A 53999-nucleotide genomic window follows, 5' to 3' on the forward strand; every position below is an offset into this window, starting at 1 on the left:
AGAAGGCCCACACCCCCCCGGGGGGCGCGCCCCTTCAGTCTCCGGTCAGAAGGTGTTGGGGAAGCGGCCGTAGTACTCGCCCAGCCGCTGCCGGTAGGCCGGCTCCTTGAAGGCGCCCTCGTCGAACTCGGGCGCGTTCTTGATCTCTTCCTTCGTCCTGGAGACGTGGACGTTGCGTGCCTGCGGGTCGATGCGCGTGATCACCGAACCGGGAAGCATGACCTTCTTGCCGAAGATCCACGGCCCGGTGTCGACGATCACGTAGCTCTCGCCGACCTCGTAGGTGGCCTCGTCGATTGACCCGATCTTTCCGTCCGTCGCCTGAACGTGGTATCCCACGAGGTCCAGGCTCTGGTTCCGGTCGTAGACGTCAGGACGATAGTTCCAGAGCTCCATTGGTGCTCTCTCCCTCTCTTCTGTGCGTCTTTCTCGGGCCGGCCTCCTCTACCCGGGCAATCGACGGTCAATCCCGTCATGATGGATTTGCGAGCGACTGTTCCGAGTGGCAATCCAGACGCCGCTCAGGAGGCACGCGAGCGGGAGAACCAGCATGATCGTGCGGCCTTCGTACGACGGCCCCAGCTCCTGGCCAAGAATCACGAGCGGGAAGTAGGCGGCGATCAGCATGATGGCCCACCCGTGCAGGCGGGCTTTGATCACGTGCCTGCGGAATGGGAGCAACCGAACCGTGCGGTCGGTGCCCACCATGTACAGGCCTACTCCGACATAGATCGTGGAAAGTGCTAAGCCGAACCAGTCGATCACCCGAAAGAACATCACCCAGCTCCGTCCCACTTGAAGATCGTTCCAAACGTATCGCGGACAAAGGGTGTTAAGTCCGGATACGATCCGCCATGGCCACCGAGAATTTCCCCGAATGGGCGCCCCCCGGCGTCGATCCCACCCGACCCAGCGTGGCCCGCGTCCATGACGTCCTTCTCGGCGGGACCGAGAACTTCGCGGTGGACAGGGCCGTGGCCGAGCGTCTGCGCCAGGCCGTACCCGACATCGGGGAACTCACCTGGTGCAACCGCGCCTTCGTCGGCCGCGTCGTCACCTACCTGGTCCGCGAAGCGGGCGTGACCCAGCTGATCGACCTCGGCTCCGGCCTGCCCACCATCGAGAACACCCACGAGGTCGCCCAGGCCGCCGACCCCTCCGCCCGCGTCGTCTACGTCGACATCGACCCGATGGTCCAGCCGCACGCCGAGCAGATCCTGCGCGAGAACGGCAGGACCGCCGCCATCGCCGTCGACGCGCGCGACGTCGACGCCGTCCTCGGCCATCCCGCCGTGGTGAACCTCATCGACTTCTCCCGGCCTGTCGGGCTCATGATGATCGGGCTCCTGCACCTCTTCCCTGACGAGGAGGACCCGTGGGGCCTGGTCAGGCAGTACATGGACGCGCTGCCGAGCGGCAGCCACCTGGCCTCCTCCAACATGCACGCCGCGGCCACCCCCGAAGCCCAGGCGCTGGAGCGGACGCTGCACGCCACCATGGGCACCGGCCACTTCCGCTCGAAGGAGGCGGTCACCCGCTTCTTCGACGGCCTGGAGCCGGTGGATCCCGGCGTCGTTCACGTCCCCCGGTGGCGGACCCAGGTGGAGGGCCCGCTCGAACCGTGGCAGGAGCTGCTGCTGGGCGGGGTCGGGCGCAAACCCTGACTCAGCCGTGGCGCAGCGCCGACGTCACACGCTTCAGCAGGCGATCGAGCTCGGTGCCGAACGGGTTCTCCTGCACCATGTACGTCCACGTCGCCGTGGGGCGCTTCAGGTCGCGGGCCGGAGCCTCGAAGGACTCCAGCGAACGGCGCTCGACCTCGGCCAGCAACGTCTTGTACTCCGCCACGGCCTCGCGCTGGAACTCGTCGACCGGGCTCATCCGGCCGAGCGCCCGCAGGTGGATGCCCTCGCGCAGGTCGCTCAGGAAGGCCAGATGCTCGGTCCAGCACGTGTCGATCGCGTGCAGGACGATCTGCCTGGCCGTCTCGTCGCGGGTCTCCTCGTCGAGGGCGTCCCAGCGCTCGGGGCCGGCGGCGGCGAGCGCGCCGGCGGCCGACTCGCTGTGCAGGACCTTGTCGCGCCATTCCAGGATGAGCTCGCGCTGGCGCTCCAGCAGGCGGGTGTAGCGCCAGGTGTTGCGGTGGATCTCCAGGTTCACGCCCTCGGCGACGCGCTGGGCGTGGCCGATGAGGTACGCGCCGCGGCGGTGCCGTACCACGCCGTCAGGGTCGGCGGCGGGCGGGCGCTCGTCGGGGACGTACTGCGTGACCAGGTCGTCGCGCATGCTCGCGAAGAAGACGGAACCACCGGGGTCGCCCTGACGGCCCGCGCGGCCGCGCAGCTGGTCGTCCAGCCGGCTGCTGACGTGCCGGCCCGAGCCGATCACGTACAGGCCGCCCAGCTCGGCCACGCCCTCGCCGAGCCGGATGTCGGTGCCGCGCCCGGCCATCTGCGTGGAGACGGTGATGGCGTCGCGCTCGCCCGCGCGGGCGATGATCGAGGCCTCTTCCGCGTCGTTCTTGGCGTTGAGCACGACAGGTTCCATGCCGCGGCGCTGCAGCAGCTTGGCGAGGTTCTCCGAAGCGGCCACGTCGAGCGTGCCGATGAGGATCGGCCGGCCCGTCGCGTGCACCGCCTGGATCTCCTCCACCAGCGCCGCGTCCCTGTCGGGCTCGGTCGGGTAGAGGCGGTCGGGCTCGTCCACCCTGACGCAGGGGGTGTTCGGCGGGATGACCGCGACCTTGAGGCCGTAGAACTCGCCGAGCTGCTCGCTGACCGCGACCGCCGTGCCGGTCATGCCGCACACCTGCGGATAACGCTTGATCAGCCCCTGCACGGTGATCTGGTCGAGGATCTCGCCCTTCTCCGTGGGGGAGAGCGCCTCCTTGGCCTCCACCGCGGCCTGCAACCCGTCGGGCCAGCGCTGGAGCAGTGCCACGCGGCCCCGCGAGGGGTTGATGAGCTGCACCTTGCCGTCGCGCACGATGTAGTCGACGTCCCGCGTCAGCAGCGCGTGCGCGTGCAGCGCCAGGTTGAGCTCGATGAGCGTGCCGGGCTCGTTCTCGTCGTACAGCTCGACGCCGAGGATCGACTCGACGCTGTCGGCGCCCTTGGGTGTCAGGAAGACGTTCCTCGCCTGCTCGTCGATCTCGTAGTGGTAGCCCCTGACCAGGGTGCGCACCAGCTCCGCCATCTCCGGTACGGCGTCGCCCGCGTCGGCCGCGCCCGCCAGCACCAGCGGCACCCGCGCCTCGTCCACCAGCACCGAGTCCGCCTCGTCCACCAGCGCCACCTCGGGAGCGGGCATGATGATGTCGCCGGCGCCCGTGCGCATCCGGTCCCGCAGCACGTCGAACCCGATCTCGCTGACCGGGCCGTAGCACACGTCCCTGTCGTAGGCCTCGCGCCGCTCCTCGGGCGTGGAGTTCTGGCCGATCCAGCCGACCGTGACGCCGAGCGCCTCGTAGAACGGCCCCATCCACTCCGCGTCACGCTGGGCCAGATAGTCGTTGACCGAGATCACGTGGACCCGCTTGCCCTGCAGCGCGTAGCCCGCCGCCGCCATCGCGCCCGACAGCGTCTTGCCCTCGCCTGTGGCCATCTCCGCCACGTGCCCGTGGAGCAGGGCCAGCGTGCCGATCAACTGCACGTCGTACGGCCTCAGCCCCAGCGTCCTGTCGGCGGCCTCCCTGGCCACGGCACAGAATTCGGCCAGGTTGTCCATCTTCGGCTCGGGCAGCTCGCCGGGATAGGACAGCTTGTCGGCCGCCTCGACGATCTTCCTGAACGGGGTCAGGTTCAGGCCACCCGGCCGGTCCAGGATGTTCCTGAAAAACCGTGAAAACGACGCCACGAATCCTCCAACGAGCGCTCAGTCGGCACCGGTTCCCGGATCTGTCCGGTACGGCGGCGCACGCCGTACCGGACACTAGCTCATCCGCGTTCGTGAACGCTGAGTATGATCACCGCGGCCAGCAACACGAGACACCCCGCCGCGGTGAGCAGGGTCAGCCGCTCCCCGAACACCAGCACGCCCAGCGCCGCCGCGCCGACCGCCTCCCCGAGGGAGATCACCGAGACGGTGGTCGCCTTGAGCGCGGACAGGCTCCTGAAATACAGCCCGTACGCCAGGGCGGTCGGCACGGCGCCGAGATAGACGAGCAGGCCGATGGTAGGCAGGGTGACCTGCGGCAGGAAGCCGTCGAACAGCGCGAAGGGGGCAAGGCAGAGGGCGCCCACTCCGAACCCGCCGACAGCGGTGCCGTACGGGTCGTCGTGGTGCCGCCGGGAGTGGAGAGTGACCGCGGCGTACCCCGCCGCCGAAACCAGCCCGAACCCGATCCCCGCCGGCGTCCCCCCATCTCCGATCGCCGTCCCGCGAGCCGGATCGTCCGCGCCGCCGAACACGGTCTCGGCGGTCAGCAGCACCAGCCCCACCAGCGCGGCGGCCACGCAGACCGCGCCCACCCGGTCGAGTCGCTCCCTGAGGAACAACCGCCCCCCGAGCGCGGTGAACACCGGTGTGGCCCCCATCGTGACCACCGTCGCGACGGCCACCCCCGAGAAGGAGATCGCGCCGAAGTAGGCGGTCTGGTACACCGCCATCCCTGCCCCCACCAGCAGCATCCTGCTGTGAAGGCTGGGCCTGCGCCGGACGAGGGTGACGAGGAAGACCGCGCCGAGCAGGTACCGCCAGAGCGACACCCCGACCGGTCCCAGCCCGGCGGACTGGAAGAGCAGGGAACCCGCCGCGCCACCCGTGCCCCAGGCGGCCGCGGCCACGGAAACGTACAGCACGCCGCGCCGTACGGAAACTTGCGTCATTGATTTCTCCGAATGGAGTGGTTGTCGACGTTCGGCCCGTACGCGGGCAGCGACCACCACCGGATCGCCCGGATCCGGAGAAATCGGGAAAGGTGCCGCCCGCTAGTGCGCGGGGGGCGGAGAAATCACGAAGAACGGCACGAGCCTCACCCTACGCCTAACACCCACACGCCACGGACCGCCCCCGACCTGCCCCACCGGTTCCCCGCGTTCCGCCGTCCCAGAGGCTTCTCACCGGTTCGCCCCGCGCCCCGCCTCTCGCGTTCCTGCTCGGCGGTCGGTTGCATGTCCCGGGATGGCACGCGGATGCCGTCGCGCCGCTCGCCGCAAGTGCTCCCTGTGCTCGGGTATCAGGTCGGGCTGGTCGGAGCGGGATTCTGTACCTGACACAATCTGACAGGTATGGCAGGAAGACTGGCCGCATGACAACGAAGGCAAACCTCATCGCCGTCACCGTCGACTGCGAGGACCCCGTTCGGATGGCCGAGTTCTGGCACCAGGTCACCGGGTTCGAGATCCAGGTCGCCGAGGCCGAATACTCCGCCGTCGGAGACGGCACGAACACCATCTACTTCGCCCGCCTCCCCGGTTACAAGGCCCCCGCGTGGCCCAGCGACGACAAACAGTTCCATCTCGACTTCCGGGTGCCGGACGTGGCGAAGGCGGTCGAGGAGTACCAGAACGCGGGCGCCACCAAGCCGGACTTCCAGCCGGGCGACGGCTGGGTGGTCATGCAGGACCCCGAGGGGCATGTGTTCTGCGTTTGTCCTGAGAGGTCGTCCTAAAGTCTGATTCGAGAGATGCGGTCGGCACCATAAGCTGGAGCAATGCTCGTGAATTTGCCCCTGCGTGGGCGCCCATGACCTGGGTCGGCCTGATCATCGCCCTCGCTGGGGCACTGGGATACGCCGTAGGGGCGGCGCTGCAGCAGTTCGAGGCGGTCGCCGAAGGCGCCTCGCTCAAGCTGGTGAAGCGCCCGCGCTGGTGGGTCGGCGGCGTCATCGGTTTCACCGGCGCCAGCCTGCACGCGGTGGCGCTGAGTTTCGCGCCCCTGGTGGTCGTGCAGCCGGTGTCGGTGGCGACGTTGGTGTTCGCCGTGCCGCTGGCCGCCTACCTGTACGGCCGCAAGCCGTACAAGGCGGAGGTCCTCGGGTCGATCGCCGTCGCGGTGGGACTGTTGTGGCTGACGCTGCTGGTGCCGCACACCGACGTGACGCCCGAGCTGTCCACCCCCGCCGCGCTGGGGTTCCTGGCGGTGATCGGGGTGATCGTGCTCGTCGCGAACCTGGCGGCGGCAAAGTCGACGGGCGCGGCCAAGGCTCTGCTGCTGTCGGTCGGGGCGGGCGTGGTGACCGCGAGCGTGTCCACGTTCGTGCGGGTGGTCGGCGGCGGCCTGCATGGCGATCTGTCCAGGCTTGTCCACTGGTTCACGCTGGTCATCCCGACGATGCTCGTGTTCGCGGTCGTCCTGCTGCAGCGCTCCTACGCGGTCGGCTACTTCGGTATCGCCTACGCGGGCGTGCAGGTCATCGACCCGATCACCTCGGTGCTCGCGGGGGCGATCCTGCTCGGTGAGCCGTTGCCCACCTCGCCGTCGACGGCGGTGCCGGCGCTGCTGGCCGCGGCGCTGACGATCGGCGGGACGATCACACTCGGGCGGCTGGCCCCCGACCAGTCGCGGCCGCTTCCCGAGGTGTCCATCCCAGTACCTCATCCATCGACCGCAGCATCAGATCGGGGCTGAGCCTGCCCGCCAGCGCCATTCCGGTGTCGCGCAACCGTACGGCGAGCGGGTTGCGGATCTTGGTCATCCTGCAGATCCTCATCGACCGGGCCACCACCTTCGACGTACGGCCGAGCCTGGCCGCGGTGTAGGCGGGCAGGTCGCAGGGGTCCATCGCCAGCACGATCGCATCCTCGACGGCCTGGCACGCGCCCTGGCCGAGGTTCGGCGTCATGGGGTGCGCGGCGTCACCGACCAGCGCCACCCTGCCGCGGTGCATCGCAGGCAGCGGAGCGTCGAGAGAGTAGGGCCAGCTGGTGGCCTACGGCGAGGGCATCATGTTCGACGCGATCGCGGGCGCGGGTGTGATGCCCTCGATCGAGGACCTTCGGGCGGGCCTGAGCGAGTTCCTGTCCGGCATGCTGTCCTGACCGGCCGCCCCGTCGGGTTCAGGCGTAGGAGTCCACGAGGCGGGCGCGGTGCGGCGGCCACTCCTCGGGCAGGATGCCGAACACGACCGCGTCCCGCCACGTCCCGTCGGGCCGCTGCCTGTTGCGTCGCAGCGTCCCTTCGTGCACGCCGCCGATCCGCCTGATGGCCGCCTGCGACCTGGTGTTCAGGTGGTCGGTCTTCAGCTGCACCCTGTTGTAGCCGATCACGTCGAAGGCGTGGTCGATCAGCAGCACCTTGCAGCTGGTGTTCACCGCGGTGCGCCACACCGCCCTGCCGTACCAGGTCCATCCGATCTCGACGCTCTGGTCGAAGCCGGGCACGTCGAGATAGGTCGTCCATCCGACGGCCTTGCCGCTCTGCTTGAGGACGACCGCGTGCGCCGCGTACTTGTCGCTGTCGATGATCTCCGCGGCGACCGTGGCGAGTTCCTCGGGAGTGCGCGGCACCGGGGCAGGCATCCAGCGCCACACGTCCTCGTCTCCACCCCCCGCCTCGAACAGGTCGGGAACGTGGTCGAGGGTCAGCGGCTCGAGCCGTACGACGGCGTTCTCGTGCACGGTGGCGGAGGGCAGCTTGGCGGTCATGCGGCACACCGTACCGAAGGCGCTCACCTGCGCTTATGGCCACCCGCTCGGTTTTCCTCGCGACCACTTGTCGACACTCATACCGGCCGGTCGGTATGGTCAGAGCATGGACTTCGCATTCGACACCGTCACCGAGGACCTGCGCGAGCGGCTGCTGCGCTTCATGGACGAATGCGTCTACCCGGCCGAGGAGGCCTTCGAGGAGCAGGCCGCCGCGAGCGGCTGGAGCAGCCCGCCGCTGATGGCCGATCTGAAGGAGGAGGCGCGCAGGAGGGGGCTGTGGAACCTCTTCCTGCCGGGCGAGCACGGCGCAGGCCTCACGAACCTGCAGTACGCGCCGCTGGCCGAGATCACCGGCCGGAGCCCGAGGATCGCGCCGACGGCGACCAACTGCGCCGCGCCCGACACGGGGAACATGGAAGTGCTGTCGATGTTCGGCAGCGAGTGGCAGCGCAAGGAGTGGCTGCAGCCGCTGCTCGACGGCGAGATCCGCTCGGCGTTCGCGATGACCGAGCCCGACGTCGCCTCGTCCGACGCCACCAACATCTCCACCCAGATCGTCAAGGACGGCGCGGAGTACGTTATCAACGGCCGCAAGTGGTTCATCTCCGGCGCGATGAACCCGGACTGCAAGATCCTCATCGTCATGGGCAAGACCAACCCCGACGCGCCCAAGCACCGGCAGCAGAGCATGGTGCTCGTCCCTCGCGACACCCCGGGCCTGCACATCAAGCGCGGCATGCACGTCTTCGGTTACAGCGACGCCGACCACGGCGGCCACGCGGAGGTGGTGTTCGAGGACGTGCGGGTGCCCGCCGACAACCTGATCGGCGAGGAGGGCGGCGGCTTCGCGATCGCGCAGGCCAGGCTCGGCCCCGGCCGTATCCACCACTGCATGCGCATGATCGGCATGGCGGAGCGGGCGATCGAGCTGATGTGCAGGCGCTCGCTCCAGCGGACGGCCTTCGGCAAGACGATCGCCGAGCAGGGCGTCGTCCAGGACTGGATCGCCGAGTCACGGGTCCGGGTGGAGCAGCTCAGACTGCTGGTGCTCAAGACCGCGTGGCTGATGGACACCGTCGGCAACAAGGGCGCCCATACGGAGATCCAGGCGATCAAGATCGCCACGCCCCGCGAGGTCGAGTGGATCCTCGACAAGGCCATCCAGGTCCACGGCGCGGGCGGGGTCAGCCAGGACTTCCCGCTGGCGGGGCTCTGGGCGGGAGTGCGGTCGCTGCGCTTCGCCGACGGGCCCGACGAGGTGCACAAGCGTTCGCTCGCCCACAGGGAGTTGAAGAAGTGGATGTAGTCGACAGGTTCCTGGAGAACGCCCCCTCCGACCGCCTGGAGTTCCTGCGGGCACGGTTCGACGCCGGGCTGGCGTGGGTGCACTTCCCCGTGGGGCTGGGCGGGCTGGACGCGCCCCGCGAGCTGCAGCAGGAGGTAGAACGCGCGCTCGCGCACACCCCGCAGCTCGACACCGGCGTGCAGGGCATCGGCCTCGGCATGGCCGCCCCGACGATCCTCGCGTTCGGCACGGAGGAGCAGAAGAAGCGCTTCCTGCGGCCCCTCTGGACGGGCGAGGAGATCTGGTGCCAGCTCTTCAGCGAGCCGGGCGCGGGCTCCGACCTCGCCACGCTGGCCACCCGTGCCGTCAGGGACGGCGACGAATGGGTCATCGACGGTCAGAAGGTGTGGACGTCCGGCGCCCATCACGCCCGCTGGGCCATCCTCGTCGCCAGGACAGACCCCGACCTGCCCAAGCACCGCGGCCTGACGTACTTCATCTGCGACATGGACGCCCCCGGAGTCGACGTGCGCCCGCTGCGGCAGATCACCGGAGAGGCCGAGTTCAACGAGGTCTTCCTCACCGGCGTCCGCCTCTCCGACGACCTGCGCCTCGGCGAGGTCGGCGACGGCTGGAGGGTCGCCCAGACCACGCTCATGAACGAGCGCGTGGCCATCGGCGGCGCGCCCGTCCGCAAGGGCGGCGGCATGGTCGGCCTGGTCGCCGACGCCTGGCGCGAGCACCCCGAGCTGCGCACCCACGACCTGCACCAGCGCCTGCTCGCGCTGTGGGTGGAGGCCGAGGTCACCCGCCTTTCAGGGGTACGGCTGCGCGAACAGCTCGCCGCAGGGCAGCCGGGCCCCGAGGGCTCGGGCATGAAGCTCTCGTTCGCCAAGCTCAACCAGGCGCTGACCGGGTTCGAGGTGGAGTTCCACCGCGACCTCGGCTACGACGACTGGGCCTTCCGCCGCTCCGATTCGGTCGACTTCCTCGGCCGCGGGCCCGGCTACCGATACCTGCGCGCCAAGGGCAACTCCATCGAGGGCGGCACCTCGGAGATCCTGCGCAACATCATCGCCGAGCGCGTGCTCGGCCTGCCCTCCGAACCCCGCGTCGACAAGGACGTGCCGTGGAAGGACCTGCCGCGATGACGCTGCTCTACACCGACGTCGAGGAGGAACTGCGGGCCGCCGTCCGCGACCTGCTCGCCGACCGCTGCCCGCCCTCCGCGGTGCTGGCCAGGGTCGAGGGCACGCCCTACGACCTGGACCTGTGGAAGACGCTGGCGCGCGACATCGGCGTGGCGGGGCTGCTGATCCCCGAGGAGTACGGCGGGGCGGGCGCCTCGGCGAGGGAGGCCGCGGTCGTGCTGGAGGAACTGGGCAGAGGGGTGACGCCTGTCCCGTTCTTCACCAGCTCGGTGCTCGCCACCCACGCCCTCCTCCAGGTGGGCGCCGCGGATCTGCTGACCGGCATGGCGGCCGGAGAGATCACCGCGGTCGTCGCCGTGCCGTTCACGGCCTCGCCGTACAGGGAGGCGAGGGTGGCGGTCACGCTCACGGACGGGACGCTGACCGGGCAGGTCCGTGGGGTCGCGGGCGCCGATGTGGCCGACGTGCTGCTGGTGCCGGTCGACGGCGTCCTGCACGCCGTCCGCGCGGCCGACGTCCGCGTCGAGGTCGTGCCCTCGCTCGACCTGACCAGGCCGATCGCGCACGTCACCCTCGACGGCGCGGCCGCCGAGCCGCTGGGCGCGTTCGACCTGGCCGAGACGCTGCGGTTCGGGGCGGGGCTGCTGGCCTCCGAGCAGCTCGGCGTGGCCGAGTGGTGCCTGGAGACGACGCTCGCCTACGTCAAGGAGCGCTACCAGTTCGCCAGGCCCGTCGGCTCCTTCCAGGCGATCAAGCACAGGCTCGCCGACCTGTGGCTGGACGTCGTCAGGGCACGGGCCGCCGCCCGCGGGGCCACCGACGACGCTCCGATGTCGGCCGCGGTCGCGCAGGCGTGGAACGCGGGCGTGGCGGTGCACGCGGCCGAGGAGGCGGTGCAGCTGCACGGCGGGATCGGGATGACCTGGGAGCATCCCCTTCACCTGTACCTCAAGCGCGCCAAGGCCACCGAACTCGCCCTCGGCACGCCCGGCGATCACCGGGACGCGCTGGCTCCGCTCGCCGACCTGCCCGGCCCTGCCTGACGTGGTGCACGTCGTCCACCGGGAGTGGAGCGCCGGCCCGCTCGGCAAGCTGACGCGGGCGCTCAGCGGGCGGCGACGCCGTACATGAGGGTGTCGAGGAGGCGTGCCGCCAGCGCGTCGGGGTCGGCGTCGGCGGGCGCGGTGTGCGCGGTCTCGGACAGCAGCGCCAGGTAGGCCTGCCGTACCCAGGCGACGTCCACCTCGGCCCGCACCAGCCCCGCCTCCTTCGCCCTGGCGAAGACCGCCTCGCACGTGGCCATCACGCTCTCCTGCACCTGCCTGGCCTCGGCGCCCATCGGCACAGGACTGGCGAGGGTGAACCGCCATCCGGGCTTGACCTGCAGGATCGCCGCCGTCGCCTGGTGGAGGGCGACCAGCGGGGGAGCGGTCAGCGGGCGCGCCGCGTTGACGATCGCGTCGAGCTCCCGCCACGCCGCCAGCTCCATCGCCTCGACGAGCGCCTCGCGGCTGGCGAAGCGCCGGTGGACCGTGGCCCGTGCGACGCCGGCCGCCTCGGCGATCTGCTCCATCGTGGCCGAGGGGTTCTCGCTGAGCAGCCGCTCGGCGGCCTCCATGATCGCGCGGACGCTCCGCTCGGCGTCCGCACGCAACCGCCTGACCGTCATGCGTCGACGGTACAGCACTTAACTGAGACAAGACGTTGCAGTTAGCTATAGAACTGCTACATTTACTCTCATGAACAGGACTTCTCTCGTCACCGGCGCCTCATCTGGGATCGGCGCCGAGTTCGCTCGCCAGCTCGCCGCCCGTGGCCACGACCTCGTTCTCGTCGCCCGCTCCGTGGAGCGGATGCAGGCGCTCGCCGCCGAGCTGAGCGCCGCCCACGGCATCGCCGTGGAGGTGATCGGCCAGGACCTGTCCGCCCCCGGCGCCGCCGCCGCGGTCGCCGAGCGGCTCGGAGGCCGCAGGATCGACCTGCTGGTCAACAACGCGGGATTCGGTACGGCAGGCCGCTTCCAGGACCAGTCACCCGAACGCGAGCGCGACGAGCTCATGGTCAACGTGGTCGCGCTGGTCGGCCTCACCCACGCGCTGGTGCCCGGCATGCTGGCGCGGGGTGAAGGGGCGGTCGTCAACGTCGGCTCCACGGCGGGCTTCAACATCGCGCCCTACTTCGCCACCTATGGCGCGTCGAAGGCCTTCGTCCTCAACTTCAGCCTCGCCCTGTGGAGCGAGCTGCGCGGCACGGGGGTCAAGGTGCTGGCCGTGACACCGGGGCCGGTCGAGACGGCGTTCTTCGACGTGCTGGGAACCAGGGACGCGGCGCTCGGCGGCCGCATGGTCACGCCCGAGTTGGTGGTCGCGGCGGCCCTGCGCGGCCTCGACCGCGACCGCGGCTACGTGGTGCCGGGCGCGAGCAACTTCGCGATGGCCCACCTGATGCCGCGCAGGCCACGCAAGCTGCTGGCCCTGATCGGCCGGGTGGTCACCAGGGCCGTCGCCCGCACCCCTACGGCCGCAGCGACGTGAGCAGCAGATCGGCGAAGTGCGCGCCGACCTGGGCGCCCGACAGCGCGCCCTCGGCGTGGTACCAGGAGCCGAGGTGGTGGACCGAGCCGAAGAAGTAGTCGACGACGATCTCGGCGGGCACGTCCGAGCGGAACGCGCCCTCCCGCTGGCCCTCGTCCACCAGGTCGCGGAACCTTTCGTGGTAGCGCCGGCGCTCGGCCCTGACGGTCTTCTGCGTCTCGGGGGCGAGCAGATGCATCGACCTGAAGAAGATCTTGGAGTCGTCGAGGTTGTCGGTGGTGGTCTCCACGACGTCGGCCGCCGCCGCGTGCAGGCGCTCGGACACGGTGCCGGGGCCGTCGGCGATCTTCGTCAGCCGTTCCATCTGCATCCGGAGCACGCGACCATAGATCTCGTGGAGCAGATCGTCCTTGGAGTCGAAGTAGTGGTACATCGCCCCCTTGGTGACCCCGGCAGCGACCACGATCTCCTGCACCGACGTGCTCTCGAAGCCGCGATCGGCGAACAGCCGCGTCGCCTCGGACAACAGTCGCTGTCTGACCGGTTCTTCCTGTGCCATGGTCATTAGCATACCGACTGGTCGGTCGAGCGTCCGGAAGGGGCTCCTCACGGCTAAGTTAGGCTTGCCTTGGGTATCTGATGACCAGCGAGGGATCTTCGGCGTGGCAGATCCATGGTCAACCTTCTGAACTCGGGGAGTTTGCCGTGCCCGGTGGCTCGATCTACGTGCAGCAGGACGAGAAGTTCACAGGCTCGTCCCCGCAGTGGTGGTACGAGAAGTTCTTCCGCGAGGACGCGAAGAACCGTCAGCGGTCCAGGGCCGTCAAAGCGGGCGTGGGGCTCGTCGCGGGGCTGGCGCTGGCCTTCCGCTTCGACCTCCCGTGGATACCCGTCGTGGGGCTCCTGAGCGCCGCTCTCGTGGCGGCCCTCGACTGGGGCATCGTCTGGTACAACTTCAACGCCACCTCCGTCTGGCGCGGCCGCCGCCGCGGCGAGGTGATCACCCAGCGCAAGCTCAGGCGCGGTCTCAACAGCTCCGGCTACCGCATCCTGCAGGGCAGGGCCATCCGCGGTCAGGCCTCCATCGACCATCTGGTCATCGGCCCCGGCGGCGTCTGGATCGTCGACAACGAGTCGTGGTCGCCCGACACCGACATCGCGGCCTACGGCGGGCGGCTGTTCTTCGGCGAGAAGTTCGGCGCACACGTCGCCAAGCCGCTGGTCGCCACCGCCGACGCCTTCGCCGAGCTGCTCGGCAGGGAGACCGGGATCGCGCTGTCCATCCAGCCGGTGCTGGCCGTGCACTGCGGCAGGCTGCCGCGAGGCGGCATCGTGAGCGGCGAGGGCGTGACGCTGCTCAAGCCCTCCCTGGCCGCCAAGGTCATCAAGAGGGCCGACAGGGTGGTGCTGAGCGAGGAGCAGATCGAGCTCCTCGCCCGTACGGCGGCGCGTGAGCTGGCTAGGCCAGTCGCTCGATGAACTCCGCCAGCTGGGAGATGTTGCGGCACTCGCGCATCGGCACGATCGAGCCGTAGGCGGTGGCGAGGGAGTCGCCACTGTCCCACTGCTGTCGCGGCTCGGGATTGAGCCAGTACGCGTGCCGGGCGCCCTTCGCCAGCCGCTTCAGCGTGTCGAGCGCGGGCGGCTGGTAATTGGAGCGGGCGTCGCCGAGGATCAGCAGGCTCGTCCTGGGCCCGACGGCGTCCTTCTCCGCGAACTCCTCGAAAGCCCGTCCATAATTCGTCCGCCCAAATCGCGACATATTCGCTTCTGTTGCAAGTTTGGCCAGCGCCTCACCCACATCACCACCGGGCGCGAAGAACCGGGTGATCTCGTCCACCGTGTCGACGAACCCGAAAGCCCGCACCTTGGTGAACTGCTCCCTGAGCGCATAGGTGAGCAGCAACGTGAAATGGGCGAACGAGGAGACCGAATCGCTCGTGTCGCACAGGACGACCAATTCGGGCTTGTGCGGGCGCGGCGGTCTGAACCTCGGCTCCATCGGCACGCCGCCCGTGGACAGCGACGCCCGCACCGTCCTGCGGAAGTCGAGCCGCCCCCTCCTGCCGTGCTTGTGCCTGATCGCGAGCCGCGTGGCCAGCCTGCGCGCCAGCGGATACACCTCTCTGCGCAGCCTGACGAGGTCCGCCCTGGTGATCCGCAGGAAGTCCAGCTGATCCACCGGAGGCCGTACGGCCGAGCGGGCGATGCGCTCGATGCCCGAGTCCTCGGCGATCCTGCGTCTGACGTCGGTGGCGACGGCGTCCTCGAAGCGTTTGATGTTGGCGTTGACGCGCTGCCTGGCCGTCTTCTCCTCCAGACCGCCCCTCGTCACGCCCTGCAGCAGCCGCGCCATGAGCGTGTCGGGGGACAGCGCCCGCATGACGCTGTAGGAGAACCAGTTCTGCCTGCCCTCAGCGGCGGGCTGGCGGCCGAACCGCTCGACCATCGCGCGGGCGAACGCCCTCATCTCGGCGTCCGTCGAGTCGCGCAACAGCTCGGCCAGGCGCTCACGGGGATCCGCGTGCTCGTCGTGCCCGCCGTCCCGCGGCGGCCCGCTCGGCCCGGCCTCCAGGCCCGTGGTGGAGGACGGGAACCACAGGTCGAACAGCACGTCGAAGCCGGGCCGGTAGGCGGGCTTCTTGACCAGTGTCGCGGCGTAGGCGGCGCGCAGCGACTCGCGCTCGGCCAGGTCGATCACCCGTAGCGCTCTGGCCGCGTCGAGGCCTTCGGCCAGGGACACCGGCAGGCCCGCCTCGCGCAGGGCGTGCACGAAGCCGACATGCCGGTCCACCAGGCTCACAAGCCCAGCTCCTTGCGGGCGCGCGCCTGGTCGGAGGCGTGCTTGAGCACGACGCCGAGCGTGCCGGAGACCGTCTCCCCGTCGAGCTCCTCGCGGCCGAGCGCCAGCAGCGTGCGCGCCCAGTCGACGGTCTCGGCGACCGAGGGGGCCTTCTTCAGCTCGAGCTCCCGCAGCGTGGCCACCGTCCTGGCGAGCTGCTCGGCCAGGTCGACGGGCAGGGTCGGCACCTGCGCCAGCACGATGTCGCGCTCGCGTTCCGGTGTCGGGTACTCGATGTGGAGGTAGAGGCAGCGGCGCTTGAGCGCCTCCGACAGCTCGCGCGTGGCGTTGGAGGTGAGGACGACGAAGGGCCGCAGCGTGGCCTCGATCGTGCCCAGCTCGGGGATCGTCACCTGGAAGTCCGACAGCAGCTCCAGCAGCAGGCCCTCGACCTCGACGTCGGCCTTGTCGGTCTCGTCGATCAGCAGCACGGTGGGACCCGCGCTCCTGATCGCCTTGAGCAGGGGACGCTCCAGCAGGAACTCCTCGGAGAAGATGTCGTCGTCCGAACTCGTCGCCTGGATGCGCAGGAGCTGCTTCTTGTAGTTCCACTCGTACAGCGCCCTGGCCTCGTCGAGTCCCTCGTAGCACTGCAGCCTGATCAGGTCGGCCCCGCTCGCCTGCGCGACGGCCTTGGCCAACTGGGTCTTGCCCACTCCTGCCGGTCCCTCGGCCAGTAGTGGCTTGCCGAGGGCGGCGGCCAGGAACACCGAGGTGGCGATGGAGTCGTCGGAGAGGTAGTCAACGGCGGCGAGCCGCTCGCTCACGTCGGCGGGCGAGTTGAACATCGATGCTCCTGTCTGGCGTGGCCGAACTTTATTCTAGCAGATTGAGCAATAGGTCCGAATTACGTTGTTCTGTGGCATTTGGAGAAATGATGATAAACGGGGGTTCTGCCTGAATGCAGTAATGGTCATGGCAAGAAGCGGATTGTGCCGGTTCGGCGGACGTGCGAAGCGGGGATTTCTCGCAATGACTTCATAGTCACTCAGAGAGGAAAAAGCGATGCGTATCGCAGTTGCCGCCACCGGCCTGATCCTGGTCGCTGGCTTCGGCCTCGCCTCCACGGCGACCCCCGCTTCGGCGCAGACCCCGACCGCCCGCGTCGTCCTCACGGGCGACGACTTCAAGGACCGCTTCCATGACTTCGGCGACTGCCACGGGCCTCTTTGCAGCAACACCTGGAGCCGCTTCAGCGGCCACCACGGTGGTCACGGCGGCTGCGGTGGTCACGGCGGCTGCAACGGCTGGCGCGGTGCCTGGCCGGGTAACTGGGCCTGGGGCGCGGGCGGCTGGCGCGGCCCGCACACCGGCGGTGGCGCCATGGCCAAGGCGACCGTCCGCAAGTGATGAGGGGACACATCATCGGCCGCCACGCCCTGTGCGTGGCGGCCTCCTTCACGACCCTGGCCCTGGCGCCGCCATCCGCGCACGCCGGTATCGAACGGGCCGAGGCGCCCAAGCCGGTGCGCGCGAAGACGGACAAGCCCGTCAGGCCTGCTCGCACCGAGGTTCCCCGGCCCGTTTCCTCCGACACTCCCAAAGCCGGCCGGGACGAGCTTCCCAGGACCGACCGCACCGACACTCCCAAGACCGGATGGGGTGGACTTTGGCGGGTCGATCGCGCCGACACTCCGAAGGCCGGACGGGACGAGTGGTCCACGATCGATGGCGTCAACCAGGACAGGGCCGCCAAGCCTGCCGGCCTCGCGAGCGTCAAGCCCACTCGCGCGGAGACCGAGGGAAAGGGCAAGGCCGTGTCCGTCGGAGTCCCGCCCGCCACCATCCGGATCCCCAGTCTGGACCTCGGCGCGAGCGTCGTCCGGGTAGGCAGGGACGAGGACAGGATCGCCGCCCCGCCCCTCAGTGCGCCGGGGAAGGTCGGCTGGTTCGAGGGCGGTCCCAGACCGGGCGCGCAGGGCGCGGCCGTCCTGCTCGGTCATTACGACAGCACCACGGGCCCTGCCGTCTTCTACAAGATCAGTGAGCTCCGCCCCGGTCAGCGGATCTTCGTTACCCGCAAGGACGGAGAGAGATTGCGGTTCGTCGTCACCAAGGTCTCCACCTATCCGAAGGACGACTTCCCCGCTGACAAGGTGTACGGCGACCCCGGGTATCCCGCCCTGCGGCTGATCACCTGCGCGGGCGCGTTCAACCTCACCACCAGGCACTACGTCGACAACACGGTGGTCTTCGCCAAGCTCGTCCACGGGGGTGAGACGGCCTGATTCCCGCTGATTCGACCTGCGTCGCGAAGCCGGGTATATTTCTTCCCGCGGGCGCCGCTAGCTCAGTTGGTTAGAGCAGCTGACTCTTAATCAGCGGGTCCGGGGTTCGAGTCCCTGGCGGCGCACAAATCGAAAGCCCAGATCGGTTCTCCGGTCTGGGCTTTCGCTGTTTCCGGGGAAATGTCAGGCGAAATGACCCGGCCCGGCACAAGGGCCGCCTCGACCGTGGCCCGGAACCTGACGACGAGCCGACCGGCGGGACGACGGCAAGCGGGCGGCGGGACGGCCGGCAGGACGACGGCAAGCGGGCGGCTACTCGCGCTTGCGGCGCTTGCGCTTCACGTCGACGCCGCCCCAGAACGAGAACCCGGTGATCCTGATCCGCGGCGCACCTGGCGCCCCAGCGCCGCCGGCGGCGTGGTCGAAGCCGCCCATGACCCCGATGCCGGTCACGTCGACGTCGGCGTCCTCGGGCACGATGATGTCGACCCCGCCCATCACGGCGAACGCCCTGATCGTGATCTCCCCGCCGTTCAGCGTCGCCTCACGCAGGTCGATCTTGCCGCCGCCCCAGAAGGCGACGGTGGTCAGCACGCGCGGCGCCCGCCAGATGCCGGTTCGCTTGAACCCGCCCATGACGGCGATCGCGACGCCGCTGTCCGCCCCCGAGGTCGTCGAGGGTGACGACACGGGCAGGGGGGTGTGGGCAGGGGTGGGCAGGTCGTGCGTGAGGAGGTCGAGCTCCGCGTAGGTCTTGGCGGAGTAGACCTGGTCGAGCCGCTCATGGAACTCCTCCATGCCCAGCCGTCCGTCTCCCGCGGCGGCTCGGAGGATCTCGGCGGTGCGCTCGCGGTCGAGGTCGGCGGCGCGCATCTCCCGCGGGTCGCGGTCGGGCAGGGGGGTCATGGGTAAAGCCTAGACCGGTTTCGCGTGGCCCGTGAGCTCGTGCGAAGCTGTCAGTGTCCCCAAGACCAGGAGGTCCTGATGGCTGAAACACCGGCGGAACCCGAGCCCATCGAGGCTCCCGAGGATGAGCTGAAGCGGAAGTTCCGCGAGGCGCTGGAGCGCAAGAACAACGCGCACGCAGACTCGGTTGCGGGCGGCAAGGGAAAGGATCCCTCGAAGATTCACGGCGCCCACGGTCCCGCCTCGAGCAAGCGGACCTTCCGTCGTAAGAGCGGCGGCTGACGCCTCAGGTTCCAGGGAGGGTACGGCGCATGCCGTACCCTCCCTCTCTTTGTGTTGCCTGAAACGATTCACCATCGAGTTGAGCTGCGGTGATGTGGTTCGGCGATAAATATGAGAAACATTCTCAATTGCCGCGTGGCGGAATAGCCTTGCCACTCGGATGGGCTTTTTCGCTCCTCTGGCTATAAATATCCATAACCGTGATCTCGCCCTTTTTCGGGGCGGCACGTGCTCCTCCTACGCTGTCCCGGTCAGCGCGATGGTGAGGGAGGGTTCGTGCTGGGACTCGATGACTGCCTGGCCGAGGTCATGGCCATACCCGGCGCCCTCGACGCGATGGTGGTCGACCACATCAGCGGCATGGCGGTGGCCGCGAGTGGAAGCGAGGGCCTCGACGTCGAACGGTCGGCGGCGGCGCTGAGCGAGGCGCTGCGCCACACGACGGACGGGCTCGCCCAGAGCTCCCCGGATGGAACGATCCGCGTCGACGAGATGCTCGTCACCACTGACAAGGGCCACCACCTGGTGCGCCACCTGGTGTCGCCGTTCGAGGGGCCGCTGGTCCTCTACGTGCGGCTGGACAAGGAGCGAGCCAACCTCGCCCTTGCCCGCTACCGACTGCAGGCCATCTCAGGACAGTTGACCAAGTGACATGCCGGTACTGGACACGCTGCTCGCCGGGCTGGCGAGGCAACGCTCGACGGGCGCCCTGCGGGTGGGGCGGGCGGGCACGATCTTCATGGACGCCGGACGGGTCACCTACATGGAGTGCGCGGACACACCGAGGGCCGAGGACGTGCTGATCGCCAGCGGCAGGGTCTCGGCTCCCGCGCTGCGCAGGGCCCAGCGAGAGGGCGGCGGCGCGCGCCTGGTCGAGGACGGCATGGTCACCAAGGGCGAGCTGCAGCACTGCGTGCTCGGCGCGGTGCTCGACGCGGCCTACTTCCTGTTGCCCGTCACCGGGACCAGGCCCAAGTTCCGGCCGGGGGAGCGGCACTGGCTGGGCTCCCACTGGTACTTCGAGGTCGAGGAGATCGTCCGCGAGTGCGGGCGGAGGAGGGCTCAGTTGACGGGGATCTGGCCGTCGGCCGACGTGGACACAGCGCCCGTGGCACCGGTCAGGCGGCTGCCCGGCCATCGCGTCGTGCTGAACGACCTGCAGTGGGAGATCCTCGTCCACGCCGACCGCGCGGCCACCCCACTGGAACTGGCGATGAAGCTCGGCAGACCCGGTTACGCGACGCTGCTGGCCGTACGCCGCCTTGCCGCGGCGGGGCTGCTCGCACGTTCGGAGGGCATGCCGCCGCCGCTGCCCAGGCGGCTCGGCCGGGACGAGGAGTCGCGGCCGCGGCCCGACCCCGACGCTCCTGCCCTGCCACTCGGGCCCGTGGTGACCGCGGACCCGACCGACATCAACCTGCTGATCCGGCTGAAGAAGGCGCTGGAGGAGCTGTCGTGAGGTTCCCCTCACTCAGAAGGAGGCCACCGGTGGAGCTGCGGGACGAGGTGCTGAGAGAGATGGTGCTCCTGCGTGAACGCACTCCCGACGTCAGCGGGAGCATCGCCTGCAGCGTGGACGGGCTGACCATCGCCAGCGACCTGACGGGCGGCAACGTCGAGCAGACGGCGGCGCTCTCGGCGGCCCTCCTCGCGCTCAGCAAGCGCATGGCCATCCTGGCAGGCAAGGGCGCCCTGGAGGAAACCCTCATCTCGGGCACCGCGGGCTTCGCCGCCTTCTACGCGGCCGGCCCCACGATCGTCCTCACAGTCCTGGCCGACCCTGGCACCAACCTGGGGCTGCTGCGGCTGGAGGGTCGCAAGACGGCGGCGAGTGTTGCCGCCATCGCATCGCGAAAGTGACTCACATCCACACGGAGGAACGCATGGCGAGCATGGACGTCTCCCTCAAGGAGATGATGGCGATCGACGGCGCTCTCGGCGCCGTCGTGGTCGACTACGGCAGCGGCATGGCCCTGGGCGCCCTCGGCGGCTCCAAGGACCTGGACCTGCAGGTGGCCGCCGCGGGCAACACCGAGGTCGTCAAGGCCAAGATGCGCACGATGGACTCCCTCGGCCTCAAGGACACCATCGAGGACATTCTCATCACGCTGACCGGCCAGTACCACATCATCAGGCCGATGACCGGCAGGGGCGGCAAGGGACTGTTCCTTTACCTCGCGCTGGACCGCGGCAGGGCGAACCTGGCGATGGCGCGGCACCAGCTGCGCTCGATCGAGGAGAAGCTCGAGGTCTGACGGACCGCGCCCCGTGTCCGCGGCGCGGCGGACACGGGGCGTGCCGTACGGCCTGGGCCGCGCCCCTCGCGCCGTGCCGAATCCGGCGTTCGACCATGACTCTTCCATGATTTTTGACTTCTGATCGATTTACCATGCCGGACCCCGTGAAACCCGTTGTTTCGCAGGGGTTTTCGTGTCTTCTGGGCCTGTCGATTCGTGACGATAAAAGGTAGATCTTCTTTCCGATTCATGGCTTTGCTTTTGCCTTTGGGGTGGTTTGCGCCTAGAGTCCATTGCGTTACCGACCGGTGACGTGCCCTTCACAAGGAAGAGCAGGCTGGTCGGCGCCGAATCCCGCGAACGCGGGAACCGGGGACCCATCTCTTTGGGGTGAATCCGGCCCAGTGCCGGTAGGGCATCTCCACGCCCGAACCCGTCAGCTAACCCGGTAGGCGAGATGGAGAGGACCACACTCGTGTACTACCACCCCCCAAACTGAGCGGCGCTTTCCCCCGCTTCTTCGCGCTCTCCTTTGCGTAGCGACTGTTAGGCCCATGCCCGGCTACGCCTTTGCCTGATCTTCATTCGAGCGCGGACTGCCCATTCCCTCGCACAAAGGACTTTCATGACCCGCCGCTTTGGCATGCGCGTTTCCGCCCTGCTCGTCACCACCGCCCTCGCCGTAGGCACCGGTGCCGCCGCCGCTCTCGCCGAGCCCTCTGGGCCCGACATCAGCCAGGTCACCCAGCAGCGGACCCTCCTCCAGGGGTCCACCACCGCCTCCTACTACTGGGACGACGCCTCCGGCCGCGCCGGTGACACCGGCCTGCCCGCCAGTGGCATTCCGATGCGCAAGGGTCTGATCGCCAGCCCGAGCTGGCCCCTCATGACCGAGGGCTACGTCGTCTACAAGGGCAAGAAGGCCCCCTTCTTCGTCGGCGACCGCGGTCCCGGCAACCCCTCGAACAACGGCATCATGCTCGACCTCGACGCCAAGACCTTCGCCGAGCTCACCGGCGGCAGGTTCAACTCCGACACGCTGGGCGTGGACGGCATCGGCGGCGAGGGGCACATCAAGATCCAGTACGTCATCACCAAGTGGGGCAACGGCGTGGGCAAGAAGAACCACCCCGTCGCCTTCTCCACCGGTGCGTGGAGCCGTAAGGACAGGAACCCGGCCAAGCCGCCGGTCGACCTCCTCGCCCTCGCCAAGGCGAAGAAGGCCGAGGAGGCCAAGAAGGCCGAGGCCAAGCGGATCGCCGCGGTGAAGGCCGAGGAAGAGGCGCAGGGCGGCGCGTCCGTCCAGCCCGCCTCGTTCGACACGGGCGCCGCCACCACCACCGCCGCCCGTACCGAGACCACGGACGAGAACGGCCACACCGGTACCGCTCTCGCCCTCATCGGCGGTCTGGCGATCGTCGGTGGCGTCGGCTACCTGGGCCGCGGCCACCTGCGCAAGGTCGTCTCCCGCTAGGCCTTGCCGCCGCGCGAAACAGAATGGGATTCTGTTTCGCGTGACGCTCAAGGCGCATGCCAACGGTATCGAGATCGCCTACGACACCTTCGGCACCCCCCGTGACAGGCCCCTCCTGCTGATCATGGGACTCGGATCCCAGCTGGTCCACTGGGACGACGAGTTCTGCGAACTGCTCGCCGGGAGGGGCCACCACGTCGTCAGGTACGACAACCGCGACGTGGGGCTCTCCACCCATTTCTCCGAGGCGGGCGTGCCCGACCTCACCCCGGGCGCGGCGGCGCCCTACCTGCTGAGCGACATGGCCGACGACGCGGCCGGCCTGATGGACGCCCTCGGCTGGCCCGCGGCCCACGTGCTGGGCGTCTCGATGGGCGGCATGATCGCTCAGGCGCTCGCCATCGCGCATCCCGGCAGGGTGCTCACGCTCACCTCCATCATGTCGACCCCCAGCCCCGACGCGGGGCCGCCCACCCCCGAGGCGACGGCCGCGCTGTTCTCCGCTCCCGCTCCCGACCGGCAGGCCGCGATCGAGCGGGCCCTGGAGGTCTGGACGGTGATCGGCTCACCCGGTTACGAGCTCGACCGCGAGCGGATCGCGAAGCTCGCGGGCCTGGCCTACGACCGCGACTACGATCCCGCGGGGACCACCAGGCAGCTGGCCGCCATCCTGGCCTCGGGCGACCGTACCGAGGGGTTGGGCCGCCTGCGGATGCCCGCCCTGGTGGTCCACGGCGAGGCCGACGTGCTGGTGCAGGTCTCCGGCGGCAGGGCCACGGCCGCCGCGATCCCCGGCGCGCGGCTGATGACCTTCCCCGGCATGGGCCACGATCTGCCCCGCCCGCTGTGGGAGCAGATCATGGACGCCGTCACAGATCTTCAAGAGCGCTCTTCAGTCGCCGCAGCAGACTGAGGTCGGCCGGCTCGTGCCGCACCTCGGTGCCGGGGGGCTTGGCGACGCGCTTGGGCAGCCCTCGCTCGCGGCGGGGCTTCACCAGCAGGTCGGCCGCCGCCAGCTCCCGTACGGCGAGCAGCACGGTGTACGCCGTCGTGTCCAGCCGCCTGGCGAGCTGGAGCGGCGTCGCGCTGCCGTCGGCGTGGACCAGGATCTCCCACTGGCGGTCGGTGAGCGTGACGCGCTCGCCCGGCAGGCGGGGGACGGGCACCACGGGCGCGGCGTCGAGCTCGTCCGAGGGCCAGACGTCGTCCAGCTCCGTGCTCCTGCGCCCGCACTCGGCGATGAGCTCGTCGACCTCGAAGTGCCAGTGCGGGCCCAGCCAGTGGCGCTCGCTCGGCTGGAACTTGGGCCTGGTGTTGTCGATCCCGAACAGCACGAGCGCGGCGTCGAGCACGACCCTGCGCAGATGCTCGGCCAGCTCCTCGCGCGTCAGCAGGCCCTCGCCGAACAGCGGCTCACCGCCCTCGCGGCGCGCCACGGCCCTGTCCAGGTCGGCGGGGGTCACCCGGCCGCCGCCGGTGAGCAGCTCCTCGATGCCAGGCGTCTCGGCGCTCTCCATGTAGGTCACTTTGCCCTCGAGCAGGTAGACCACGCCCGCCCTGCCCACGCGCAGGGCGCCGGACGAGCACACTCCCGCCAGCCCGGCGAGGAGGCTCTCCAGCGGACGCACCGAGCCAGGCTATGAAGGCTCGAGCCGGACCGGAAGAGACCGGTGATGGATATCTTCATCCCGGGCGGAGAAAAGCTGCCCCGGGTAGGAGAGATCACCGTGCGTGGTCGGCGGCCTCCCTGCTGCTGAGAATCCTGCCGATGTTGCTCTCCGCCCACCGGGCGACCGCGGCGACCGGCTGGTGCAGCGAGTGGCCCAGATCGGTGAGCGTGTATTCCACCTTGGGCGGTACCTCGGCGTAGACCTTCCTGGTCAGCAGTCCGTCGTACTCCATGGCGCGCAGCGTCTGGGTCAGCACCTTCGGGGTCACGCCGCCGATGCGGTCGCGCAACTCCGTGAAACGCATCGAGCCCTTGGCGAGGCTCAACAGCACGAGCACCGACCATTTGTCGCCGATGCGGTCGAGAACCAGCCGGGTCGGGCAGTTCGCGTCGAAGGCATCGCCAGTATCCATGAGGTACCTATAGCACGATGAAGTAACCAGTATCAAATGGATACCATTGGGGGCATGAAGATCCTACTTTTCGGCGCGACCGGCATGATCGGTCAGCGCATCGCCGCTGAGCTGGGCGATCGCGGTCACGAGGTCACCGGCGTCAGCAGGTCGGGCCCGGTCAAGGGCGACGTCACACAGACCGGAGAACTCGCCAAGGGGTATGACGTGGTGATCTCCGCGATCGCGCCGCCACGCGACGGCTCGGAGCCCGAGGCGCCCTTCCTCGCCGCCACCAGGGCCCTGATCGACGGCGTCCGCGAGGCGGGCGTCAGGCGGCTGATCACCGTCGGCGGCGCGGGCGGCCTCGAGGTGGCGCCCGGCCTCGACCTCGTCGACACCCCCGACTTCCCGGAGATCTACAAGAAGGAGTCGCTCTCCCAGCGGGCGGCTCTCGCGCTCTACCGGGAGGTCGCCGACCTCGACTGGACCTACGTCGCCCCCGCCGCGGTGATCGAGCCGGGCGAGCGGACCGGCTCCTTCCGCGTCGGCGGCGACCAACTGCTCACCGACGAGCACAGCAACAGCTCCATCAGCGCCGAGGACTACGCCGTCGCCATCGCCGACGAAGTGGAGAAGGCCGAGCACGTGCGGCGCAGGTTCACCGTCGGCTACTGAGGATCGTCGGGCAGCAGCGCCTTCTCGTCGGGCTTGTGCACCAGGACGGTGTCGACATAGGAACGGACGGCGGCCGGGAGCCCCACATCGCTCCCGGCCTTCTCCGACAGGAACCAGCGGTGGTCGAGCACCTCGTGGAAGAGCTGCGCGGGCTCCAGCTTGCGCCGCAGCGCGTCCGGGATGGCCTCTATCGTCGGCTGGAAGACCTCGGCCAGCCACCGGTGCGCCACGATCGCCTCGTCCTCGTGCCGCAGGCCCTTGGCCACGCGGAAGCCGTCGAGGTCGTTCAGCAGCCGTCGCGCCTGGTTCTCCTCGGTGTCGAGGCCGGTCAGGCGCAGCAGCCTGCGCTGGTGGTGCCCCGCGTCCACGACCTTGGGCCGCACGATCAGCCGCCCGGTGCCGACCTTGCGGCGCACCATCATCTCGGCCACGTCGAAGCCGAGCAGGTTGAGGCGGCGGATGCGGTTCTCCACCTTGTGCCAGTCGACCTCCTCGATGATCTCGTCCTGGGTGATCTCCTCCCAGAGCCGGTGATAGCGCGCCGTGATCTGCTCGGCGGTGTCGTACGGGTCGATCGAGGGATGCAGCAGCCCTCCGGCCTCCAGGTCGAGCATCTCGCCGAACAGGTTGGTGTAGGCGACCTCGATGTCCTGCAGCCGCTGACCATCGCTGATCATCGGGTGCATCTCGCCGGTCTCCGCGTCGACCAGGTAGGCGGCGAAGGCACCGGCGTCCCTGCGGAACAGCGTGTTCGACAGCGAGCAGTCGCCCCAGTAGAAGCCGTTCAGGTGCAGCCGCACCAGAAGGACGGCCAGCGCGTCCAGCAGGCGGGTGAGCGTGTCGGGGCGCAGCGTCCCCGACATGACGGCGCGGTAGGGGAGCGAGAACTGCAGGTGCCTGGTGATGAGCGCCGAGTCGAGCCCCTCCTCCCTTCCCGTCACGTACGCCACGGGCTCCACGGAAGGCGCGTCGAGCCTGGCCAGATCCCACAGCAGCTTGTACTCCCGCTTGGCGTACCGCTCGCTGATCTCCTTGATCGCGTACACCTTCCCGCCGAGCCTGGCGAAGCGCACGACGTGACGCGAGATACCGCGTGGCAGGTCCACCAGGTGACGGGCCGGCCACTCTTCGAGAGGGAGCTCCCACGGGAGCCTGATGAGGTCGGGGTCGCCGAGGGCGCCGGTGATCTGTAGCGGCATTTGACCAGGATATGGTGCGGACGTGGATGAGTTTCTGACCTGGTACTTCTCACGCAACCCTATCTCCGCCACCCTTCTCGGCGCCGACGGCCACGACAGGACGCTCGGCGACTACACCGCGGAGGGCCTGCTCGCCTACGAGCGCGAGCAGGTCGCATGGCTGGAACGACTCGAGACGTGGGAGACCCCCACGCTCGACGACGAGATCGACCGCGACCTGGCCGTCTCCCACCTGCGCGGCGAGCTGGCGCTGGCCACGTGGCCGTGGTGGCGCAGAGACCCCACGGCCTACCTCGGCGGGATCTTCTCCTCGCTGTTCGTGCCGTTCCAGCGGGCGCTCAAGCCCGAGCACGAGCTGGTCGAGGCGGCGGTCGCGCAGCTCGGCGAGGTGCCGGGCGTGCTGGCGGCCTGCCGTACCAACCTCGACCCCGACCTGGCGGCCGACCTGCAGGTGCAGCGCGCGCTCGGTCAGGCCCGCACCGCGAGGGGGCTGATCACCCGCACCATCCCCGCGATGATCGCCGACGAGTCGGCCCGCGCCAGGTTCGCATCGGCGGCCGAGCCCGCCGCCGACGCCTTCGACGGCTTCGTCACCTTCCTGGAGAACTTCACGGCAGGCGGCAGCTGGCGCATGGGCGAGAAGCTCTACTCCACGCTGCTGACGGAGAAGGAGCTGCTCGGGTACGGCGCCGCCGGGCTGCACGAGCGGGGCAGGCAGCAGGTCGCGCTGCTCGACGGCCAGATGAGGGAGCTGGCGCGCAGGTTCGACGGCTCCGACGACTGGCGTGCGGCGCTGGCGAGCCTGGCCGAGGACCACCCGCCGACGCTGGAGGCCATGCGCGAGGAGTACGAGGCGCAGACCCAGCGTGCCAGGGAGTTCGTCCGCGAGCGCGACCTCGTCACCTTCCCCGAGGGCGAGGAGTGCCTGGTGCTGCCGTCGGCGGAGTACAACAGGCCCATCCTGTCCGTCGCGCACTACATCGCGCCGCCGCCGCTGACCAGCTCGCGGCGCGGCTACTTCTTCGTGCCCTACACCCCCGACGGGTTCACCGACGAGCAGGTACGGCAGCGCCTGCGCACCAACAGCCGCTTCCAGATGCCGGCGATCGCCGTGCACGAGGCCTACCCTGGGCACCACTGGCACCTGGCGCACAAGGCGGGCAACCCCAGGACCATCCGCAAGGTGTTCAGCACGCCGTACTTCAACGAGGGCTGGGGCCTCTACGTCGAGAAGATGATCAACGAGCAGGGGTACTTCGACACCCCCGCCACCGAACTCGGCTTCCTCGACGCGCGCATCTTCCGCGCCGCCCGCATGGTCGTCGACACCGCGCTGCACTGCGAGGACATGTCGATCGCGGACGCCGAGGCTTACATGCTGGCCAACTCCTCGCTCTCGCCCGAGACGGCCAAGGGCGAGGTCAACCGCTACTGCGCATGGCCGACCCAGGCGCCGTCCTACCTGACGGGCGCGCTGGAGATCGACAGGATCAGGGGCTCGTTCACCGGGTCGCCGAAGGAGTTCCACGACAGGGTCGCGGGCTCGGGCAGCCTGCCGCTGGGCCTGGCCGAGAAGGCCGCGCTCGGCTGACGGCGCCGGCCGGCGACGACGAAGCCGACGGCACCGCCCGGCTGGCGGCGCCGCGGCTGGGGCTGGGGTGGCGGTCGCGGTGGGCCCGTGACCGCCACCGGGTTCACGCGTTCCTGCGCGGGAAGACCGGCGGGTTGAGCGACCGCTCGACCACCGCGGCGAGCTGCTCATCGGTCAGCACCACGGGCTTGCCCACGGACAGCCCGCGCACGTAGACCTCGCACAGCCACTCCAGCAGCCTGGCCGCGTCGAACGCCTGGGCCATCGTCGCGCCGATGGTCACCCCTCCGTGGTTGGCCATCAGCGCAGCCTGCTTGCCCTCCATCGCGGACCTGATGTTGGCGGCCAGCTCGGGCGTGCCGTAGGTGGCGTACTCGGCGACCTTCACCACGCCGCCCAGCAGCAACGCGTTGTAGTGGACGGGCGGCAGCTCGGTCATCGTGGTGGCGACCACCGTGCCGAACACCGAGTGCGTGTGCACGACGGCATGCGCGGCGGTCGAGGCGTAGATCGCCAGATGCATGGGCGTCTCGGAGGACGGCTGTGTCTCGCCCTCCACCAGATACCCCTCGACGTCCACGATCGGGCACAGCTCGGGGGTCAGCCGGTCGAGCGCGACGCCGGCGGGGGTGACCACCACCAGATCGCCGTGGCGGGCGCTCAGGTTGCCCGAGGTGCCGAGCACCAGGCCCAGCTCGACGGCGCGCCTGCCGTAGTCGCAGATCTGCTGTCTGAGCAGGTCGACGGCGGTCACAGTGCCTCCAGAGTGGTGATCAGGATGCGCTCCAGCTCGGCCCTGACCAGCTGGTCGGGGTAGAGCAACGATCTCAGGCTCAGGCCGTCGACCAGGGCGAGCAGCCGCTCGGCGACCACGCCGAGGTCGTCGTCCGTGCGGATCTCGCCCGCCGTCCGTGCCTGCTCCAGCAGCTGCCGTACGGCGGCGCGCAGCTCGGCCGCCTCGGCCCGCTGCACCGCGGCCAGCCTCTCCACCGCCAGGCTGCGGCTCCAGAAGCTGATCTCGAGCCGGGTCTCCTGGTCGCGTTCGGCGTCGAGCGGCAGGTTGTCGAGCAGCACCTCGCGCAGTGCCGCCAGGCCCGTCAGGCCCTCGACCCGCCGGGTGATGCGGGCGCGGATGCGCTGGTGCGAGTGGCGCAGCGCCGACAGCAGGATCTCGTCCTTGTCGGTGAAGTAGTGGCCGAGCACGCCGTTGGACAGGCCGGCCTCCTTGGCGATGGCGCGGCTGGTCGCGGCGTCGATGCCGTCGCGCACGATGACGGTGCTCGCGGCCGACAGCACCTCGCGGCGACGCTCCTCGTGGTCAACGATCTTCGGCATGCGTCCAGCATATTGACTTTTTATTCGGACGTCTGTCTACTACCGGCCATGAGCGTTGTGACCGTAGGCGTGCACATCGTGGACGTCCTCACCCGGCCGGTCGAGACCATCCCTGCGGGCCAGGACACCGTGCTGGTCGACCAGATCCGTCTCACGGCCGCGGGGGCCGCCGCGGGCACCGCCGTCGACCTGGTCAAGCTGGGCAACCAGGTCACGTCCATGGGCGCGATCGGCGACGACGAGCTGGGCGACTTCCTCGTCATGATCATGTCGAGGCACGGCGTCGACGTGTCGGGGCTCGCCCGCCGTACGGGGGAGCAGACCGCCGCCTCCATCCTGCCGATCAGGCCTGACGGCGGCAGGCCCAGCTTCCACGTGCCAGGGGCGAACCTGAGCGTCACCCTCGCCGACCTCGACCTCGACGTGCTGCGCCGCGCGAGGGCCGTCCACCTGGGTGGCATGGACGTCACCTTCGGCCTCGGCGACCCCGCCTTCTTCGCGCTCCTCGACGAGCTGCGGGCACGGGGCACGGTCGTCACCATGGACCTGCTGTCGGAGATGCCCGACCTGCTGGGCATGGCGCGGGCCTTCGTCCCGCACGTGGACCACGTCCTCCCCAACGCCTCCCAGGCCCTCGCCATGACGGGCGCGGACAGCGTGGAGGCGGCCGCCTCGGAGCTGCTATCGGACGGAGCCACGGGCGTGCTCGTGACGCTCGGCGGCGAGGGCAGCCTGGTCGTCACCGCCGAGGGCGCGACCCGGGTGCCGGCCCTGGAAGTGGAGGTCAGCGACACCACGGGGTGCGGCGACGCCTACTGCGCGGGCTTCCTCACCGGCCTGCTGCACGGGCACGACCCCGTCACCGCCGCCCGATGGGGCACGGCCGCCGCCGCCCGCGTCGCCACCGGTCTCGGCTCCGACGCGGGACTCATCGACCTGGAATCGACCCTGAAAGGACTGTCGTGAAGGACGCCGAGCTGAGGAAGCGCGCGCAGCAGGTCATCCCCGGCGGCATGTACGGTCACCTCAACGCGGCCATCTTCGCCCCCGGCTACCCGCAGTTCTTCGCCCGCGGTGAGGGGTGCAGGCAGTGGGACGTGGACGGCCGCGAGTACATCGACTTCATGTGCTCGTGGGGCCCCGTCGTGCTCGGCCACCGGCACCCCGTCGTCGAGGAGGCCGCCGCGCGGCAGCTCGCCCTCGGCGACTGCCTCAACGGGCCGGGCCCGATCATGGTCGAGCTGGCCGAGCTGCTCGTCGACACCATCCCCAGCGCCGACTGGGCGATGTTCTCCAAGAACGGCACCGACGCCACCACCCAGGCGCTCATGGTGGCGCGGGCGGCGACCGGCCGTACCAAGGTGCTGATGGCGCACGGCGCCTACCACGGCGCCGACCCGTGGTGCACGCCCTCGCCGGCGGGCACGACCCCCAACGAGCGCGCCGATCTCGTCGAGTTCGCCTACAACTCGCTGGAGTCGCTCGAGGCGGCGGCCGCCACCGTCGAGGGCGACGTGGCCGCGATCATCGTCACGCCCTTCAAGCACGACTCCTTCGAGGACCAGGAGCTCGTCGAGCCCGCCTTCGCACGTGGCGCCCGCGCCCTCGCCGACCGGCTCGGCGCGGCCCTGGTCATCGACGACGTGCGCGCGGGCTTCCGCATCGACCTGCGCGGGTCGTGGGAGGAGTACGGCGTGCGCCCGGACCTGACCGCCTGGTCGAAGGCCATGGCCAACGGCTACCCCATCGCGGCGGTCACCGGCACGGACGCGCTGCGCGGGCCCGCCCAGTCGCTCTACTCCACCGGCTCGTTCTGGTTCTCGGCGGTCGCGATGGCCGCGGCCAAGGCCACCATCGAGACGCTGCGCGACACCGACGGCATCGCGACCATGTTCAGGTCGGGAACCCAGCTCCGCGAAGGCCTGTACGCCCAGGCCAAGGCCCACGGCTTCACCGTCAACCAGACCGGGCCCGTGACCATCCCCTGGCTGAGCTTCGAGGGCGACGCCGACCTGTCCGTGGCCCTGCACTGGAGTGACGCCTGCCTGCGCAACGGCGTCTACATCCATCCCTGGCACAACTGGTTCATGTCGGCGGCCCACTCCGAGGCCGACGTCGCCCGCGCCCTGGAGGGCACCGACCAGGCCTTCGCCGAAACCCGCGCGCACTTCGGGGCGTAGGACCCCCGCAGCGTCGACGCCCGCGGCGACCCCGGCGCCCCGTCCCGGACGCCCCCGGTGAAGACCCGGGGGCGTCCGGCGTTTGCAGCGGAGATCTGCCGGAGTGTCCGGTGTTCCCGGTCTCCTGGATGTTCGGGGTTCGCGGTGGAGGTTCCCCGGGGTGTCCGGTCTCCCGGTCTCCTGGATGTTCGGGGTTCGCGGTGGAGGTTCCCCGGGGTGTCCGGTCTCCCGGTCTCCTGGATGTTCGGGGTTCGCGGTGGAGGTCTCCCGGGGTGTCCGGTCTCCCGGTCTCCCGGTCTCCCGGGCGTTCGGGGTTAGCAGTGGAGATCTCCGGGGTTGTTCGGTGATCGCGGTGGAGGCCTCCAGGGTGTGTCCGGTGTCCACGTCCAATCGAGGGTGCGTTTCAGCCGCCTCCGGGTGGTTTCTCTCGTCCGGGCAATGCCGTTCGGCGGGCGTTCTCGTTCGCCTGGTCACGCCGTTCGGCGGGCTCCGGCGGCGCCTGCCGGGATACGCGGGGCCCAGGACCGGGCGCGCCCGTTGACGGCGGCCCTGACGGCGTCGGGCGGCGCGCGGCGTCCCGCTCCTTTGAAGATCGTCTGTGACACCCTTGCCGTCCATGCCGTTGTCGACGATGCTGTCAGCCTCGTCGCCGCTACGCGCGGTCCGCGTACGCTCGACATGGGTCCGACCTTCGCCCCGAAATCACGGTGTGGCCTCTCAAGGTCACAGCTGCGTCTCGAAGTCTTGACCCAGGTCGTCGGCCGTCCGTACCTTCAGGCAAACGTTTAGGAAACTTTCCTAATTGATCCAATCGGGAGACCCCATGACCCACCCGGGAGAGATCACCAGGCGCCAGCTGCTGCGCCGGATCGGCCTCACCGTCATCGCCGCAGGCCCCGGCGCGGGCCTCCTCACCGCGTGCGCGACCGGCGGCGGGGCCGAGCCCGCCGCGTCGGCCGGCGCGAGCGCGGCCGCCTCCAACCTGGTCTCCGCAGCCAACCCGCTCGGCGTGGACGCCAAGAAGCCTCTCGAAGTGGTCATCTTCAGCGGCGGATACAGCGACGCCTACGCCAAGGACGTCCATGAGCCGCTGTACTCCAAGGCGCACGCGGGCGTCCAGATCAAGCACGTCGGCACCCAGAACATCGGCACCCAACTGCGCCCCCGCTTCCTCAGCGGCGACGTGCCCGACGTGGTCAACAACTCAGGCCCCGAGGCGCTCGACCTGGCCGCGCTCGCCGCCGAGGGTCACCTCGCCGACCTGACCCCGCTGTGGGACGCCCCCTCCGTCGACGACCCCAGCAAGAAGGTCCGCGACACCATCACCCCCGCGGCCATCGAGAACGCCAAGCTCAACGGCCAGGACCTGGTCCTGAACTACACGGTGTCGCACCGCGCGCTCTGGTACGACGCCAAGCTCTTCGCCGCCAAGGGGTGGACGCTCCCCGAGACGTGGGAGGAGTTCAAGGCGCTCGGCGAGACGGCGAAGAAGGAAGGCATCGTCCTGTTCGCCTACCCGGGCCAGAAGGGCCCGTACTACCAGCTCTGGAACATGCTCTACACCGCCGCGAAGATCGGCGGCAACCAGGTCATCATCGACATCGACAACCTCGTCGACAACGCGTGGAAGTCCGAGGCGGTCAAGGCGTCCGTCACCGCGTGGCTGGAGATCCAGACCGCCTACGGCGACAAGGCCTACCTCGGCCTCGACCACACCCAGACGCAGGTCAAGCACCTGCAGCACAAGGTGCTGTTCTACCCCTGCGGCTCCTGGCTCGAGAACGAGATGGTCAAGGACAAGCCCAAGGACTTCGAGTACGCCATCGCGCCTGTCCCCAGCGTGACCGCCGCCGACAAGATGCCCTACGGGGCGATCCAGGTCGGCGTGGGCGAGAACTTCGTCGTCGCGGCCAAGGGCAAGAACCCGCAGGGCGGCCTGGAGTACTTCCGCATCATGCTCTCCAAGGAGGGCGCGAAGGGCTTCACCGAGAAGACCAAGAACCTCACCGTGGTCAACGGCGCGGCCGAGGGCCTCGACCTGACCCCGGGCCTGGTCAGCGCCGCCAAGGCGCAGGACGCCGCGGGCCAGGACATCATCACCGACGCGCGCTTCGAGGGCTGGTACAAGGAACTGTTCGACTTCGCCTGGCAGCAGCAGAACACGCTGATGGCCGGCCGTCTGACCGTCGACGAGTACCTGAACAGGGTCCAGAAGAAGGCCGACGACATCAAGGCCGACTCCTCGATCGCGAAGCAGACGAGGAACGTCTAGCGGCGATGAGCACAGAGCGAACCCGACGCAGTGAGCGGAGTGGGTCCGTGAGGGACGAGCGGGCCCGCGGAGCGAATGAGGAGGGTGAGCGACGATGAATACAGAGCGGCTGCGCAAGTACGGGTTCATCGCCGGGTTCCTCATCGTCCCTCTGACCCTCTACCTGGTTTTCGTGATCAGTCCCTACATCCAGGCGTTCCAGCTGTCGCTGACCAACTGGAACGGGTACCAGAGGAATCCGGCCTACATCGGCCTGGAGAACTTCGGCAGGCTCTTCGAGGCCGAGGTCTTCTGGCAGGCGATCCGCAACCACGCGGTGATCCTGCTCGTGCTGCCGCTCGTGACCATCGCCTTCGCGCTGTTCTTCGCCTTCCTGCTCAATCTGGGCGGCGGTTCGCGCGGGGCGGGCATGAAGGGCGTCTGGGGGTCGACCTTCTACAAGGTGGTCTTCTTCGCCCCCCAGGTGCTCGCCGTCGCCGTCGTCGGCGTGCTGTGGAAGGCGATCTACCGGCCGGACGAGAGCGGCGTCATCAACGGCGCGCTCATCAAGATGGGCTTCGACCCGGTCGGCTGGCTGACGGAGCCGAACCTGGCTCTCTGGTCACTGCTGGCCGTGATGATCTGGCAGGCGGTCGGCTTCTACGTGGTGCTGTTCTCCGCCGGTATGGCCGCCATCCCGAAGGACTACTTCGAGGCCGCCGCGCTCGACGGCGCGGGACGCTTCCGGCTGTTCTTCTCCATCACGCTGCCGCTGCTGCGCGACACCATCCAGGTCGGCTGGGTCTACCTGGGCATCGCGGCCTTCGACTGCTTCGCGCTCGTCCAGGTGCTGTCAGTGGACGCGGGCGGTCCCGACGGCGCCACCACCGTGCTCCCCGTCGAGATCTACAAGACGGCCTTCTCCTACAACAAGGTCGGATACGCCTCCGCCATGGGGGTCGCCCTGTTCTTCCTGACCATCACCTTCGCGGTGCTGACCCTGCGCGTCTCCAGGCGCGAGAAGATCGAGCTCTGACATGCGGAACAAGCGCACGCCCAACGTCTTCAGCGGTCTCTCGCATCTCGCGCTCGTCATCTGGGCCCTGCTGATCGTCCTGCCGCTGCTGTGGACGTTCCTGGCGGCCTTCAAGAACAACACCGAGATCTTCGGTGACGCGCTCCAGCTGCCGGGCGCGCTGCGCTGGGACAACTGGGCGCGCGCGTGGGACAAGGCCCACGTCGGCACCTACATGATCAACACTGTGATCGTGGTGTTCTTCGGTACGGCCGGCACCATGCTGTTCGGCTCCATGGCCGCCTACGTGCTCGCCCGCTACAAGTTCCCCGGGCAGCGCCTGATCTACCTGCTGTTCGTGGCGGGCATGGCCTTCCCGGTCTTCCTGGCCATCGGCCCGCTGTTCTTCATCGTCAAGCAGTTCGGCCTGCTCGACTCGCACATCGGCCTGGTCATCGTCTACATCGCCTACTCGCTGCCCTTCACCGTCTTCTTCCTCGCGGCCTTCTTCCGCACGCTCCCCGAGGCCGTCGCAGAGGCGGCGAAGATCGACGGAGCCTCGCACACCAGGACGTTCTTCCAGGTCATGCTGCCGATGGCCAGGCCGGGCCTCATCAGCATCACGATCTTCAACGTGCTCGGCCAGTGGAACCAGTACCTGCTGCCGCTCGCGCTGGTACCCGGCGACAAGGAGAAGTGGGTCATCACCCAGGGCATCGCCGACATCTCGACCATCGCGGGATACGAGGCGGACTGGCCCGCCCTGTTCGCGGCGCTGAACCTGGCGATCATCCCGGTGCTCGTCATCTACATCGTCTTCCAGCGCCAGATCCAGTCAGGGCTCGGAGCGGGCGCGCTGAAGTAACGTGGCCGTATGACCGACTGGAAGCAAGAGGGAGAGGTGCTCCGGCGCAGCATCAGCGCGCCGGACTTCCCCACGGCCATCCGCATCGTCGACGCGATCGCGGTCAAGGCCGAGGAGCTCAACCACCATCCCGACATCGACATCCGCTGGAGGACCCTGCATCTCGCGCTGACCACGCACGACGCGGGCCGCCTCACCGAGCTTGACCATACATTGGCCGCCATCATCGACGACATCGCCCGCGAACACGGGGCGTGAACGCCTGACTACTCAGTAGAGTGGGCACCCGCCTGCTCGTCTGGAGAGTTCGTCATGCGCCTGCCGACCCTCATGCTCGCCCTGCTGCCCCTCGGGGCGTGCGCCGCCCCCACCACCGCCCTCGTGCCGACACCGCACGAGGGGGTGCGTATCTCCGGCGGCGGCGAGTTCAGCACCAAGGACACCTCGGCCATCGTCTACGACACCAAGCTGGCGCCATCCGGCGCGCAGGCCAGCGTCACCGTCGAGTCCGCCGACGGCCAGACCCGCACGTCCTTCGTCGCCGAGGGGCTGCTGCCCGACCGGAAGTACGGCGTGCACCTGCACACCAAGCCGTGCGGCCTCAAGCCGGACGATTCGGGCCCGCACTTCCAGCACGCCCACGCCAGCCCGAGCGCGACCAACGAGGTGTGGCTCGACATCACGACCGACCGCTCGGGAGCGGCCACCTCGGCCGCGCGTAACCCCTGGGCGCTGACTCCCGACCGGGTGCCGCACTCCCTGGTCATCCACGCCTCCGCCACCGCCACCGACGGCACAGCGGGGGCGCGCGTCGCCTGCCTGACGCTCAAGTAACCCCGGCGCGCGTCTCCTGCCTGCACAGACGATCCTGCGGTAGGGCGCGTCCTCGGCCTGAGCTCAAACGATCCTCCGGTACGGCACGGCGGGGTCGAGGCCACCGCAGGACGACGGTTGAGGCCCGTCCATCACGCTGCTCCAGCGGGACTCCGGTCCCCGCCGTCACGTCATGGCGGTCCTTCACCCACCCTGGCCCTGCAGGGCCGCCGAGGACTCGGGCCGGTGCGACCTCACCCACGCGCGGTCCCTTGTCGGGCCTCACCCACGCGCGGTCCCTTGCCGGGCCTCGGCCATGCCCGGCTCGCCGAAGCCTGGGCCGGTGCGACCTCACCCACACGCGGTCCGTTGCCGGGCCGGGCCACGTGCGCTCGGGGAGGCGTGTCCCTGGACAGACGCCGGCCCCGCGCCTCGGGTGGCGCGGGGCCGTGCTTGCCGTACGAGACCCCGGGAAGCGGGGCCGCGCGACGGCCGGTGGCGGGACCCCGAAAGCCCGGGAGGTGGGGCCACGCGCGACGGCCGGTGGCGGGACCCCGAAAGCCCGGGAGGTGGGGCCACGCGCGACGGCCGGTGGCGGGACCCTCGGGAGCCCGGGAGGTGGGGCCACGCGCGACGGCCGGTAGCGGGACTCCTGGTAGGCGGGGCCGCGTGGCGGTCGGTGGCGGGACCGCCTGCGATCCGACGGTCGGTGGCGGGACGGTCAGTGGCCGGCTGGGATGCTGCCGAACTTGCCGGACTGGTAGTCCTCGAAAGCCTGCACCAGCTCGGCGCGGGTGTTCATCACGAACGGGCCGTAGTGCGCCACGGGCTCGCCGATCGGCCGGCCGCCCAGCACGATGACCTCCAGCGTGTCCTTCGGGCGCGCCGCGATCCGCAGCCACTCCCCGTCGGTCGTCAGGCCCGGCTTGTCGCCGAAGCCGTCGAACACCGCCAGCTGCCCGCTCGTGATCGGCTGCCGGTCGCCGCCGACCGTGCCGCGTCCCGACAGGACGTACGCGAGGGCGTTGAAGTCCCTGCGCCACGGCAGCGTGAGCTGCGCGCCGGGGCTGACGGTCGCGTGCAGCAGCGTGATCGGCGTGTGCGTGCTGCCGGGGCCCAGGTTTCCGGCCACGTCGCCCGCGATGACGCGGACCAGCGCGCCGCCGTCGTGGCTGCTGAGCAGGACGACGTTGGTGCGCCCGATGTCCTGGTACTTCGGGGTCATCATCTTGTCCTTGCCGGGCAGGTTCACCCACAGCTGGATGCCGTGGAACAGGCCGCCCTTCTGGACGAGCCACTCGGGCGGGGCCTCCTTGTGCAGGATGCCGCTGCCCGCCGTCATCCACTGGGTGTCGCCGTCGGTGATGGTGCCACCGCCGCCGTGGGAGTCGGTGTGGTCCATGACGCCGTCGATCATGTAGGTGACGGTCTCGAACCCGCGGTGCGGGTGCCACGGCGTGCCCTTGGGCTCGCCGGCGGCGTACTCGACCTCGCCCATCTGGTCCATCATCACGAACGGGTCGAGGTAGGCGGGCTTGATCGTCGCCAGGGCCTTGCGGACGGGGAATCCCTCACCCTCGAAACCGCTGGGCGCGGTGGCGACCGTCAGGACCTTGCGCTCGGGCACGGTGACGTCCGGCTGTGGCAGGCGCGGCAGAGTGAGCTGGTTCTCTACGGTTACGGCGGGCATGTCGGGCTCCTTCCTGCGAGTCTCGGATGCTCCAACCAAGTTTAGAATTCAACTATTCCATGCCGAAGACCGCAGGGGGAGGGGCTGGGGCGAGAACGGCGTCCCCGTCGTGGATGGGGGAGGCGCCGGCGACGAAATTCGTCAGCGCCTCGCCGTACACGCAGCGGGCCTGGGTGAGGCCGCCCGCCGCGCGCCTGGTGAGCAGATCGACCGGCAGCTCGCTGGGGGAGGCGGCGATGATCAGGTTGCCGAACCTGCGGCCGCGCATGATGCCGGGCTCGGCCAGCAGTGCCACGTGCTTGAAGGAGCCGCGCACGGTCGCCACCACCCGCCTGGCGAACGCCAGGCCCTTGCCGTCGGCCATGTTGATCAGCAGGGTCCCCGAGGCGCGCAGGACGCGGGCGACGTCGGCCATGTACTCGGCCGTCGCCAGCTCGACGGGCATCGTCGCGCCCGAGAAGGCGTCGAGGACGAACAGGTCGGTGGAGCCGTCCCAGATGGCGGCCGTCGCCTCGCGCCCGCCCTGGACACGCACCTTCAGCCTGGGCACCGAGCGGAGGTCGAGCTGCGAGCGCACGAGCTCGACCAGTGCCGCGTCGGGCTCGACGACGATGTGCCTGGAGCCGGAACGGGTGGCGCTGACGTAGCGGGGCACCGTGCAGGCCCCGCCGCCGACGTGGACGCAGTTCAGCTCGCCCTCGGGCAGGACGTCGATGACGTCCGCCATGAGCCGCACATACTCAAAATCCAGATATGTCGGATCTTCTAGATCCACATACGACTGCGGTACGCCATCCTTGGACAGCATCCATCCGCTCGGCCGGTCCAGATCCCTTAGCAGCTCGACTTCGCCGAAGGTCACCGGATAGCGGCCGGGCATCGGCTCCCGCGGTCCACGTGTCACGTTCGGCTCCCTATCTGGTATATCGAGGTGGAACTTGTTCCTGGGAGAACCGTATGCGTAGGCGAAGGCTGATTGGGCTGCTTGTCGCGCTCGGCGTGGTGGCGGGCGCAGGCGCCTTCGCGTTCGTGGCCTCCTCGGGTGTGCACGGCAGCGCCATGGCGACGGCCGGCGCCTATCTGGCAGCCTGGCAGCGCAGTGACGTCACCTCCATGGAACAGCTCGTGGCCGACCCGCCCGCCGACTTCACCGACAGGCACCTCGCCTTCGCCGACCAGTTCAGGGTCTCGGCGCTCACGCTCAAGCCGGGCAGCCTCAAGGTCACCGGGGAGGAGACGGCGGAGCTGCCGTTCAGCGGCACCAGGCAGCTGACCGGCATGGGGCCGTGGGCGTTCGCGGGGACGTTACGGCTCGCCGTGAAGGACGGCGCGTGGAAGGTGCTCTGGGGTCCCGAGACCCTGCATCCGGCGCTGCGGAACGGAGGCACGCTGTCGCTGGAGGAGACCGAGGTGTCGGGCGTGGAGCTGGTCACCAGGTCGGGGGCGGCCTTCCCGCACGACAGTGCCGCCGAGCCGTACCTCGACCGGCTCAAGGAACGGATCGGCGAGACCAACACCGGCTGGGCGATCAGAGCGACCGCTCCGGGCGCGGAGGGAAGGACGCTGGTCGTCTTCCAGCCGCCGCCCGCCAGGCAGGTGCACGTCACGCTGTCGCGCCCGGTGCAGGCGGCCGCGGCCAGGGCGCTGGACGGGGTCGACGAGGCCGCCGCGATCGTCGCGGTCAAGGCCAGCACGGGAGAGGTCCTGGCCGTGGCCGACCGGCTGGGTGAGGCGGGCGCCTTCGAGCGGCTGTTCCCGCCGGGCTCGACGTTCAAGGTGGTGACCGCCGCGAGTCTGCTGGAGGCGGGGATGACGGCCTCCAGCGCGGTCGCCTGCCCGCCGAGCTACGCGGGCATCGCCAACTCCGGCGACCAGACCGCCACCACGCTGGCGGGAGCGTTCGCGGTCTCCTGCAACACCACTTTCGTCCAGCAGGCGCTCACCAGTCTGGGCGCCGCGCGGCTGGAACGGGTCGCCACGGAATGGGGCTTCGACGGCAGAAAGCTGCCCACCGGCGTGGGCGGGCAGTGCGGCAGGCTCACGCCGGAGGCCGACCGGAGCACGCTGGCGCTGAACTCCATCGGGCAGGGAACGGTCGAGGCCTCGCCGCTGTGCATGGCGGCGCTCGCCGCCGCCGTCGACAGCGGCATCTGGCGCTCGCCGAGGCTCGTCACCGCGAAGGCGGCGAGGAAGCTCGACGGCGCGCCGCCCGCCGAGGTCACGCTGGACCAGCGGGTCGTCCAGGACCTGCGGACGATGATGCGCCAGGTCGTCAGCGAGGGCACCGCCAAGGACGCGGGCCTCGGGGCCGACGTGGCGGGCAAGACGGGCACGGCCGAGGTGCCCGCGGGCAGGCCGCACGCCTGGTTCGTCGGATACCAGGGCGATCTTGCCTTCTGCGTGTTCGTCAAGAACGGCGGATCGGGTGCGAAAGTGGCGATTCCCATAGCCGCCCGCTTCCTCGGCGCGCTCTAACCTACGCTACCGTAGGTTTCATGACGAGTGTCGCCACGTTCCCCAAGCCGCGGCTCCGCGGCTGGCTGCACACCGGAGCCCTCCCCGTGGCCCTGGTCGCCGGATTCGTCCTGGTCGCTCTGGGGCCCACCGTCCAGGCCAGGCTGGCCTCCGCCATCTACGCGATCACCTCCGGCCTCCTGTTCGGCATCTCCGCCACCTATCACCGCAGCACGCTCGGCCCCCGTCTGGCCGAGGTCCTGCGCAGGTTCGACCACGCGAACATCTATCTGATCATCGCGGGCACCTACACCCCGTTCGCCCTCCTCGCCCTCGACGGGCTGCCCAGGGTCCTCGTGCTCGCCATCACGTGGGGCGGCGCGCTGGCGGGCGTGCTGTTCCGCGTGCTGTGGATGTCGGCGCCCCGCTGGCTCTACACCGTCCTCTACCTGGCGCTCGGCTGGACCGCGATCTTCGTGATGCCGCAGCTCCTGCAGGGCGCGGGCGCGGCCGCGGTCGTCCTCGTGGCCGTCGGCGGCGTCCTCTACAGCGCCGGCGCCATCGTGTACGGCCTGCGCAGACCCGACCCTTCGCCGCGCTGGTTCGGCTTCCACGAGGTCTTCCACGCCTTCACCGTCGCCGCCTACCTCGTGCAGTACATCGCGGTGTCGATCGTGGTCTACTCTCAGGCGTGAATCTCGGCCATGAGCAGTACGTCTGCGTGACGACCTATCGCAGGAACGGCACCCCCGTGCCCACACCGGTCTGGGTGGCGCAGGACGGCGACGCCGTCGTGATCTGGACCGTGGCCGACTCCGGCAAGGTCAAGCGCATGCGCGCCAACCCGTCCGTCACCGTCGCGCCCTGCGACGTGCGCGGCAGGATTCGCGGCGAAGAGGTGAAGGCTCGCGCCGAGGTCCTCTCCGCGGAGGAGACCGAGCGCGTCAGGCGGCTGCTGAAGGCCAAGTACGGCCTGCAGGGCAGGCTGGTGCTGCTCGGCAGCCTGCTACGCCGGGGTCGTACCGGCACGGTCGGTGTCCGGATCGCTGATATTTGACCCATACCTGGTCTGTATTCGCCAAACTTTGGGATATCAGACCAGGTATGGAGCAATTGGCAAGCACCTGGTGGCTCATCCTCATCCGGGGTATCTGCGCCGTGATCTTCGGCATCCTGGCGATCATCTGGCCGGCCATCACGGTCTTCGTGCTGGTGATCTTCTTTGGCGCCTACGCGCTCGTCAACGGCATCTTCACGCTGGTCTCCGCCTTCCGGCACAACGTCGAATCCAGGGCCTGGCTCATCATCTCCGGCATCCTCGGCATCCTGGCCGGCATCGTGACCTTCGTCTGGCCGGGGATCACGACGCTCGCCCTGCTCTACGTCATCGCGTTCTGGGCGATCTTCACGGGGGTCGCGGAGATCATCGCGGGCATCCGGTTGCGGAAGGCCATCGACAACGAGTGGATGCTGATCATCGGTGGGCTGCTGTCGGTGATCTTCGGAGTGCTGCTGCTGATCTGGCCCGCGTCGGGAGCGCTCGCGCTGACGTGGCTGATCGGCACCTTCGCGATCGTCTACGGAATCGCGATCATCATGCTGTCGATCAAGGTGAAGAACCTCGCGTGAGCCCGCCCGCGCCGCCGGCTCCTCTCGGTGGCGGGGTGTGTAGAACCTTGTGCGATCAAGCCTCTTTCGCGAAAAGTCTTTACATGGACGCCCAAATATGGGGAACGTATGTCGTGATCCAGCTCACAGAGGAGGGGACATGGACGTCCATGACCGGCTCGCCCGCCACCTACTCGTCGACGGCTACCGGCTGGTGCTGGATCTCGACAGAAGCCAGGGTTCCTGGCTCGTCGACGCCCGCACCGGCCGCCGGTACCTGGACTTCTACACCTTCTTCGCCTCCGCCCCCCTCGGCGTGAACCCGCCGCTCGACAGGGAACTGCTCGGCAGGATCGCGCTCAACAAGCCGGCCAACCCCGACATGTACAGCGAGCACCTGGCCGACTTCGTCGACACCTTCACCCGCGTCCTCGGCGACCCCGACCTGCCCCGCCTGTTCTTCGTCGAGGGCGGCGCGCTCGCCGTCGAGAACGCGCTCAAGACGGCCTTCGACTGGAAGAGCCGCCGCAACGAGGCCGAGGGGCGCCCCCGCGAGCTCGGCACCCGGGTCATGCACCTCACCAAGGCCTTCCACGGCCGTTCCGGCTACACCCTCTCACTCACCAACACCGAGCCGCTCAAGACCGACCGCTTCCCCGTCTTCGACTGGCCGCGCATCGACGTCCCCGCGACCCACATGGAGGACGTCGAAGCCCTCGAGGCCAAGGCCCTGGCCCAGGCGGCCGCCGCCTTCGAGCGCCACCCCCACGACATCGCCTGCTTCATCGCCGAACCCATCCAGGGCGAGGGCGGCGACAACCACATGCGCCCCGAGTTCCTTCAGGCCATGCAGGCCCTGTGCCACGAGCACGACGCCCTGTTCATCCTCGACGAGGTGCAGACCGGGGGCGGGACCACCGGGACCCCCTGGGCGTACCAGCAGCTCGGCCTCGCCCCCGACATCGTCGCCTTCGCCAAGAAGGTGCAGGTCGGAGGCATCATGGCGGGCAGGCGCGTCGACCTCGTCCCGGACAACGTGTTCAACGTCAGCGGGCGCATCAACTCCACGTGGGGCGGCGGGCTCGTCGACATGGTCCGCTCCCGCGCCATGCTCGAGATCATCGAGCGCGACGGTCTCATCGCGCGCACCGCCGAGGCCGGCGTCCGCCTCGTCGAGGGGCTCGGCAAGCTCCAGGCCGAGCAGCCCGCGCTGGTGTCGAACGTGCGGGGCCGGGGTTTCATGTGCGCCTTCGACCTGCCCGACGCCCCCCGCCGCAGCGCGCTCATCACGCGTCTGCGGGAGGAGGAGGGCGTCGTGGTCCTGCCCTGCGGGGAGCGTTCGGTACGGCTCAGGCCCGCGCTGAACATCCCCGACGAGGATCTCGACCACGGCCTCACGGCCATCTCCCGCGCCCTCTCCCGACCTCTGTGACCAGCTTTCCCCCCGATCGACCCCGTCACCAGGCCCGGCTGAACCCGCCGGTGGATCGGCCCGCAGGGCCCGCCACGACCGCCGGCTCTCAGCTCAGCCGGCCGTAGGGCGCAGGATCAAGGTGACGAACCCCCACGTGTCCCGATAGACGCGCAGCCATTCGGAGCGGTGCGCCGTGGCCACCGCGAGCGCCTCGGCGCTGTCCGGATCCCCCTGGTTGTCCAGAGCCCAGGAGGCCAGCGTCCCCGTCCATGCCCATTCGTAGCCGTCCAGCTCCTCGCGGGAGCTGACGTGCCCGTAGACAGGAGTCCACCCGTCGGCGACGACCCGATCCACGGTGGTCGGCAGATTGGCGAAGTCGCCGAGCATCTCGACGGCCTCCCGAGACGGCTCGCGCAGCCAGAGCCCGTCGCCGACCAGCACCCGCCCGCCCGGAGCCAGGTGCTCGCGCGCCGCCGCCAACGTGGGGAGCAACCCGCCGAAGGCGTGCGCGGCTCCGACACTGAGTACCAGGTCGAACGCGTGCGAGGCGGCGAAGTCCGCGGCCGCCCGGTGATGCAGGACGAGACGATCCTGGACGCCGAGGGCGCCGGCCGCCTTGCGGGCGTGCGCGAGAGCGACCTCCGAGGTGTCCACTCCCTCCGCCCGTACGTCCGGACACGCCGTCAGAGCGCGCAGAAGCCATTCCCCGCCCCCGCACCCGAGGTCGAGCACGCGTTCGTCACCGCGTGAAAGGGCGCGATCCAGCAGCCGCCGGACCGAGTCGTCGTCGAGCGGTGCCGCGATGGGGTGGTCGGCATGAGCCAGTCTGGAGATCAGGTCACGATGCATGGGGCGCAGTGTCACAGAGCCGCCGGTCGCGGCGCACCTGTATTTGTCCCCGTCGGGGATCGGAAAGGAGCCCGCAGGAAGCCGGGGTGACCTGAAGGCGTCAGGACGTGCGGAGGTACCCACGGTGCGGGCCGGCTCGGTGACCCACGTCCACCTCGAACCACCGGGCGCTCGCCCAGGTCGGCGGGCCCTGTCTCGGAGGCACGCGCGCTCAGGGAAGGCTGCTAGGTGTCGCGATTGAGCCACAGGCCGATGGCGGTGACCCGGTTGTCCGCGCCGAGTTTGGCGTAGATCCGGTTGACGTGGTTCTTGACCGTCTTCTCACTGAGAAACAGTTGTTGCGCGATCTCGCCGTTGGACTGACCGGTCGCGATCAGGTCCATCACCTCAGCCTCACGCTTGCTTAAGCGTGCGACGTCGTCGACTCTCATCCGGCCTCCGGGACAGCGAAGTCGGTCAGATCGCCGATTGGCCCCCGTGCTTCCGGCGTAAGCGGTTGACAGCGAGCATAACTCGCATTGTCCTGATTTGGGGCCAAAGTCACGGGAGAAAAGCAGAAGGCCGGCCCCTGAGGACCGGCCTTCTCGCCTGGGGTGACGTGAACCCCGGGTCGGCGAGTCATGGCCTCACGGTGGCTGATGGCCACAAGGGGCGTCCGGCTGACGGAACGCAGGGCACTACCCGTCCCTCGCGCGACGCGCTCACCATGTGCCGCCCGCCTGCTGGCGGGTCGGCGCGTTGAGGCGGTTGAAGGCGTTGGTGATGGCGATGTTGAGGACCAGCACGGCGAGCTCCTTCTGGTCGAAGTATTTGGCGGCCATGTCCCATACCTGGTCGGGCACCGGGTCGGGCCGGTCGGCGAGCCGGGTGATGGCCTCGGTCAGGGCCAGCACGGCGCGTTCCTCATCGCTGAACCATGGCGTCTCACGCCATGCGACGACGGCGTGGGCCTGCTCGTCGGTGGCGCCGTGGTGGCGGAGCTGCTGGGCGCCCCCGGCCACGCAGGGGCTGCAGCCGTTGATCTGGCTGGCTCGCAGGTGGCTCAGCGCCAGCAGCTTCGCGTCCACTCCGGCGCCCAGGATGGCCTTGTTGACGCCCATCAGCGCCTGCATCGCCTCGGGGATCAGGGTCGCAGGGTTCGGCATGCGTTCGGTCGGCATCGCTTTCTCCTTCGTCGTCGTGCTCTGACGGGAGTCATCTGACCACCGGCGCGTCGGGGCCCGCGCCGTCCGTGGGACAGCGTGGGACACCCGGGACGCGGCCAAGCTGCGGAAACGAAAGTCTGTTCCGTGACCGCGGGCTGGGACGGGTACCGTGATCGGGTGTCGAGCGGACCTGAGCACCTGAACGCCCAGCTCACCCGGATCAAGGAGTTGAGCGGGCTCAGCGTGCGCGCCCTCGCCCGCCAGGCGGGCCTCAGCAGCTCCTCACTGTCCCGGTATCTGACCGGACAACTGGTGCCGCCATGGGAAGCCGTCGTGGCGCTGTGCCGGGTCGTGGCCCGCGATCCCCGTCCGCTGCGCGCGGTGTGGGTTGAGGCGTCCAAGGCCGGAGCGGCACCCAGCCCACGCCGGAACGACCTCCCGGCCGACCTAGCCGACTTCACCGGGCGCGAGACGGACGCGGCGCTGGTCGAGGAACTGCTGCGTACCGCGGGCGCGGTCGCGATCGACGGCATGGCGGGCGTCGGGAAGACCAGCCTCGCCGTGCACGTGGCGCACCGGCTCGCGCCGTCCTTTCCCGACGGTGGGCTCTATCTCGACCTGCACGGCTTCACCCCGGGCCAGGAACCGTTGGAGCCGTCGGCCGCACTCGGCCGGCTACTGGGCGCCCTGGGCGTCGCCCACCCTCCGGCCGAGACGCTCGAACGCGCGGCGCTCTGGCGGTCGGAACTGTCCCGGCGCCGGGCGCTCGTCGTGCTCGACAACGCGGTCGACGCCGAGCACGTGCGTCCGCTGCTTCCCGGCGCGGGTAAGTCCGCCGTGCTGCTCACCAGCCGCAATCGGCTGGTGAGCCTGGACGGGGTGCCGCCGGTGTCCCTGGAGGCGCTCCCCCCTGCGGACGCGGCGTCGCTGTTCGGGCGGGCGGCAGGGGTGGACCTGACCGAAGAGGAGGCGGTCGCCCAGGTGCTGCGGCAGTGCGGTGGCCTTCCGCTGGCGCTGCGGATGGCGGGCGCGAGGCTACGGCACCGTCCAGGCTGGACGGTGGCGGTGCTGGCCGAGCGGCTGCGCGACAACGCCGGCCGCTTCGACTCCGTGTTCGGCATGTCGCTACAGCAGCTCGACGCGGTCCAGCGCCGCATGTTCCGGTTGCTGGGCGTGCTGCCCGGCGCCGACTTCGACGCCCCGGTGGCGGGCGCGCTTGCCGACATGACGCCGGACCGCGTCAACGCGGTACTGGAAGAGCTGGTGGACGCGCATCTGGTCCAGGAGCCCTCGCCAGGGCGGTACCGGCTGCACGACCTGATCCGGCGGTACGCGGCCGACATCGCCGCCGATGAGGAGCCGCAGGCGGATGCCGCCGTGCGCCGTGTCCTGAGCCACTATCTGGAGCAGGCGACCGCCTACGATCGGACGCTGCCCCTGCCGCAACGCAAGGAGACCGTGCCGGGCGATCCGGCGAAGGCCATGGCCTGGTTCGACACCGAGTACGCCAACCTGGTCGCCTGTTTCGACACCGCTGCTCGGCTCGGCGCGGACGAGGTGGTGGCTGAGCTGCCGCAGGCCATGCGCGTCTGGTTCCTCCGGCATCGCGGAACCGACGATCAGGTACGCCTGCTCGAAGCGGCCGCGGCCGCCGCGGAACGTCTCGGGCGTAGCCGGCAGCGTGCCTCACTGCTCGTGGACCTCGGTTTCGCCCGCGCCGCCGCCGGACGTCTCGCCGAGGCGCTCGCCGCCTACGAACTGGCCGGACAGTCCGGTTCGGACGATGACGAGCTGGCAGGCGCGCTGGCGTTGCGCACCGGCTTCGTCCGCCGGGATCTCGGCGACCTCGAAGCGGCACAGGCACAGTTCCGGCTGGCGCGCACGCTGTTCGAGAAGACCGGGCATCGCTCCGGGCAGTCCCAGGCGCTGGCCTTCGACGGATGGGTGACCCTCCACCTCGGACGGCGCGGCGAAGCCGCGGAGCTCGCCCGCGCGTCACTCGCTCTGGCCGAAGGGCCCGCCCGGATGACCGGGCTGGTCACGCTCGGTGTCGCACTGGCGCCGGACGACCCGGCGGAGTCGCTGCAAGCGCTGCATGAGGCGTTGCGGCTCACCGAGGTGCAGCACAACAAGGCGTGGTGCCACAACTATCTCGGTGTCGCGCTGCGCGTCATGGGTTCACTCGACGAGGCACTCGAGCACCATCGACGCGCCTTCGAGCTGCTGGAACCGCTGGCCGAGGCACAGCTGGAGATCGACTTCCTGCCCACGTACGCCGAGACGTGCCGCGCGGCGGGCCGTCACGACGAGGCGCTGGCGTTGCATGAGCGCACCATCGAACTGGCGCGCAGGCTCGGGCGGCCGCGTGACGAGGAGCGCGCGCGTGAGGCGTACCAGGCCATCGTCGGCGCCGTCCCAGCCGGCGACCATGGAACGGACTCTCGTTTCCGCAGCTAGGCCGTGTTCCCGGTGTCCCACGGTGTCCCACGGACGGTGCGGGCCTTGACGCGTCGATGGTCCTATGGCTCATGTCAGAACGCACCGACGAACGAGGGACGATCCGCAACATGAGGATCACCCCCCACGGAAGGAAGCCCGCCATGAGCGACGCCAAGCAGCCCGCCAACACCACCGCCGAGGCCGACAAGAAGTACGACGGGTTCACCGCTGAGGAGCGGGCCGCGATGAAGGAGCGCTCCCAGGAGCTGAAGGCGACCGCCCGCCGCGGCTCGCGCTCGGCCAAGCCGGACGGGGAGAGCGAGGTGCTCGCGAAGCTCGCCGAGATGTCGGAGTCGGACCGCGCCACCGGCGAGCGGCTCCACGCCATCATCAGGACCCACGCGCCGTCGCTGTCGCCGAAGCTGTGGTACGGAATGCCGGCCTATGCCAGGGACGGCAAGATCGTCTGTTTCTTCCAGCCCGCGCAGAAGTTCAAGACGAGGTACTCGACGCTCGGCTTCAACGACCTGGCGCTCCTCGACGACGGCACCATGTGGCCGACCGCCTTCGCCCTGACGACGCTGACCGCCGAGGACGAGGCACGGATCGGCGAGCTCGTGAAGAGGGCGGCGGGCTGAGGAGCCGGTGTCGTCGTTCGGCATGCCGGTCCGTGGAGCGGTGACCCGGGGTCGGGCATGGCCGTCTCACCGGCACCACGGACGCCACTCCGGCGGGGTTCGTCACGTCCGGGTGGAGCCGACCGCCCGGACGTCACGTACCGCCTCGTCACCGACGTACGGGGCGAGCGCTCCACGTGATACCCCGCGTCTGGTGCGAGCCCTCGGAGGGGCGATGAGGACCTCCGGCACCATCCGGAACCGGAACCAGGAGCTCGTGTCGCGGCTTCTTTCCCATCCGGACACCCGATCACGCAGAAGGCCCGACCACCGGAGTGATCGGGCCTGCTGACCTGACATTTCACCTGGGGTGAGTGAGGGGACTTGAACCCCCGACATCCAGGACCACAACCTGGCGCTCTGCCAACTGAGCTACACCCACCATGTCGCGCCGCCGTGGCAGCACATGGAAAAGTGTAGCGGTCTTCGGGACCCTTTGCGCCACTCAGCCCAGGGACACGCCTTCCGCGAGCGTCCTGGCGGTCGCGGAGTCGGGTCCCGGCTGGCCGACGAACACGGCCGCCCGGTAGTAGCGCAGTTCGCGGATGCTCTCCGTGATGTCCGCCAGCGCCCGGTGTCCGCCCTGCTTCTCGGGCGCGGCGAAGTAGACGCGGGGGTACCAGCGCCGGACCAACTCCTTGATCGACGACACGTCGATCATCCGGTAGTGCAGGAAAGCGTCCACAGCCGGCATGTCACGGGAGATGAACGTGCGGTCAGTGCCGATGGAGTTGCCGCACAGCGGCGCCTTCTTCGGCTCGGGGATGTGGCCGCGGATGTAGTCGAGCACGAGCGACTCGGCCTCCGCGAGCGTGACGCCCTCGGCCAACTCGGGCAGCAGGCCGGAAGCGGTGTGCATTTCGCGGACCACTTCCGACATCTGCTCCAGTGCCTCGGACGGCGGCTTGATGACCACATCGACGCCTTCGTCCAACTGCCGAAGCTCGCTGTCGGTGACGACGCACGCGACCTCGATGAGCGCGTCGCGCCCCAGGTCCAGCCCGGTCATCTCACAGTCGATCCACACCAGCAACTCACTCATACGATCAATCTCCTCGCCCCAGCGGCTCGGAGCTACCCGCCCGCTTGCTATTGACTCCAGCGTAGTGCCCAGGTCAGGAGAGCTTGAGAGAGTTCAGGGTCTGAGTGACGAGACCGGTATCCAGATTGTCGGGAACCGAGAGGTAGAGCAGCGCGGGACGCTTCCCCTCGCCCCTGTCGATGACGGCGATGGCCGCCCGCTCCTTCTTCCACTGGTAGCTCTTCTTCTCGGACTCGGCGGTGAAGTCCATCTCGTACTCCAGGAGCCAGCCCTTGTGACCGTCGACGGTGATCGCCTTGTCCTGGAGGATCTTCCGCTCGTGCTTGACCGGATAGAAGCGGGCGAAGTCGATGAAGACCGTGCCCGTGGCGGCGCGCAGGTTGTCGACTCCCTCGTAGGGATAGCTCTCGTTGAGCTCGCCCGAGTAGATGCTGCCCGTCCAGTCGCTCTCGCCGTCGTACTTCTCCTGCGACACCGCGCTCACCCCCGCCGACCACTGCTGGGCGTTCGGGTCGGGGTTGTTGATCTCGGCGGATCTGGGCACGCTCCACGGGTCGCCGGGCGCGGCGAAGGACAGCCCCGTCTTGGGATCGGTGATGCGGCCGTCGGCCGGCGCGGGCAACTCGGCGCCGGTCCCCTGCGTGGGCGGGTCGGTGGGGGAGTCGCTGGAGGACGGGGTCGGCGACTCGCTCGGGGTCGGCAGCGGGTCGGTCTCCGTGGTGGGAGCGGGGGTCGGCATGGTGGTCGTCGTCTCGCCGCCCCTGTTGACGAAGATGAAGGCCGCGCCCGCGATCAGCGCGAGCACCAGCACCGCGCCGACGCCGCCGAGGATCCACGGCATCGCGCCGCCCGACTTCGGCGGCGGCCCGAAGTCGGGCGCGGGCAACTGCATCGTCCCGCCGCCCCACGGCTGCTGCCCGTACTGCTGCGTCGGCGCCTGGTACTGCGGCGCAGGACCCGAACCCGGCGCCTGGTACTGCGGCGCAGGGCCCGAACCCGGCGCCTGGTACTGCGGCCCGGGACCGCCGCCAGGCGCCTGGAACTGAGGCCCGGCGCCCGGCTCAGGGGCGTGGTACGGCTGAGCGCCGGGGCCGGCTCCCGGCGTCTGGTACGGCTGAGCGCCCGGACCCGTCCCGGGCGCGTGGAACGGCTGGGCGGAGGGCCCCGTGCCCGCCCCCTGAGGCGGCCCCCACGGCCCCGAACCCTGGGCAGCTCCCGACGGTCCCGAGTTCGGCGACTCCCATGAGCCCTGGTACGGCTGCGCGGGCCCCGACCCCGGCGGCGGGGCCTGGGAGCCGGAATCCATGCCCGGCGCCTGGTACGCCTGTCCAGGCCCCGTGCCCGGTGCTTGATACGCCTGTCCTGGCCCCGTGTCCGGCTGTGCGCCCCCGGCCGCCTGCTGCGGCTGCTCCCCGTGATACGGCGTGCTCCCCACGACAGGACCGGCGGAACCCACAGGACCCGCGCCACCCTGCGCGGAGGGCTGGGCGGGGCCACTGCCGTACCCCTGGGACTCGGTCGGGTGTGTCGCGTCGGTCCACTGGTTCCCGTCCCACCACCGCAGTTGCGGGGAGCCGTAGGGGTCGGGGTACCAGCCTGCGGGGGTCTGCGTGGTCATGGCCGCCAGACTAATGACAACCGCTTGACCATGGGTAGATCAGCACTTGTAGGTGAATGTCGCCTTGTCCTCGACCTTCTGCCCCTCCGGCACAGGGGACAGGATCCGCAGCCGCGCGGTCAGCTTGGCCGTCGCCTCGCCCTTGACCGTCCACCGCAGCTGCACGCTGTGCGTCGTCTTGCCCGACGGGATGGTCTCCGTCTGCTCGATCGGCTCCTTCTGGTCGCTCCGCAGCCACTGGAACGTGACGCTGCCGCCCGAGCCGTTGGTGACCAGGTTCCCCGTGATGGTGGCGGTCTTGCGGCAGCCCAGCGTCTTGGGCGCGCTGACCGTGACCGACTGCACGACCAGGTCGGCGGGGGAGCGCACGGAGAACCACGCCAGGACTGCGCCCGCGACGATGAGCGCGAACACCGCCGACGACACCACGGTCCTGCGGCGCCGCGCCCTGGCGGCCTTCTTCGCGCGCGTGCCGTGCGAGGACAGGACGGCCGGCTTGTTGCCCTCGCGCCAGATCTTCTCCGCCGTGGTCTCCCCGTGGGTGCCGTAGGAGCCGTGCGTGCTGGAGGAGCCGTGTGCGCCGGGGGAAGCGTGTGTGCTGGAGGAATCCTGCGCGCCGGGGAAGCCATGCGCGCCGGGGAAGCCGTGCGTGCCGGGGGCGGCGATGCCGGGCCCGAAGCGGGCCGACTCGTGGGTCGGCCCCGGCACCCGCAGCATGGTGACGATCTCACCCTCGTCTCTCACGGGGGACATGCCGGGCGTCGAAGGGGTCGCCCAGCGCCGGGCGGTCCCGGCCAGGACGTCGCGGCTGATCAGCCCGCCGGGCAGGGCGCCCCTTCCGGCGAGCAGGGCGTCTCTGGCCGGAGCGAGCCCGTGGGTGGTGGCGGTGGCCGCGACCCTTTCCAGCAGATCGGCCGCACTGGGCGAGGTCGAGGCCCAGGTCGCGGCGAGGCCTCTGGCCAGTGCCGCCCACGCCGTCACGTCCCTGTCGGGCGCGGGCGGCAGGCCTCGTACGGCGTCGGCGAGCCCGCGCTCGGCCAGCAGCGCCGCCCCGTCGTCGGCGATCAGCACCGTGCCGGGATGGAGCGAGCCGTGGGCCAGCCCCGCCGCGTGGAGCGCGACCAGGGTCTGCGCGGTCTCGACGAGGACGGCCGCGGCGCTGGCCGGGTCCATCGCGGGCGCGGTGAGCAGGTCGGAAAGGACGGGCGAGATCGAGTGGCCGACCAGCAGCCACACCTCGGGCCCCGCCGTCACCAGGTCGGCGATGGGAACGAGCCCGCTCACCCCGCCGTCGGTGAGCCTTCGGTCGGCGAGGACGGCCTGGACCAGGCGCTCGCTGGCGCCGGGCACGGCCACGGCCCTGGAGTCGAACCGCAGGGCCCCGCCCCGACGGCCGTCGGGCCCTGTCGCCTCCACCCATGTGCCGAGCTCGGTGACCCTGGCCCTGTCGGTGAGCGAGAAGCCGGCGATCATGCTCATCAGTTCCCCCGGTGACTCGCCCGCGCTATCTCTGCCTCCTGTGCCGTCCTGCGACACGGCGCTTCACCGCAAGTGTGACGGGAACCGCGCCGGACGTCACCAGTCCCAGCGCGAGCAACGCGGCGGGCGCCGTCTCCGCCGGCGTCTGCGTGGGCGTCTGGGTGATCCTGGGCGGCTCGACGCCGGGTGGCGGCTCCGAGGTGCTCGGCGTCTCCCGCGGTGTCTCCCGGGGCGTCTCCCGCGGTGTCTCCCTCGGGGTCGACGGCGGCGATGGCGGAGCGGAGGTGGTGGCCGTCTGCGAGGGCGGCGCGGGATCGTTGTCCGACTTGCCGCGCAACGTCATGTCCGGCGTCGGTGTGGGGGTCGCCGACCTGGTCTTCGTGGGTGGCGGAGGCGGCGGGGTCGACCTGCGCACCGGCTTCTTGGACGGCGTGGGCGTCGCGGTCTTCTTCGCCGCGGCGACCGTCGGCGAAGGCGTCGGCGTCGAGGTCGAGACGGGGGCCACCGTCTCCTCAGCGGACGGCTCGGCGGAGGACGGCGCCTCCGCGGAGGGCTCCGCCGACGGGGACTCCGACGGCGAAGGGGCCTCGATCAGCGACATCGTGGGCGTGGCGGGGGAGGTCTGCGCCCTCAGCGCGGGGTCGTCCTCGCCCGAGGTGAGCATCACGGTGGCGACCGTGCCGATCACCACGACGAGCCCGATCCCCACCAGCATCTTCACGCCCAGCTTGGCGACGATCCCCTGTGGCTCGGCGAACTCCGTCTCGGCGAGCGTCGTGCTGGCGTCGAGCGCCTCCTCCCGCGTGCCGGGGAACAGCACGAGCAGCAGCCCGGCGAGCCTGGCCAGGCGGCGCCTGCCCCGCTCCTCCCAGTCGGGACCGTAGGCCCTGGCCGCCACGACCTCCAGCTCGTCGAGGAAGGCCTCGGCCGAGGGCGGGCGCTCGATGGGGTGCTTGGACAGGCCGCGCTCGATGAGCGCCTGCAAGGGGTCGGGCACCTCGTCGATCGGCGGAGGCGTCGCGTGGTGCTGCCTGGCGAGCGCGGCCACCGTGGCCGCGCGGAAGGGCC

At 69.8% G+C, this 53999-nt stretch carries 57 protein-coding genes, 2 tRNA genes, 1 pseudogene and 1 riboswitch (1 of these 61 running past the window's edge); of the genes and pseudogenes, 34 read left to right on the plus strand and 26 right to left on the minus strand.

Annotated features, from left to right (window positions below; genetic code table 11):
• Window positions 1–45 precede the first annotated feature (45 nt).
• Both AC3EO4_RS34655 and AC3EO4_RS34660 read right to left on the minus strand, forming a co-directional pair.
• Window positions 46–396, minus strand: coding sequence for a PRC-barrel domain containing protein (locus tag AC3EO4_RS34655; protein WP_379575941.1), 351 nt, complete (start codon window positions 394–396; stop codon window positions 46–48).
• 48 nt (window positions 397–444) lie between these two features.
• A complete protein-coding gene (locus AC3EO4_RS34660; RefSeq protein WP_431899629.1) occupies window positions 445–765 on the minus strand; it encodes a hypothetical protein in 321 nt (106 codons plus the stop codon).
• Between the two features lie 89 nt (window positions 766–854).
• On the opposite strand from AC3EO4_RS34660, the gene AC3EO4_RS34665 reads away from it, so the two are divergent.
• Window positions 855–1664: an SAM-dependent methyltransferase gene (locus AC3EO4_RS34665; RefSeq protein WP_431899630.1), complete on the plus strand. Its 810-nt coding sequence runs from the start codon at window positions 855–857 to the stop codon at window positions 1662–1664.
• A 1-nt stretch (window position 1665) separates the two neighbouring features.
• Here the strand turns inward: AC3EO4_RS34665 and secA2 are convergent, their stop codons facing one another.
• Together secA2 and AC3EO4_RS34675 are read right to left on the minus strand one after the other, a co-directional pair.
• Window positions 1666–3855 (minus strand): accessory Sec system translocase SecA2, encoded by a 2190-nt coding sequence (gene secA2 / locus AC3EO4_RS34670; protein ID WP_431899632.1) that lies wholly within the window; start codon window positions 3853–3855, stop codon window positions 1666–1668.
• An 80-nt stretch (window positions 3856–3935) separates the two neighbouring features.
• Entirely contained in the window at window positions 3936–4826 is an 891-nt protein-coding gene (locus AC3EO4_RS34675; RefSeq protein ID WP_379575938.1) for a DMT family transporter, read from the minus strand.
• A gap of 422 nt (window positions 4827–5248) precedes the next feature.
• Here AC3EO4_RS34675 and AC3EO4_RS34680 point away from each other — a divergent pair, with 422 nt between their 5' ends.
• Window positions 5249–5611, plus strand: a complete 363-nt coding sequence (locus tag AC3EO4_RS34680) for a VOC family protein (RefSeq protein WP_379575937.1) — start codon at window positions 5249–5251, stop codon at window positions 5609–5611.
• 74 nt (window positions 5612–5685) lie between these two features.
• The gene (locus AC3EO4_RS34685) at window positions 5686–6570 is read left to right on the plus strand and encodes a DMT family protein (RefSeq protein WP_431899634.1); all 885 of its coding nucleotides are present in this window, start codon (window positions 5686–5688) and stop codon (window positions 6568–6570) included.
• Between the two features lie 166 nt (window positions 6571–6736).
• On the opposite strand, the pseudogene AC3EO4_RS34690 reads toward AC3EO4_RS34685, so the two are convergent.
• Both AC3EO4_RS34690 and AC3EO4_RS34695 read right to left on the minus strand, forming a co-directional pair.
• Window positions 6737–6829: pseudogene (locus AC3EO4_RS34690) on the minus strand (FAD-dependent monooxygenase); the annotation flags it as partial.
• Between the two features lie 169 nt (window positions 6830–6998).
• Window positions 6999–7586 carry a GNAT family N-acetyltransferase gene (locus AC3EO4_RS34695; RefSeq protein ID WP_431899636.1) on the minus strand — a complete coding sequence of 196 codons (588 nt, stop codon included), beginning with the start codon at window positions 7584–7586 and terminating at the stop codon, window positions 6999–7001.
• A 106-nt stretch (window positions 7587–7692) separates the two neighbouring features.
• Between AC3EO4_RS34695 and AC3EO4_RS34700 the strand changes: the two genes are divergently transcribed.
• The 3 genes from AC3EO4_RS34700 to AC3EO4_RS34710 are packed head-to-tail and all read left to right on the plus strand — an operon-like array spanning window position 7693 to window position 11068.
• Window positions 7693–8895 (plus strand): acyl-CoA dehydrogenase family protein, encoded by a 1203-nt coding sequence (locus AC3EO4_RS34700; protein WP_379575933.1) that lies wholly within the window; start codon window positions 7693–7695, stop codon window positions 8893–8895.
• The gene (locus AC3EO4_RS34705) at window positions 8886–10025 is read left to right on the plus strand and encodes an acyl-CoA dehydrogenase family protein (protein WP_379575932.1); all 1140 of its coding nucleotides are present in this window, start codon (window positions 8886–8888) and stop codon (window positions 10023–10025) included. Before AC3EO4_RS34700 ends, AC3EO4_RS34705 begins: the two co-directional genes overlap by 10 nt.
• A complete protein-coding gene (locus AC3EO4_RS34710) occupies window positions 10022–11068 on the plus strand; it encodes an acyl-CoA dehydrogenase family protein (RefSeq protein WP_431899796.1) in 1047 nt (348 codons plus the stop codon). Before AC3EO4_RS34705 ends, AC3EO4_RS34710 begins: the two co-directional genes overlap by 4 nt.
• A 62-nt stretch (window positions 11069–11130) precedes the next feature.
• Here AC3EO4_RS34710 and AC3EO4_RS34715 read toward each other — a convergent pair whose 3' ends face one another.
• Window positions 11131–11694 carry a TetR/AcrR family transcriptional regulator gene (locus AC3EO4_RS34715; protein WP_379575931.1) on the minus strand — a complete coding sequence of 188 codons (564 nt, stop codon included), beginning with the start codon at window positions 11692–11694 and terminating at the stop codon, window positions 11131–11133.
• Window positions 11695–11764: 70 nt separating this feature from the next.
• On the opposite strand from AC3EO4_RS34715, the gene AC3EO4_RS34720 reads away from it, so the two are divergent.
• Entirely contained in the window at window positions 11765–12559 is a 795-nt protein-coding gene (locus tag AC3EO4_RS34720; RefSeq protein WP_431899639.1) for an SDR family NAD(P)-dependent oxidoreductase, read from the plus strand.
• Here AC3EO4_RS34720 and AC3EO4_RS34725 read toward each other — a convergent pair.
• Entirely contained in the window at window positions 12540–13118 is a 579-nt protein-coding gene (locus AC3EO4_RS34725) for a TetR/AcrR family transcriptional regulator (protein WP_431899640.1), read from the minus strand. The two genes, AC3EO4_RS34720 and AC3EO4_RS34725, sit on opposite strands and share 20 nt — an antisense overlap.
• A 146-nt stretch (window positions 13119–13264) precedes the next feature.
• Between AC3EO4_RS34725 and AC3EO4_RS34730 the strand changes: the two genes are divergently transcribed.
• Window positions 13265–14038, plus strand: coding sequence for a nuclease-related domain-containing protein (locus tag AC3EO4_RS34730; protein WP_431899641.1), 774 nt, complete (start codon window positions 13265–13267; stop codon window positions 14036–14038).
• Here AC3EO4_RS34730 and AC3EO4_RS34735 read toward each other — a convergent pair.
• Window positions 14019–15362 carry a vWA domain-containing protein gene (locus AC3EO4_RS34735; protein ID WP_379575927.1) on the minus strand — a complete coding sequence of 448 codons (1344 nt, stop codon included), beginning with the start codon at window positions 15360–15362 and terminating at the stop codon, window positions 14019–14021. The genes AC3EO4_RS34730 and AC3EO4_RS34735 overlap by 20 nt on opposite strands.
• Window positions 15359–16189, minus strand: a complete 831-nt coding sequence (locus AC3EO4_RS34740) for an AAA family ATPase (protein WP_379575926.1) — start codon at window positions 16187–16189, stop codon at window positions 15359–15361. Before AC3EO4_RS34740 ends, AC3EO4_RS34735 begins: the two co-directional genes overlap by 4 nt.
• Before the next feature lie 217 nt (window positions 16190–16406).
• On the opposite strand from AC3EO4_RS34740, the gene AC3EO4_RS34745 reads away from it, so the two are divergent.
• The 3 genes from AC3EO4_RS34745 (at window position 16407) to AC3EO4_RS34755 (ending at window position 17754) form a co-directional block, all read left to right on the plus strand.
• A complete protein-coding gene (locus tag AC3EO4_RS34745) occupies window positions 16407–16751 on the plus strand; it encodes a hypothetical protein (protein ID WP_379575925.1) in 345 nt (114 codons plus the stop codon).
• A complete protein-coding gene (locus tag AC3EO4_RS34750; RefSeq protein WP_431899643.1) occupies window positions 16751–17629 on the plus strand; it encodes a class F sortase in 879 nt (292 codons plus the stop codon). Before AC3EO4_RS34745 ends, AC3EO4_RS34750 begins: the two co-directional genes overlap by 1 nt.
• A 51-nt stretch (window positions 17630–17680) precedes the next feature.
• A tRNA-Lys gene (locus AC3EO4_RS34755) sits at window positions 17681–17754 on the plus strand.
• 187 nt (window positions 17755–17941) lie between these two features.
• Here AC3EO4_RS34755 and AC3EO4_RS34760 read toward each other — a convergent pair.
• Window positions 17942–18535, minus strand: a complete 594-nt coding sequence (locus AC3EO4_RS34760; RefSeq protein WP_379575923.1) for a DUF1707 domain-containing protein — start codon at window positions 18533–18535, stop codon at window positions 17942–17944.
• A gap of 78 nt (window positions 18536–18613) precedes the next feature.
• On the opposite strand from AC3EO4_RS34760, the gene AC3EO4_RS34765 reads away from it, so the two are divergent.
• The 7 genes from AC3EO4_RS34765 (at window position 18614) to AC3EO4_RS34795 (ending at window position 23441) form a co-directional block, all read left to right on the plus strand.
• Entirely contained in the window at window positions 18614–18817 is a 204-nt protein-coding gene (locus tag AC3EO4_RS34765; RefSeq protein ID WP_379575922.1) for a DUF5302 domain-containing protein, read from the plus strand.
• Between the two features lie 276 nt (window positions 18818–19093).
• Complete coding sequence (locus AC3EO4_RS34770; RefSeq protein ID WP_379575921.1) at window positions 19094–19468, plus strand: roadblock/LC7 domain-containing protein; 375 nt, start codon at window positions 19094–19096, stop codon at window positions 19466–19468.
• Between the two features lies 1 nt (window position 19469).
• Window positions 19470–20276, plus strand: coding sequence for a hypothetical protein (locus tag AC3EO4_RS34775; RefSeq protein WP_379575920.1), 807 nt, complete (start codon window positions 19470–19472; stop codon window positions 20274–20276).
• Between the two features lie 29 nt (window positions 20277–20305).
• Window positions 20306–20677 (plus strand): roadblock/LC7 domain-containing protein, encoded by a 372-nt coding sequence (locus AC3EO4_RS34780; protein ID WP_379575919.1) that lies wholly within the window; start codon window positions 20306–20308, stop codon window positions 20675–20677.
• A gap of 23 nt (window positions 20678–20700) precedes the next feature.
• Complete coding sequence (locus AC3EO4_RS34785) at window positions 20701–21072, plus strand: hypothetical protein (protein ID WP_379575918.1); 372 nt, start codon at window positions 20701–20703, stop codon at window positions 21070–21072.
• Window positions 21073–21389: 317 nt separating this feature from the next.
• Window positions 21390–21524: riboswitch (cyclic di-AMP (ydaO/yuaA leader) on the plus strand.
• Between the two features lie 155 nt (window positions 21525–21679).
• The gene (locus AC3EO4_RS34790) at window positions 21680–22528 is read left to right on the plus strand and encodes a hypothetical protein (protein WP_379575917.1); all 849 of its coding nucleotides are present in this window, start codon (window positions 21680–21682) and stop codon (window positions 22526–22528) included.
• 40 nt (window positions 22529–22568) lie between these two features.
• Window positions 22569–23441 (plus strand): alpha/beta fold hydrolase, encoded by an 873-nt coding sequence (locus AC3EO4_RS34795; protein ID WP_431899646.1) that lies wholly within the window; start codon window positions 22569–22571, stop codon window positions 23439–23441.
• On the opposite strand, the gene AC3EO4_RS34800 is transcribed toward AC3EO4_RS34795, so the two are convergent.
• On the minus strand, window positions 23398–24156 hold the full coding sequence (locus AC3EO4_RS34800; protein ID WP_431899648.1) for a hypothetical protein: 759 nt from the start codon (window positions 24154–24156) through the stop codon (window positions 23398–23400). The two genes, AC3EO4_RS34795 and AC3EO4_RS34800, sit on opposite strands and share 44 nt — an antisense overlap.
• A 94-nt stretch (window positions 24157–24250) precedes the next feature.
• The gene (locus tag AC3EO4_RS34805) at window positions 24251–24610 is read right to left on the minus strand and encodes a winged helix-turn-helix transcriptional regulator (protein WP_379575914.1); all 360 of its coding nucleotides are present in this window, start codon (window positions 24608–24610) and stop codon (window positions 24251–24253) included.
• A 54-nt stretch (window positions 24611–24664) separates the two neighbouring features.
• Between AC3EO4_RS34805 and AC3EO4_RS34810 the strand changes: the two genes are divergently transcribed.
• Window positions 24665–25267, plus strand: coding sequence for an NAD(P)-dependent oxidoreductase (locus tag AC3EO4_RS34810; RefSeq protein ID WP_431899650.1), 603 nt, complete (start codon window positions 24665–24667; stop codon window positions 25265–25267).
• Here AC3EO4_RS34810 and AC3EO4_RS34815 read toward each other — a convergent pair.
• Window positions 25261–26466: a DUF4032 domain-containing protein gene (locus tag AC3EO4_RS34815; protein WP_379575912.1), complete on the minus strand. Its 1206-nt coding sequence runs from the start codon at window positions 26464–26466 to the stop codon at window positions 25261–25263. The genes AC3EO4_RS34810 and AC3EO4_RS34815 overlap by 7 nt on opposite strands.
• Before the next feature lie 22 nt (window positions 26467–26488).
• On the opposite strand from AC3EO4_RS34815, the gene AC3EO4_RS34820 reads away from it, so the two are divergent.
• Window positions 26489–28057, plus strand: coding sequence for a DUF885 domain-containing protein (locus tag AC3EO4_RS34820; RefSeq protein ID WP_431899652.1), 1569 nt, complete (start codon window positions 26489–26491; stop codon window positions 28055–28057).
• A 103-nt stretch (window positions 28058–28160) separates the two neighbouring features.
• Here AC3EO4_RS34820 and AC3EO4_RS34825 read toward each other — a convergent pair whose 3' ends face one another.
• The gene (locus tag AC3EO4_RS34825; RefSeq protein WP_431899653.1) at window positions 28161–28811 is read right to left on the minus strand and encodes a class II aldolase/adducin family protein; all 651 of its coding nucleotides are present in this window, start codon (window positions 28809–28811) and stop codon (window positions 28161–28163) included.
• On the minus strand, window positions 28808–29392 hold the full coding sequence (locus AC3EO4_RS34830) for a TetR/AcrR family transcriptional regulator (protein ID WP_431899655.1): 585 nt from the start codon (window positions 29390–29392) through the stop codon (window positions 28808–28810). Before AC3EO4_RS34830 ends, AC3EO4_RS34825 begins: the two co-directional genes overlap by 4 nt.
• Window positions 29393–29440: 48 nt before the next feature.
• Here AC3EO4_RS34830 and AC3EO4_RS34835 point away from each other — a divergent pair, with 48 nt between their 5' ends.
• The 7 genes from AC3EO4_RS34835 to AC3EO4_RS34865 all read left to right on the plus strand — a co-directional run bounded on the left by AC3EO4_RS34835 (window position 29441) and on the right by AC3EO4_RS34865 (window position 36537).
• On the plus strand, window positions 29441–30358 hold the full coding sequence (locus tag AC3EO4_RS34835; protein WP_431899657.1) for a carbohydrate kinase family protein: 918 nt from the start codon (window positions 29441–29443) through the stop codon (window positions 30356–30358).
• On the plus strand, window positions 30355–31572 hold the full coding sequence (locus tag AC3EO4_RS34840) for an aminotransferase class III-fold pyridoxal phosphate-dependent enzyme (protein ID WP_379575907.1): 1218 nt from the start codon (window positions 30355–30357) through the stop codon (window positions 31570–31572). Before AC3EO4_RS34835 ends, AC3EO4_RS34840 begins: the two co-directional genes overlap by 4 nt.
• A gap of 823 nt (window positions 31573–32395) precedes the next feature.
• Complete coding sequence (gene ngcE / locus AC3EO4_RS34845) at window positions 32396–33844, plus strand: N-acetylglucosamine/diacetylchitobiose ABC transporter substrate-binding protein (protein ID WP_431899659.1); 1449 nt, start codon at window positions 32396–32398, stop codon at window positions 33842–33844.
• Window positions 33845–33938: 94 nt separating this feature from the next.
• A complete protein-coding gene (locus AC3EO4_RS34850) occupies window positions 33939–34859 on the plus strand; it encodes a carbohydrate ABC transporter permease (RefSeq protein WP_379575905.1) in 921 nt (306 codons plus the stop codon).
• Between the two features lies 1 nt (window position 34860).
• Window positions 34861–35703, plus strand: coding sequence for a carbohydrate ABC transporter permease (locus tag AC3EO4_RS34855; RefSeq protein WP_431899660.1), 843 nt, complete (start codon window positions 34861–34863; stop codon window positions 35701–35703).
• 9 nt (window positions 35704–35712) lie between these two features.
• Window positions 35713–35961, plus strand: coding sequence for a 4a-hydroxytetrahydrobiopterin dehydratase (locus AC3EO4_RS34860; RefSeq protein WP_379575903.1), 249 nt, complete (start codon window positions 35713–35715; stop codon window positions 35959–35961).
• Window positions 35962–36015: 54 nt separating this feature from the next.
• Entirely contained in the window at window positions 36016–36537 is a 522-nt protein-coding gene (locus AC3EO4_RS34865) for a superoxide dismutase family protein (RefSeq protein WP_431899662.1), read from the plus strand.
• Between the two features lie 700 nt (window positions 36538–37237).
• Here the strand turns inward: AC3EO4_RS34865 and AC3EO4_RS34870 are convergent.
• Together AC3EO4_RS34870 and AC3EO4_RS34875 are read right to left on the minus strand one after the other, a co-directional pair.
• Window positions 37238–38206, minus strand: coding sequence for a pirin family protein (locus AC3EO4_RS34870; protein ID WP_379575901.1), 969 nt, complete (start codon window positions 38204–38206; stop codon window positions 37238–37240).
• Window positions 38207–38258: 52 nt separating this feature from the next.
• Window positions 38259–39086: a spermidine synthase gene (locus tag AC3EO4_RS34875; RefSeq protein ID WP_431899798.1), complete on the minus strand. Its 828-nt coding sequence runs from the start codon at window positions 39084–39086 to the stop codon at window positions 38259–38261.
• Between the two features lie 77 nt (window positions 39087–39163).
• Here AC3EO4_RS34875 and AC3EO4_RS34880 point away from each other — a divergent pair, with 77 nt between their 5' ends.
• The 5 genes from AC3EO4_RS34880 to lat all read left to right on the plus strand — a co-directional run bounded on the left by AC3EO4_RS34880 (window position 39164) and on the right by lat (window position 43700).
• Window positions 39164–40681 (plus strand): penicillin-binding transpeptidase domain-containing protein, encoded by a 1518-nt coding sequence (locus AC3EO4_RS34880; RefSeq protein ID WP_379575900.1) that lies wholly within the window; start codon window positions 39164–39166, stop codon window positions 40679–40681.
• 20 nt (window positions 40682–40701) lie between these two features.
• The gene (gene trhA / locus AC3EO4_RS34885; protein WP_379575899.1) at window positions 40702–41355 is read left to right on the plus strand and encodes a PAQR family membrane homeostasis protein TrhA; all 654 of its coding nucleotides are present in this window, start codon (window positions 40702–40704) and stop codon (window positions 41353–41355) included.
• On the plus strand, window positions 41352–41717 hold the full coding sequence (locus AC3EO4_RS34890; protein ID WP_379575898.1) for a PPOX class F420-dependent oxidoreductase: 366 nt from the start codon (window positions 41352–41354) through the stop codon (window positions 41715–41717). The genes trhA and AC3EO4_RS34890 overlap by 4 nt, the downstream gene beginning before the upstream one ends.
• A 47-nt stretch (window positions 41718–41764) precedes the next feature.
• Window positions 41765–42289: an HdeD family acid-resistance protein gene (locus AC3EO4_RS34895; protein ID WP_379575897.1), complete on the plus strand. Its 525-nt coding sequence runs from the start codon at window positions 41765–41767 to the stop codon at window positions 42287–42289.
• Between the two features lie 139 nt (window positions 42290–42428).
• Entirely contained in the window at window positions 42429–43700 is a 1272-nt protein-coding gene (lat, locus tag AC3EO4_RS34900) for an L-lysine 6-transaminase (protein WP_431899666.1), read from the plus strand.
• A gap of 93 nt (window positions 43701–43793) precedes the next feature.
• Here the strand turns inward: lat and AC3EO4_RS34905 are convergent, their stop codons facing one another.
• The 3 genes from AC3EO4_RS34905 to AC3EO4_RS34915 all read right to left on the minus strand — a co-directional run bounded on the left by AC3EO4_RS34905 (window position 43794) and on the right by AC3EO4_RS34915 (window position 45691).
• Entirely contained in the window at window positions 43794–44531 is a 738-nt protein-coding gene (locus AC3EO4_RS34905; protein WP_431899668.1) for an SAM-dependent methyltransferase, read from the minus strand.
• A 224-nt stretch (window positions 44532–44755) separates the two neighbouring features.
• Window positions 44756–44962: a helix-turn-helix domain-containing protein gene (locus AC3EO4_RS34910; RefSeq protein WP_431899670.1), complete on the minus strand. Its 207-nt coding sequence runs from the start codon at window positions 44960–44962 to the stop codon at window positions 44756–44758.
• 270 nt (window positions 44963–45232) lie between these two features.
• Window positions 45233–45691 (minus strand): carboxymuconolactone decarboxylase family protein, encoded by a 459-nt coding sequence (locus AC3EO4_RS34915; RefSeq protein WP_379575893.1) that lies wholly within the window; start codon window positions 45689–45691, stop codon window positions 45233–45235.
• 162 nt (window positions 45692–45853) lie between these two features.
• Between AC3EO4_RS34915 and AC3EO4_RS34920 the strand changes: the two genes are divergently transcribed.
• Together AC3EO4_RS34920 and AC3EO4_RS34925 are read left to right on the plus strand one after the other, a co-directional pair.
• Complete coding sequence (locus AC3EO4_RS34920) at window positions 45854–48133, plus strand: ATP-binding protein (protein ID WP_431899672.1); 2280 nt, start codon at window positions 45854–45856, stop codon at window positions 48131–48133.
• Window positions 48134–48276: 143 nt separating this feature from the next.
• A complete protein-coding gene (locus AC3EO4_RS34925; RefSeq protein WP_379576322.1) occupies window positions 48277–48753 on the plus strand; it encodes an iron chaperone in 477 nt (158 codons plus the stop codon).
• A 345-nt stretch (window positions 48754–49098) separates the two neighbouring features.
• Here the strand turns inward: AC3EO4_RS34925 and AC3EO4_RS34930 are convergent.
• The 5 genes from AC3EO4_RS34930 to AC3EO4_RS34950 all read right to left on the minus strand — a co-directional run.
• A tRNA-His gene (locus tag AC3EO4_RS34930) sits at window positions 49099–49174 on the minus strand.
• 63 nt (window positions 49175–49237) lie between these two features.
• Window positions 49238–49834, minus strand: coding sequence for an oligoribonuclease (gene orn, locus AC3EO4_RS34935; protein WP_379575891.1), 597 nt, complete (start codon window positions 49832–49834; stop codon window positions 49238–49240).
• A gap of 73 nt (window positions 49835–49907) precedes the next feature.
• Entirely contained in the window at window positions 49908–51452 is a 1545-nt protein-coding gene (locus tag AC3EO4_RS34940; RefSeq protein WP_431899673.1) for a DUF2510 domain-containing protein, read from the minus strand.
• Window positions 51453–51491: 39 nt separating this feature from the next.
• Window positions 51492–52931, minus strand: coding sequence for a hypothetical protein (locus tag AC3EO4_RS34945; protein WP_431899675.1), 1440 nt, complete (start codon window positions 52929–52931; stop codon window positions 51492–51494).
• 25 nt (window positions 52932–52956) lie between these two features.
• Window positions 52957–53999 carry the 3' portion of a serine/threonine-protein kinase gene (locus tag AC3EO4_RS34950; protein ID WP_431899677.1) on the minus strand. The gene runs 601 nt beyond the window's last position, so the window shows 1043 of its 1644 coding nt (coding positions 602–1644); the start codon falls outside the window, past its right edge; it ends in the stop codon at window positions 52957–52959.

It is taken from the genome of Nonomuraea sp. bgisy101 (genome assembly GCF_057708945.1).

What these genes read in the sequence shown, in the direction of transcription:
- AC3EO4_RS34740 (WP_379575926.1), bottom strand. Translation starts at nt 16,189, where the DNA reads ATGTTCAACTCGCCCGCCGACGTGAGCGAGCGGCTCGCCGCCGTTGAC.
- AC3EO4_RS34870 (WP_379575901.1), bottom strand. Translation starts at nt 38,206, where the DNA reads ATGCCCGCCGTAACCGTAGAGAACCAGCTCACTCTGCCGCGCCTGCCA.
- AC3EO4_RS34855 (WP_431899660.1), top strand. Translation starts at nt 34,861, where the DNA reads ATGCGGAACAAGCGCACGCCCAACGTCTTCAGCGGTCTCTCGCATCTC.
- orn (WP_379575891.1), bottom strand. Translation starts at nt 49,834, where the DNA reads ATGAGTGAGTTGCTGGTGTGGATCGACTGTGAGATGACCGGGCTGGAC.
- AC3EO4_RS34895 (WP_379575897.1), top strand. Translation starts at nt 41,765, where the DNA reads ATGGAGCAATTGGCAAGCACCTGGTGGCTCATCCTCATCCGGGGTATC.
- AC3EO4_RS34775 (WP_379575920.1), top strand. Translation starts at nt 19,470, where the DNA reads ATGCCGGTACTGGACACGCTGCTCGCCGGGCTGGCGAGGCAACGCTCG.
- AC3EO4_RS34905 (WP_431899668.1), bottom strand. Translation starts at nt 44,531, where the DNA reads ATGCATCGTGACCTGATCTCCAGACTGGCTCATGCCGACCACCCCATC.
- AC3EO4_RS34715 (WP_379575931.1), bottom strand. Translation starts at nt 11,694, where the DNA reads ATGACGGTCAGGCGGTTGCGTGCGGACGCCGAGCGGAGCGTCCGCGCG.
- AC3EO4_RS34790 (WP_379575917.1), top strand. Translation starts at nt 21,680, where the DNA reads ATGACCCGCCGCTTTGGCATGCGCGTTTCCGCCCTGCTCGTCACCACC.
- AC3EO4_RS34695 (WP_431899636.1), bottom strand. Translation starts at nt 7,586, where the DNA reads ATGACCGCCAAGCTGCCCTCCGCCACCGTGCACGAGAACGCCGTCGTA.
- AC3EO4_RS34815 (WP_379575912.1), bottom strand. Translation starts at nt 26,466, where the DNA reads ATGCCGCTACAGATCACCGGCGCCCTCGGCGACCCCGACCTCATCAGG.
- AC3EO4_RS34805 (WP_379575914.1), bottom strand. Translation starts at nt 24,610, where the DNA reads ATGGATACTGGCGATGCCTTCGACGCGAACTGCCCGACCCGGCTGGTT.
- AC3EO4_RS34915 (WP_379575893.1), bottom strand. Translation starts at nt 45,691, where the DNA reads ATGCCGACCGAACGCATGCCGAACCCTGCGACCCTGATCCCCGAGGCG.
- AC3EO4_RS34880 (WP_379575900.1), top strand. Translation starts at nt 39,164, where the DNA reads ATGCGTAGGCGAAGGCTGATTGGGCTGCTTGTCGCGCTCGGCGTGGTG.
- AC3EO4_RS34760 (WP_379575923.1), bottom strand. Translation starts at nt 18,535, where the DNA reads ATGACCCCCCTGCCCGACCGCGACCCGCGGGAGATGCGCGCCGCCGAC.
- AC3EO4_RS34750 (WP_431899643.1), top strand. Translation starts at nt 16,751, where the DNA reads ATGAGGGGACACATCATCGGCCGCCACGCCCTGTGCGTGGCGGCCTCC.
- AC3EO4_RS34860 (WP_379575903.1), top strand. Translation starts at nt 35,713, where the DNA reads ATGACCGACTGGAAGCAAGAGGGAGAGGTGCTCCGGCGCAGCATCAGC.
- AC3EO4_RS34725 (WP_431899640.1), bottom strand. Translation starts at nt 13,118, where the DNA reads ATGGCACAGGAAGAACCGGTCAGACAGCGACTGTTGTCCGAGGCGACG.
- lat (WP_431899666.1), top strand. Translation starts at nt 42,429, where the DNA reads ATGGACGTCCATGACCGGCTCGCCCGCCACCTACTCGTCGACGGCTAC.
- AC3EO4_RS34700 (WP_379575933.1), top strand. Translation starts at nt 7,693, where the DNA reads ATGGACTTCGCATTCGACACCGTCACCGAGGACCTGCGCGAGCGGCTG.
- ngcE (WP_431899659.1), top strand. Translation starts at nt 32,396, where the DNA reads ATGACCCACCCGGGAGAGATCACCAGGCGCCAGCTGCTGCGCCGGATC.
- AC3EO4_RS34850 (WP_379575905.1), top strand. Translation starts at nt 33,939, where the DNA reads ATGAATACAGAGCGGCTGCGCAAGTACGGGTTCATCGCCGGGTTCCTC.
- AC3EO4_RS34680 (WP_379575937.1), top strand. Translation starts at nt 5,249, where the DNA reads ATGACAACGAAGGCAAACCTCATCGCCGTCACCGTCGACTGCGAGGAC.
- trhA (WP_379575899.1), top strand. Translation starts at nt 40,702, where the DNA reads ATGACGAGTGTCGCCACGTTCCCCAAGCCGCGGCTCCGCGGCTGGCTG.
- AC3EO4_RS34835 (WP_431899657.1), top strand. Translation starts at nt 29,441, where the DNA reads ATGAGCGTTGTGACCGTAGGCGTGCACATCGTGGACGTCCTCACCCGG.
- AC3EO4_RS34830 (WP_431899655.1), bottom strand. Translation starts at nt 29,392, where the DNA reads ATGCCGAAGATCGTTGACCACGAGGAGCGTCGCCGCGAGGTGCTGTCG.
- AC3EO4_RS34710 (WP_431899796.1), top strand. Translation starts at nt 10,022, where the DNA reads ATGACGCTGCTCTACACCGACGTCGAGGAGGAACTGCGGGCCGCCGTC.
- AC3EO4_RS34765 (WP_379575922.1), top strand. Translation starts at nt 18,614, where the DNA reads ATGGCTGAAACACCGGCGGAACCCGAGCCCATCGAGGCTCCCGAGGAT.
- AC3EO4_RS34745 (WP_379575925.1), top strand. Translation starts at nt 16,407, where the DNA reads ATGCGTATCGCAGTTGCCGCCACCGGCCTGATCCTGGTCGCTGGCTTC.
- AC3EO4_RS34865 (WP_431899662.1), top strand. Translation starts at nt 36,016, where the DNA reads ATGCGCCTGCCGACCCTCATGCTCGCCCTGCTGCCCCTCGGGGCGTGC.
- AC3EO4_RS34720 (WP_431899639.1), top strand. Translation starts at nt 11,765, where the DNA reads ATGAACAGGACTTCTCTCGTCACCGGCGCCTCATCTGGGATCGGCGCC.
- AC3EO4_RS34675 (WP_379575938.1), bottom strand. Translation starts at nt 4,826, where the DNA reads ATGACGCAAGTTTCCGTACGGCGCGGCGTGCTGTACGTTTCCGTGGCC.
- AC3EO4_RS34910 (WP_431899670.1), bottom strand. Translation starts at nt 44,962, where the DNA reads ATGAGAGTCGACGACGTCGCACGCTTAAGCAAGCGTGAGGCTGAGGTG.
- AC3EO4_RS34655 (WP_379575941.1), bottom strand. Translation starts at nt 396, where the DNA reads ATGGAGCTCTGGAACTATCGTCCTGACGTCTACGACCGGAACCAGAGC.
- AC3EO4_RS34925 (WP_379576322.1), top strand. Translation starts at nt 48,277, where the DNA reads ATGAGCGACGCCAAGCAGCCCGCCAACACCACCGCCGAGGCCGACAAG.
- AC3EO4_RS34665 (WP_431899630.1), top strand. Translation starts at nt 855, where the DNA reads ATGGCCACCGAGAATTTCCCCGAATGGGCGCCCCCCGGCGTCGATCCC.
- AC3EO4_RS34945 (WP_431899675.1), bottom strand. Translation starts at nt 52,931, where the DNA reads ATGAGCATGATCGCCGGCTTCTCGCTCACCGACAGGGCCAGGGTCACC.
- AC3EO4_RS34810 (WP_431899650.1), top strand. Translation starts at nt 24,665, where the DNA reads ATGAAGATCCTACTTTTCGGCGCGACCGGCATGATCGGTCAGCGCATC.
- AC3EO4_RS34940 (WP_431899673.1), bottom strand. Translation starts at nt 51,452, where the DNA reads ATGACCACGCAGACCCCCGCAGGCTGGTACCCCGACCCCTACGGCTCC.
- AC3EO4_RS34785 (WP_379575918.1), top strand. Translation starts at nt 20,701, where the DNA reads ATGGCGAGCATGGACGTCTCCCTCAAGGAGATGATGGCGATCGACGGC.
- AC3EO4_RS34875 (WP_431899798.1), bottom strand. Translation starts at nt 39,086, where the DNA reads ATGCCCGGCCGCTATCCGGTGACCTTCGGCGAAGTCGAGCTGCTAAGG.
- AC3EO4_RS34685 (WP_431899634.1), top strand. Translation starts at nt 5,686, where the DNA reads ATGACCTGGGTCGGCCTGATCATCGCCCTCGCTGGGGCACTGGGATAC.